46 protein-coding genes (1 of these 46 running past the window's edge) are annotated in these 57,671 nt (G+C 62.4%); 18 read left to right on the forward strand and 28 right to left on the reverse strand.

What is annotated here, in order from left to right; translation table 11 throughout:
• Positions 1–217: 217 nt before the first annotated feature.
• From E6C55_RS15935 to yyaC, 4 genes are read right to left on the reverse strand one after another with little or no spacing between them, the layout of a single operon-like run.
• Entirely contained in the window at positions 218–1,420 is a 1,203-nt protein-coding gene (locus E6C55_RS15935; RefSeq protein ID WP_136370805.1) for a class I SAM-dependent methyltransferase, read from the reverse strand.
• Complete coding sequence (locus E6C55_RS15940) at positions 1,417–2,079, reverse strand: DUF6483 family protein (RefSeq protein WP_136370806.1); 663 nt, start codon at positions 2,077–2,079, stop codon at positions 1,417–1,419. Before E6C55_RS15940 ends, E6C55_RS15935 begins: the two co-directional genes overlap by 4 nt.
• Complete coding sequence (locus E6C55_RS15945) at positions 2,072–2,890, reverse strand: alpha/beta fold hydrolase (RefSeq protein WP_136370807.1); 819 nt, start codon at positions 2,888–2,890, stop codon at positions 2,072–2,074. The genes E6C55_RS15940 and E6C55_RS15945 overlap by 8 nt, the downstream gene beginning before the upstream one ends.
• A 46-nt stretch (positions 2,891–2,936) precedes the next feature.
• A complete protein-coding gene (gene yyaC, locus E6C55_RS15950) occupies positions 2,937–3,503 on the reverse strand; it encodes a spore protease YyaC (RefSeq protein WP_136370808.1) in 567 nt (188 codons plus the stop codon).
• Positions 3,504–3,636: 133 nt separating this feature from the next.
• On the opposite strand from yyaC, the gene E6C55_RS15955 reads away from it, so the two are divergent.
• On the forward strand, positions 3,637–3,942 hold the full coding sequence (locus tag E6C55_RS15955) for a hypothetical protein (RefSeq protein WP_136370809.1): 306 nt from the start codon (positions 3,637–3,639) through the stop codon (positions 3,940–3,942).
• A 169-nt stretch (positions 3,943–4,111) separates the two neighbouring features.
• Positions 4,112–4,333, forward strand: coding sequence for a DUF1128 domain-containing protein (locus E6C55_RS15960; protein ID WP_136370810.1), 222 nt, complete (start codon positions 4,112–4,114; stop codon positions 4,331–4,333).
• Positions 4,334–4,643: 310 nt separating this feature from the next.
• On the opposite strand, the gene E6C55_RS15965 is transcribed toward E6C55_RS15960, so the two are convergent.
• From E6C55_RS15965 to E6C55_RS15975, 3 genes are read right to left on the reverse strand one after another with little or no spacing between them, the layout of a single operon-like run.
• The gene (locus tag E6C55_RS15965; protein WP_136370811.1) at positions 4,644–6,269 is read right to left on the reverse strand and encodes a UDP-glucose--hexose-1-phosphate uridylyltransferase; all 1,626 of its coding nucleotides are present in this window, start codon (positions 6,267–6,269) and stop codon (positions 4,644–4,646) included.
• Positions 6,270–6,287: 18 nt separating this feature from the next.
• Positions 6,288–7,274, reverse strand: a complete 987-nt coding sequence (gene galE, locus E6C55_RS15970; protein WP_136370812.1) for a UDP-glucose 4-epimerase GalE — start codon at positions 7,272–7,274, stop codon at positions 6,288–6,290.
• 1 nt (position 7,275) lies between these two features.
• On the reverse strand, positions 7,276–8,457 hold the full coding sequence (locus tag E6C55_RS15975) for a galactokinase (protein ID WP_136370813.1): 1,182 nt from the start codon (positions 8,455–8,457) through the stop codon (positions 7,276–7,278).
• 201 nt (positions 8,458–8,658) lie between these two features.
• On the opposite strand from E6C55_RS15975, the gene E6C55_RS15980 reads away from it, so the two are divergent.
• The 6 genes from E6C55_RS15980 to E6C55_RS16005 all read left to right on the forward strand — a co-directional run bounded on the left by E6C55_RS15980 (position 8,659) and on the right by E6C55_RS16005 (position 14,553).
• Positions 8,659–9,639: an AraC family transcriptional regulator gene (locus E6C55_RS15980; RefSeq protein WP_230986708.1), complete on the forward strand. Its 981-nt coding sequence runs from the start codon at positions 8,659–8,661 to the stop codon at positions 9,637–9,639.
• 82 nt (positions 9,640–9,721) lie between these two features.
• Positions 9,722–10,120 carry an SRPBCC family protein gene (locus E6C55_RS15985; protein ID WP_136370815.1) on the forward strand — a complete coding sequence of 133 codons (399 nt, stop codon included), beginning with the start codon at positions 9,722–9,724 and terminating at the stop codon, positions 10,118–10,120.
• Positions 10,121–10,465: 345 nt separating this feature from the next.
• Positions 10,466–11,431, forward strand: coding sequence for a serine hydrolase domain-containing protein (locus tag E6C55_RS15990; protein WP_136370816.1), 966 nt, complete (start codon positions 10,466–10,468; stop codon positions 11,429–11,431).
• A gap of 136 nt (positions 11,432–11,567) precedes the next feature.
• Positions 11,568–12,020 carry a hypothetical protein gene (locus E6C55_RS15995; RefSeq protein WP_136370817.1) on the forward strand — a complete coding sequence of 151 codons (453 nt, stop codon included), beginning with the start codon at positions 11,568–11,570 and terminating at the stop codon, positions 12,018–12,020.
• Entirely contained in the window at positions 11,924–13,810 is a 1,887-nt protein-coding gene (locus tag E6C55_RS16000; RefSeq protein ID WP_136370818.1) for a sensor histidine kinase, read from the forward strand. Before E6C55_RS15995 ends, E6C55_RS16000 begins: the two co-directional genes overlap by 97 nt.
• Positions 13,807–14,553 (forward strand): response regulator transcription factor, encoded by a 747-nt coding sequence (locus tag E6C55_RS16005; protein WP_136370819.1) that lies wholly within the window; start codon positions 13,807–13,809, stop codon positions 14,551–14,553. The genes E6C55_RS16000 and E6C55_RS16005 overlap by 4 nt, the downstream gene beginning before the upstream one ends.
• Positions 14,554–14,792: 239 nt before the next feature.
• Here E6C55_RS16005 and E6C55_RS33850 read toward each other — a convergent pair whose 3' ends face one another.
• A complete protein-coding gene (locus E6C55_RS33850) occupies positions 14,793–14,951 on the reverse strand; it encodes a hypothetical protein (RefSeq protein WP_168735674.1) in 159 nt (52 codons plus the stop codon).
• Between the two features lie 146 nt (positions 14,952–15,097).
• On the opposite strand from E6C55_RS33850, the gene E6C55_RS16010 reads away from it, so the two are divergent.
• Both E6C55_RS16010 and E6C55_RS16015 read left to right on the forward strand, forming a co-directional pair.
• Positions 15,098–15,874, forward strand: coding sequence for a peptidylprolyl isomerase (locus E6C55_RS16010; RefSeq protein ID WP_136370820.1), 777 nt, complete (start codon positions 15,098–15,100; stop codon positions 15,872–15,874).
• Complete coding sequence (locus E6C55_RS16015; RefSeq protein WP_136370821.1) at positions 15,871–18,957, forward strand: peptidase domain-containing ABC transporter; 3,087 nt, start codon at positions 15,871–15,873, stop codon at positions 18,955–18,957. The genes E6C55_RS16010 and E6C55_RS16015 overlap by 4 nt, the downstream gene beginning before the upstream one ends.
• A 39-nt stretch (positions 18,958–18,996) precedes the next feature.
• Here E6C55_RS16015 and E6C55_RS16020 read toward each other — a convergent pair whose 3' ends face one another.
• The 6 genes from E6C55_RS16020 to E6C55_RS16045 all read right to left on the reverse strand — a co-directional run bounded on the left by E6C55_RS16020 (position 18,997) and on the right by E6C55_RS16045 (position 29,498).
• On the reverse strand, positions 18,997–19,446 hold the full coding sequence (locus E6C55_RS16020) for a PaaI family thioesterase (protein WP_136370822.1): 450 nt from the start codon (positions 19,444–19,446) through the stop codon (positions 18,997–18,999).
• Between the two features lie 453 nt (positions 19,447–19,899).
• Entirely contained in the window at positions 19,900–21,603 is a 1,704-nt protein-coding gene (locus E6C55_RS16025) for a long-chain-fatty-acid--CoA ligase (RefSeq protein WP_136370823.1), read from the reverse strand.
• Between the two features lie 86 nt (positions 21,604–21,689).
• Positions 21,690–23,483 (reverse strand): acyl-CoA dehydrogenase family protein, encoded by a 1,794-nt coding sequence (locus E6C55_RS16030; RefSeq protein ID WP_136370824.1) that lies wholly within the window; start codon positions 23,481–23,483, stop codon positions 21,690–21,692.
• An 18-nt stretch (positions 23,484–23,501) separates the two neighbouring features.
• Positions 23,502–24,686: an acetyl-CoA C-acyltransferase gene (locus tag E6C55_RS16035; RefSeq protein WP_136370825.1), complete on the reverse strand. Its 1,185-nt coding sequence runs from the start codon at positions 24,684–24,686 to the stop codon at positions 23,502–23,504.
• Positions 24,687–24,849: 163 nt separating this feature from the next.
• Positions 24,850–27,291, reverse strand: coding sequence for a 3-hydroxyacyl-CoA dehydrogenase/enoyl-CoA hydratase family protein (locus E6C55_RS16040; RefSeq protein ID WP_136370826.1), 2,442 nt, complete (start codon positions 27,289–27,291; stop codon positions 24,850–24,852).
• The gene (locus E6C55_RS16045; protein ID WP_136370827.1) at positions 27,288–29,498 is read right to left on the reverse strand and encodes a (Fe-S)-binding protein; all 2,211 of its coding nucleotides are present in this window, start codon (positions 29,496–29,498) and stop codon (positions 27,288–27,290) included. Before E6C55_RS16045 ends, E6C55_RS16040 begins: the two co-directional genes overlap by 4 nt.
• Before the next feature lie 182 nt (positions 29,499–29,680).
• Here E6C55_RS16045 and E6C55_RS16050 point away from each other — a divergent pair, with 182 nt between their 5' ends.
• Entirely contained in the window at positions 29,681–30,448 is a 768-nt protein-coding gene (locus E6C55_RS16050) for an electron transfer flavoprotein subunit beta/FixA family protein (protein ID WP_136370828.1), read from the forward strand.
• A gap of 299 nt (positions 30,449–30,747) precedes the next feature.
• Here E6C55_RS16050 and E6C55_RS16055 read toward each other — a convergent pair whose 3' ends face one another.
• Entirely contained in the window at positions 30,748–31,632 is an 885-nt protein-coding gene (locus tag E6C55_RS16055; protein WP_136370829.1) for a transposase, read from the reverse strand.
• A gap of 358 nt (positions 31,633–31,990) precedes the next feature.
• On the opposite strand from E6C55_RS16055, the gene E6C55_RS16060 reads away from it, so the two are divergent.
• The 3 genes from E6C55_RS16060 (at position 31,991) to E6C55_RS16070 (ending at position 34,327) form a co-directional block, all read left to right on the forward strand.
• On the forward strand, positions 31,991–32,986 hold the full coding sequence (locus E6C55_RS16060) for an electron transfer flavoprotein subunit alpha/FixB family protein (protein WP_136370830.1): 996 nt from the start codon (positions 31,991–31,993) through the stop codon (positions 32,984–32,986).
• Positions 32,987–33,207: 221 nt separating this feature from the next.
• The gene (locus E6C55_RS16065) at positions 33,208–33,405 is read left to right on the forward strand and encodes a hypothetical protein (RefSeq protein WP_136370831.1); all 198 of its coding nucleotides are present in this window, start codon (positions 33,208–33,210) and stop codon (positions 33,403–33,405) included.
• A 22-nt stretch (positions 33,406–33,427) separates the two neighbouring features.
• Entirely contained in the window at positions 33,428–34,327 is a 900-nt protein-coding gene (locus E6C55_RS16070; protein ID WP_136370832.1) for a LysR family transcriptional regulator, read from the forward strand.
• 38 nt (positions 34,328–34,365) lie between these two features.
• On the opposite strand, the gene E6C55_RS16075 is transcribed toward E6C55_RS16070, so the two are convergent.
• Both E6C55_RS16075 and E6C55_RS16080 read right to left on the reverse strand, forming a co-directional pair.
• On the reverse strand, positions 34,366–35,376 hold the full coding sequence (locus E6C55_RS16075) for a glycosyltransferase family 2 protein (protein WP_136370833.1): 1,011 nt from the start codon (positions 35,374–35,376) through the stop codon (positions 34,366–34,368).
• Between the two features lie 54 nt (positions 35,377–35,430).
• A complete protein-coding gene (locus E6C55_RS16080; protein ID WP_168735675.1) occupies positions 35,431–37,227 on the reverse strand; it encodes a phospholipid carrier-dependent glycosyltransferase in 1,797 nt (598 codons plus the stop codon).
• A 173-nt stretch (positions 37,228–37,400) separates the two neighbouring features.
• Here E6C55_RS16080 and E6C55_RS16085 point away from each other — a divergent pair, with 173 nt between their 5' ends.
• The 4 genes from E6C55_RS16085 (at position 37,401) to E6C55_RS16100 (ending at position 43,681) form a co-directional block, all read left to right on the forward strand.
• The gene (locus tag E6C55_RS16085; protein WP_136370835.1) at positions 37,401–37,658 is read left to right on the forward strand and encodes a GlsB/YeaQ/YmgE family stress response membrane protein; all 258 of its coding nucleotides are present in this window, start codon (positions 37,401–37,403) and stop codon (positions 37,656–37,658) included.
• A 64-nt stretch (positions 37,659–37,722) separates the two neighbouring features.
• Entirely contained in the window at positions 37,723–38,091 is a 369-nt protein-coding gene (locus E6C55_RS16090) for a YtxH domain-containing protein (RefSeq protein ID WP_168735676.1), read from the forward strand.
• Between the two features lie 430 nt (positions 38,092–38,521).
• Positions 38,522–42,385 carry an S-layer homology domain-containing protein gene (locus tag E6C55_RS16095; protein WP_136370837.1) on the forward strand — a complete coding sequence of 1,288 codons (3,864 nt, stop codon included), beginning with the start codon at positions 38,522–38,524 and terminating at the stop codon, positions 42,383–42,385.
• A 66-nt stretch (positions 42,386–42,451) separates the two neighbouring features.
• Entirely contained in the window at positions 42,452–43,681 is a 1,230-nt protein-coding gene (locus tag E6C55_RS16100; RefSeq protein WP_136370838.1) for an aminopeptidase, read from the forward strand.
• Positions 43,682–43,809: 128 nt separating this feature from the next.
• On the opposite strand, the gene E6C55_RS16105 is transcribed toward E6C55_RS16100, so the two are convergent.
• From E6C55_RS16105 to E6C55_RS16150, 11 genes are all read right to left on the reverse strand, one after another.
• Complete coding sequence (locus E6C55_RS16105; RefSeq protein WP_136370839.1) at positions 43,810–44,190, reverse strand: DUF6985 domain-containing protein; 381 nt, start codon at positions 44,188–44,190, stop codon at positions 43,810–43,812.
• Positions 44,183–44,953: an HNH endonuclease gene (locus tag E6C55_RS16110; protein ID WP_136370840.1), complete on the reverse strand. Its 771-nt coding sequence runs from the start codon at positions 44,951–44,953 to the stop codon at positions 44,183–44,185. The genes E6C55_RS16105 and E6C55_RS16110 overlap by 8 nt, the downstream gene beginning before the upstream one ends.
• Positions 44,953–46,839 (reverse strand): ATP-binding protein, encoded by a 1,887-nt coding sequence (locus E6C55_RS34695; RefSeq protein ID WP_330999628.1) that lies wholly within the window; start codon positions 46,837–46,839, stop codon positions 44,953–44,955. Before E6C55_RS34695 ends, E6C55_RS16110 begins: the two co-directional genes overlap by 1 nt.
• Positions 46,733–48,103: a serine-rich family protein gene (locus E6C55_RS34700; RefSeq protein WP_230986709.1), complete on the reverse strand. Its 1,371-nt coding sequence runs from the start codon at positions 48,101–48,103 to the stop codon at positions 46,733–46,735. Before E6C55_RS34700 ends, E6C55_RS34695 begins: the two co-directional genes overlap by 107 nt.
• A gap of 96 nt (positions 48,104–48,199) precedes the next feature.
• A complete protein-coding gene (locus E6C55_RS16120; protein WP_136370841.1) occupies positions 48,200–48,853 on the reverse strand; it encodes a hypothetical protein in 654 nt (217 codons plus the stop codon).
• A gap of 16 nt (positions 48,854–48,869) precedes the next feature.
• On the reverse strand, positions 48,870–51,137 hold the full coding sequence (locus E6C55_RS16125) for a dynamin family protein (protein ID WP_136370842.1): 2,268 nt from the start codon (positions 51,135–51,137) through the stop codon (positions 48,870–48,872).
• A complete protein-coding gene (locus tag E6C55_RS16130; RefSeq protein ID WP_136370843.1) occupies positions 51,130–53,406 on the reverse strand; it encodes a dynamin family protein in 2,277 nt (758 codons plus the stop codon). The genes E6C55_RS16125 and E6C55_RS16130 overlap by 8 nt, the downstream gene beginning before the upstream one ends.
• 39 nt (positions 53,407–53,445) lie before the next feature.
• Positions 53,446–54,423, reverse strand: a complete 978-nt coding sequence (locus E6C55_RS16135; RefSeq protein WP_168735677.1) for a helix-turn-helix transcriptional regulator — start codon at positions 54,421–54,423, stop codon at positions 53,446–53,448.
• A 126-nt stretch (positions 54,424–54,549) separates the two neighbouring features.
• Complete coding sequence (locus tag E6C55_RS16140) at positions 54,550–55,479, reverse strand: zinc metalloprotease HtpX (RefSeq protein WP_136370845.1); 930 nt, start codon at positions 55,477–55,479, stop codon at positions 54,550–54,552.
• A 189-nt stretch (positions 55,480–55,668) separates the two neighbouring features.
• Complete coding sequence (locus E6C55_RS16145) at positions 55,669–56,784, reverse strand: GerAB/ArcD/ProY family transporter (protein WP_136370846.1); 1,116 nt, start codon at positions 56,782–56,784, stop codon at positions 55,669–55,671.
• A protein-coding gene (locus E6C55_RS16150) for a Ger(x)C family spore germination protein (protein ID WP_230986710.1) crosses the window boundary here: on the reverse strand, positions 56,781–57,671 show its 3' portion. It continues 315 nt past the right edge of the window; the window shows 891 of its 1,206 coding nt (coding positions 316–1,206); its start codon lies beyond the right edge, outside the window; its stop codon occupies positions 56,781–56,783. Before E6C55_RS16150 ends, E6C55_RS16145 begins: the two co-directional genes overlap by 4 nt.

The raw sequence follows: 57,671 nt of genomic DNA on the forward strand, positions 1-57,671 counted from the left end.
CCCAGTGGCCTCTTTCATCGAACAAAATTCGCTTGAGAATATTCGGCTCCATGTTTCAAATGTACCAAACAACAAAGAGAACGTGAAGACCCACTCCACACCCGAAAAGTTATAAATTCTATTATGTTAAAAAAAGACCGCCGTCGTCACGGCAGTCTCGTGTTGCGATCTTATGCGGCAGTGTGTGCGGATGATGAGAATGGTTCGGGAGGGGAGTTCAGGCTCGGCCAAGCCGCTCCGCCAGATCTCCCTTGGCGTGACGCTCCATATAGGAATCGAAGTTCAGGAAGGACTTCAGCTCCTCGTACTCCTTCCGCGTGTCGGGCCTCGGGGGCTGCCCGCTTCGCAAAGCGCGGATCAGCAAGTTCTTGGGCGTATTCTCCAGGTCGATGAATTCGAGCATCTGCACCTTGTAGCCGGCCAGCTCCAGAAGCTGGGCCCGGACGGCGTCGGTAACGAGCGCCGCGAACCGTTCCTTGAGGATGCCGTGCTTCAGCAGCGGCTTCAGAGCCGGCTGACTGAGCTGGCCGAACAGCTCGTGCTGGCAGCACGGGACGGACAGGATAATCTCCGCCTCCCAGGCGATCGCCTGCAGCAGCGCCGCGTCGGTGGCCGTATCGCAGGCGTGCAGGGTGACGACCATGTCCACCTTCTCCGACTCGCTGTACTTGGAGATGTCCCCGACGGCGAACGTCAGCCGTTCCCAGCCGAGCCGCTTCGCGAGGCCGGAGCACGTCTCGATTACGTCCGCCTTCAGATCGAGGCCGAAGATGCGTACATCCCGCTTCTCCTTGATCGCCAGCAGATGATAGAGAGCGAACGTCAGGTACGACTTGCCGCAGCCGAAGTCGACGATCCGCAGCTCGCGTCCGTGCGGCAATTGGTCCAGCGTATCGGACACCATCTCAAGGAAGCGGTTGATCTGCCGGAACTTGTCGTACTTCGCCTTCACGACGCGTCCTTCCGGAGTCATGACGCCGAGCTCGACCAGGAACGGCACCGGCTCCCCTTCCGGTAGCACATAAGCTTTGGCCTTGTTGTGGGCCGGAGGCTCGGCCGCGTTCGCCGGCTTGGCGGTCGGAGCGGCGCGAAGCAGCGCCGGCTTCCCCTTCTTGCTGACGAGCACCTGGACGTCCGCCTCGGCTGTCTTGAACAGCGCCTGGCGGAACTCGGCTTCCAGCATTCGCGCGATCTCCCGCGCCGCTTCGTCCGGCGTCAGATTGCTGTGAAGCGCCTTGGGGCCGACGAGCTTCTCGAACTGGTAGCGCAAGCCGCTCTTCAGCTTCACGGGGCGCACCGTCACCTTGCGGGCGGCCTCGTCCCCCTTGCTGCGCGGCTGGCTGAGCGTCGCCTGGAGCAGCTTCTCCCCGGCAACCGTCTCCTCAAGGAATGTATCGAGTTCGGATAATTCAAGATTCATGATACCGTCTCTCCTGCCAACAATCTCCACTGCTCCTTGCCTTCCGCAAGCTCCTCCCGCGAGAGGCCGCCTTCCTCCAGCTCGGCGTCTTCGAGCCGTTCGAGACGCTCGTAGAAGGCCATGCCCGCCTCGAAGCGGACTCCGCCTCCGTCATGCAGCTCGTAGAGCAAGTCCTCGGCGTCCGCAAGCCTCCGCTCCCGCTCGTACCATAGCCAGAGAGCGTGCTTCGTCTCCGGCATTCTCTCGTAGGGCTCCGTCCGTTCGATCAATTGCGCCGACCGCCGCTCCAGCTCGAAGCCCTTGATCGGGCCGCTCTCCCGCAGCACGTACAGCATCAGCCGCAGCGCCTTCTCGTAGCGGGGCAGGCTGTCGTGCACGCTTCCCTGCCCTTCGAGAATCTCGCCTTCCTCCTGGAGGAAAATCGCCACCATAGCGACCGACTCCATGTTCGGAAGCCCCCCCACGCTCAGCATCTGCAGCAGATCCTCGTCGGAGAGGCCGAGCGCAAGCTTCGTCCGGAGCCGCAGCTCCTTGTTCAGGAACTCGTCGATGAGCGCGAGCGCCTCGTCGTTCCTCTTCTGCTCCTTGAGGCCCATGAGCTGCCCCATCATCTGCGTCATCTGCGTAATCATCCGCATCAAGTAGTCGCGACTATACATGACGGGACTTCTCCCTCGCATCGAGAGATCGATCGACGAATTCGATGATGGTCTGGGCGAAGGCAAGCGGCTTCTCCAGCATGCCCATATGTCCGGAATGCGCCAGCGTAATCGGCGTCAGAAGCGGCCCGCTCGCCGGGAAGCGCTTCTCCGGGGCGATCACGGCGTCGGCTTCTCCCGCAAGCAGCAGCACATGCACCTGCGTCTCCTGCAGCACATGCAGGCGGTCCGGCCGCTCCTTCATGCCGAGAGCTCCGCCGATTGCCCCTTCCGGCGACGTGCCGTAGCCGATGCTCTTCGCCAGCTTGAGCTTGTCCGGCATCGACGTGCGGTGCTCGGGAGCGAACAGCTTCGGAATCAGGTCGTCGATGTGCCCCTTGACCCCTTCTTCCGCCACCCGCTTCGCCGCCTTGTCCCTTCCCGCCTTGCCCGCCTCGTCGTCCGGGAACGTCGTGGAATGAAGAAGGCCGAAGCCGAGCAGCCGGTCCGGTTGCTTCTCCGCGAAGGCAAGCGCGGTATAGCCGCCCATCGAATGCCCCAGCACGAACGCTTGCCCGATCCCGAGCGCATCCAGCAGTCCGATGATATCTTCCGCAAGCAATTCCATCGGGTAGGCCCCTTCCGTCGCTCCTGATTCCCCATGTCCCCGGCAGTCCGGCGCGATGACGCGGAAGCGCCAGGCCAACAGCGGGATCACTTCGTCGAAGTAATGCTTGTCCCCGCAATACCCGTGAAGCAGCACGACCGGAATTCCCGTCCCTTCCTCGAGATAGGAGATTCGCAGTCCGTCCGCGCCAGTAATCGTCGGCATCGATTCACGTCCCTTCGAATAGTAGTTCTGATGCTCTAAGCAGTTCTTAAGTAGTTCTATTGTAGCGAATCGCCTTCCACGAATTCAAATGGACGTCCTTGCCCCACGCCGCGGCCGCCGCGTTCGCGATCTCCTCCGCCATCGTCAGCACCCGGTAGAGGGAGGTCGTCTGCAGCGTCCAATACGGCTTCGGGCCAACGGCGTTCACCACCGCCGCGACGCTGTAGGCGCCGACGGGCGGGAAGCTTCCGCCGACCGAGCGGGCCGGCTGCAGCGGCCCTTCGGCGAGCAGGCAACGCCCGACGTTCTCCGGGCGCCCGAGGCAGGCGTCGATCGCGACGACCGGCTCGCCGGCCGTCAGCGAAGCGATCTCTGCGGGCAGGCGATCCGCGTCGCACGGCGCTTCAAGGGTGCCGTGCACGCGGCCGAAGCCTCTCTCCCGCAGCATCGTGCCGACCCACGGTCCGAGGCTGTCGCCGGTCGACCGGTCGGTGCCGATGCAGAGGAAGCGGATCGCGTCCGGCCCGTGCAGGGAAGCGATCCGGGCGAAGAACGCCTCGAGCGCCGCTTGATCGTCCGTTCGCCGGGGATCGGAGTAGTAGGCATTGGGCATCGGGTCAGCACTCTCCATTCCAATTAGGTCTGTCGCCACAATCAGGCCGAAGCCCCGCGGCGGGAGACCACTCGCTTGGACATGCGGCACATAAAATAAAAATGAGATGTTCTCGAACGGAGGAATTAGCCGCATGGGATGCTGGATCGGCCGGATCATTATCGTTCGCAACGAGGGCACGGTTATTTTCGGCAACGCCGAGATGATCGGCGGAAGAGAAGACGACTCCGAAGAAGACAGCTCGGAGGAAGACACCGGGCAGCCCGCGGCTGAAGACCCGGGGGAAGGCGCGTCCGAGGGGACCTCTTCGGCATCGTCCTCCTCCTCCTCCTCCTCCTCCTCCTCAGCAGCAGCCGCGAAGAGCATCGGAAGCGCCGGCCGCGGGAGACGCCGGCGCGGCGGCAGGAAGACTCGTCCTCGCGGCTCTTCCCGCCGATAAACGTTCTGGCTTCCTCTACCATATCAAAAGTCGCTCCATCCGCCAACTTCCGTTCCCGGAACGAATGCCCGGGGCGCACGTTCACCGCTGCGGCCAATCATGTTCACTGCGGCGGCTAATATGGTACAATGGGCATCATTAAGCGTTTTAAGCGAGAGGAAGATGACTCATGGATCTATTGAAGCCGTCCCAGGAGAACGTCGAGTTCATGATAGAGGGAATCAAGACGAAGCTGCGCATGGCATCCGCCGCCGCGATGCAAGCCTCGAGCTTCCATGTCGACAAGTACGAGGACATCAAGGACATCTACGACATGGTGAGCTCCAAGGACAAGTTCAGCATCAGCGAGGTCGAAGCGCTCGTCTCGGAGCTGGGCAAGCTGCGAGGCTAAAGGTAAAACACTTATGTCTCTTCTTCCTCTGACTCAGGAATCTCCCTTCCCGGACCGCGCCCCCGCTTCGGCTCATCTCTATCCTGATCGAACGGGAGAAGAGACCTAATGCCGGAAAAGGGGTATGGTGCCGGTCCCGACAGCATGGTTGGAGGCAAGGTATCTTCTCTTCTTCTCTTCTTCCGGAGGCAATCCGAACAAAGAACGTACAAGCAGCAAGAGGCAGTTGCTTCCGCGCATTCCTGCGCGAGAGCAACTGCCTCTGTTCCTTCATGAGGCCGGACGACGGCCTCAACGACCTCTACGGCTCTCAACCGCCGAAGCCGACCGCCGCCAGGAAGCGCCCGAAGGCGGCCCGGCCGGCTTCGCCCGCCTTGTACACGCCCGCATCCGCGAGCACGACGCCGAACTTGTCGCCGACCGCCGCGCGAAGCAGCTCCGCCGCGGCGTCCGCGCCAAGCGCCGTGCCATGCGCGGAGACAAGCTCCGCGATCCACGGCGCGTGCTTCGCGAGCGGATGGTCCGCCTGCGCCAGCGCGCCGGCGTCATACGGCGCCGCTCCGGTCAGCAGCTCCGCGATCCGCGCAAGCTCGTCCTGAAGGCGGCCCGGCAGCACCGCGAGGCCCATGACCTCGATGAGGCCGATGTTCTCCTTCTTGATGTGGTGCAGTTCCTTATGCGGGTGGAAGATGCCGTCCGGATGCTCCTCGCTCGTGCGATTGTTGCGCAGCACAAGATCGAGCTCGTACTCGCCGGCATCCGTCATGCGCGCGATCGGCGTGATCGTGTTGTGCGGCGTCTCGCCCGTGAAGGCCGCGACCTCCGCCGCCGGATCGCTGTACCCGCGCCAGGCGTCCAGAATCGAGCCGCTGACGCGAAGCAGCGCGGCGCGGTCGGCGGAGCGCAGGCGGATCACCGACAACGGCCACTTCACGATGCCGGCGGTCACCGCCGCTTCCGAAGCGTGCGCCTGCCAGCGGTCGACGCCGGCCTTCTCCATCGGGAACACATGGCGCCCGCCCTGGAAGTGGTCGTGGTTCAGAATCGAGCCGCCGACGATCGGCAGGTCCGCGTTCGAGCCGACGAAGTAGTGCGGGAAGCTCTCCACGAAGTCGAGCAGCCGCGCGAACGTCTCGGCCGAGATCCTCATCGGCACGTGCTCGCCGCACAGAATGATGCTGTGCTCGTTGTAGTACACGTAAGGCGAGTATTGGAAGAACCATTCCGCGCCTTGAAGCCCCACCGGGAGCACGCGGATGTTCTGGCGCGCCGGATGGTCGACGCGGCCCGCATAGCCGACGTTCTCCTTGCACAGCAGGCACTTCGGGTAGCTGGCCTGCGGCAGCGTCTTGAGCAGCGCGATCTCCTTCGGGTCCTTCTCCGGCTTGGACAGGTTGACCGTGATCTCGAGCTCCCCGTACTCCGTCGCATGGCGCCAATAGCCGTTCTTGCGGATGCGGTCCATGCGGATGTAGTTGGAGTCGATGCTCAGCTTGTAGAACCAGTCCGTCGCCGCCTTGACGCCCTGCTCCGCCGCAATCCGGCGGAACTCGGCGTTCGTCTCCGAAGGGCGCGGCATGAGCAGCCCCATGATGCGCGCGTCGAACAGATCGCGGTACGTCGTCGTGTTGTCGGGAATGAGGCCAAGCTCGAAGGCCGCGTCGAGCAGCGGCTCGAGCAGCGGCATCGGGCCCTCGGTCCGAACGCCTGCCGCTTCTCCCGCGCCTCCGTCTCCATTGCCGTCAGCGCCTTCCGCCGGCTCGCTCAGCTTAAACAGGTCGAGCAGCGAGTTGATCGCGTACTCCTCGTCAAGCGGCCCGATCAGGCCGTTCTCCAGCGCGAAGTCGACCAGTCTGACGATTCCCGCGTACACGACTGCCGGGTCGGACGCCTTCCCGCTACTCGCCGCACTCTGCGTATTCGTGGTTGCGTTCATGATGGATAAGCCTCCGTCCTAATTCTCGTAACCGTTCGGATGGCTGACGTGCCAGCCCCAGGCGCTTGCGATGATGTCCTTGAGCTGCGCCCGGCGAGGATTCCATCCGAGCTCGCTTCTTGCGCGGTCCGAGGAGGCGACGAGCACGGCAGGGTCGCCCGCCCGGCGAGGCTCGACGCGCACCGGAATCGCATGGCCGGTCACTTCCCTGGCCAGGTCGACCACTTGCTTGACCGAGAAGCCGGAACCGGTGCCGAGGTTGTAGATCGCGCTGTCGCCGCCCTTGCGCAGCCGCTCGAGCGCAAGCACGTGCGCGTCGGCCAGGTCGCTGACGTGAATGTAGTCGCGCAGGCACGTTCCGTCCTCCGTCGGATAATCGTCGCCGAACACCGAGATGAACTCGCGCTGGCCGAGCGCCACCTGCAGCACCAGCGGAATGAGATGCGTCTCGGGCTTGTGATCCTCCCCGATTGTGCCGCTCTCGTGTGCGCCCGCCGCATTAAAGTAACGAAGAGACGTGTACTTGACTCCGTGCGCGTGATCGAACCACCGGATCATTTTCTCCATGGCGAGCTTCGTCTCTCCATAGGCGTTCGTCGGCAGCGTGCGGTCGTACTCGTCAATCGGCACCTTCTCCGGTTCGCCGTAGGTCGCGGCCGTCGAGGAGAAAATAATCCGCTTCACCCCCGCCTTCTGCATCGCTTCCAGCAAGATGAGCGTTCCGTAGACGTTGTTGTGGTAGTACTTGCCCGGATTCTGCATGCTCTCGCCGACGAGGGAATTCGCCGCGAAGTGGATGACGCCGTCGATGTCGTTCTCCGCGAACACCTTGTCCAGGAACGCTTCGTCCCGCAGGTCCCCTTCGTAGAACTTGCCGCCGAGCAGCGCGTCCTTATGCCCCTGATACAGATTGTCGACAACGACAACCTCTTCGCCCTTCTCGAGCAGGGCCGCTACCGCATGGGAACCGACGTAGCCCGCTCCTCCCGTTACCAATACCGCCATGTTACGCCTCCTCCTTCCATTCGCTGACGCCGTCGCCGATGTCGCACACATAGAAATCCGCCGTCAGCCCCGTAGCCGCCTTGTACTTCTCGCCGACCTCGGAGATGAACCGTTCCACCGAATCCTGATGTACGAGCGACACCGTGCAGCCGCCGAAGCCCGCGCCCGTCATGCGGGAGCCGAGCACTCCCGGCACCTGCCGAGCGGCATCGACCATCGCGTCCAGCTCCGCTCCCGTCACTTCGTACAGATCGCGCAGCGAGTCGTGCGAGCCGTTCATGAGCTGCCCGAACTTGGCGAGATCATTGGCTGTCAGCGCCGTGATCGAGCGGCCGACGCGGTCGATCTCTTCCACCACGTGGCGGGCGCGGCGGCGCACCGTCTCGTCCTTGATCAGCGCTTCGTTCGCTTCGAACTGCTCGAGCGACAGTTGGCCGAGCAGCGTCAGCTCCGGGAAAGCCGCCTTGAGGTCCTCCACCGCCTTCGCGCATTGCTCGCGGCGTTCGTTGTACTTGGAATCGACCAGGCCGCGACGCTTGTTCGTGTTGCCGATAACGAGCTTGCAGTCGCCCGATTGGAACGGCACGAGCTCATACTTCAGCGTGTCGCAATCCAAGTGAATCGCATGGTCCTTCTTGCCGTTCGCCACCGCGAACTGGTCCATGATGCCGCACTTCACGCCGACGAACTCATTCTCGACGTGCTGCGACCAGAGAGCGATCTGCACCGTGTCGGTCGGCTGCCCTTCCAGCGTCAGCAGCGCGAACATCGTCACGACTTCGATCGAGGCCGACGAGGAGAGGCCGGCTCCGTTCGGGATCTCCCCGTGGTACAGCAGGTCGTAGCCGCTCGAGAGACGGATGCCCTGCTGCTCCAGCTCCCAGACGACGCCCTTCGGATAGTTCGTCCAGTCGTCCTCTTCGCTGTAAGCCAGGCCATCGACCGGCATTGTCCGCACAAGCTCGAAGTTCGTGGAAGCCAGTCCGAGCCGGCGGTCTTCTCTCGGGCGGATGAGCAGCGTCGTGCCGAACGTCAGGGCGGCCGGGAACACCGCTCCGCCGTTGTAGTCGGTATGCTCGCCGATGAGGTTGACGCGTCCCGGCGCATGGAAGACGCGCAGGCCTTCCTCGCCGCCGCCGAAGCGGGTGATGAACTGCTGGGTCAATTGCGGAATGTTCGGCATGATATCGGATACTCTCCTTATATGGGAAGCTTGGTTTTGGTAGTTTCAGTATAACGGATAGACCCGGATTCGGAAAATGGCGGGATGTGCGATTCGTATGGACAAAAGTGACTTTCTGTTGCGGGACGGCGGTGGAGACGTGGTACAATGGGAGCAGATGAGATTCGGTGTCGATATCGCCCGATCCGGAGGTGCAGCCTGTTGAGCCAGCGAATACCGCCCCCCAGCTATCAAGTCGTCTCGCATCCGATCGGCTCCGATCGGATCGCACCCAATCCAACCGCATCCAATCCAACCGTATCCAATCCGACAGTACCCAGTCCGGCCGCATCCAATCCGGTTGCCTCCGTTCCGGGGCGGCGGGACGAGCCGCTGTCCGTCCTGTTCGCCGGCGAGAGCCAGACGAGACCCGAGCACAAGGTCGGGCCCAAGGTCGTCGATTATTACCTGCTTCACCATGTGATCTCCGGACGCGGCGTCTTCGTCAGCGGCGAGCGGCGGGACGAGCTCGGAGCCGGGCAGAGCTTCCTCATTCATCCGGGCCGCCTCGTCAGCTACGAATCCGACCGGGACGAGCCTTGGCGCTATCGCTGGCTGGCGTTCTCCGGCCCGCTCGCGGACGAGCTCGTGCGGCAGGCGGGCCTGCCTCCCGAAGCTCCGGTAGCGGACACCGGCGCAAGCCCGGCGCCTTCGGCCTGCTTCGAAGCGATCTTCGAAGCGTTCCGGCTGAAGCGCGGCTCCGCCTCCCTGTTCGCCGCCGGCCAGCTCCACCTGCTGCTCGCGGAGCTGAAGGAAGCGCAGGCGGAGGAACGTCCCGCGCCGCTTCGCCCGGAATCGCACGGCGAGGAGCTCGTCCGGCGGGTGATCGGCTACCTGTCCACCCAGTATCCCGAAGCGGTGACGATCGAGTCGATGTCCGAGTCGCTCGGGTACAACCGGGCTTATTTATCCCGGGTGTTCAAGCGGCATACGGGACTGACGCCGATCGCCTTCCTGACGCGGACGCGCATCGACCACGGCCGCCGCCTGCTGCGCGAGCGGCCGGAGCTTACCGTCGAGCAGATCGCCTCCTCCGTCGGCTATCCGGATGCCCTCTACTTCTCGAAGCAATTCCGCAAGCGCTGCGGCGAGACGCCGACCGAGTACCGGGCGGCGGTCTCGATACCGGGCCCGAAGACATAGACGCTTAAGCGGCATGAAGCTCCCCCTCCCCTTAATAGACTAGAGCATAAGCTTCCGGCGAAAAAAAAGGAGTTGGAGCGGCATGGGACAGGTTCAGTGGGCAATCGAATCCGTTACGATCGAGAGGTTGCCGAGCGAGGTATACGACTATGCGAGCAACCCGGCGAACTTCGCCGAGTGGGCCGTCTCCTTCTGCCGGTCCGTGCGGCAGAGCGGCGGGCAGTGGCGCATCGAGACGCCGGAGGGAGAGCTGGCGCTTCGCTTCGCGGAGCCGAATCCGTACGGCATTCTGGATCATTATGTCCGCGGGGAAGTCGGACCGGAGCGGCCAAGCCACGCCCGCGTCGTCTCCTCCGGCGCGGGAAGCCGGGTCATCTTCACGGTGTTCCGGGCCGTCGACCCGCGCGATCGCGTCTATGCGCTCGACTGCCGCGATGTGAAGGCGGACCTTCTCGCTCTGAAGCGGGCGCTGGAGCGGTGACGGGCGCGATGACGGGTACCGCCGTTGCCGCGAGCGGGCGTCGGCACCCTTGCGCAGGCCCAAATGTCGGTTTTTCCAACATTCGGCGGGGCGTCGCACCTTCGCACAGGCCCAAATGTCGGTTTTTCCGACATTCGGCGGGGCGTCGCACCTTCACACAGGCTCAAATGTCGATTTTTCCGACATTCAGCGGGACATCGCACCCTTGCGCAGACCCGAATGTCGGTTTTTCCGACATTCGGCGGGACATCACACCCTTGCGCAGACCCAAATGTCGGTTTTTCCGACATTCGGCGGCGGAGGCGATTATTAACATTCACGCGCACCAGGAGGACAACGACAACGATGAACTGGACGACACTTCACGACGAGCTTAAGCTTCTCGACCTGCGCTGCTGCCTTATCCGCGTTCGCGGCGAGCCCGTCTTCGAGCATGAACGCGAGACCGGCGCTTCGGCGGCGGTCGCCAACATTCACTCCGTGACCAAAAGCTTCCTGTCCGCGCTCGTCTGCATCGCGATGGACCGCGGGCTGCTGCCGGGACCGGACGCTCTCGCTTCGGCGTTCTTCCCTCGGCTTGCCCAGGACGAGGATGAGCGCAAACGCCGCATCACGCTGGAGCAGTTGCTCACGATGTCGGCCGGCTTCGAATGGACCGAGTTCGGCGGCCGCCATTCGTTCCGCCGAATGACCGCTTCGCCGGACTGGACCGCCTTCGTGCTGGATCTCCCGCTGATGGACAAGCCGGGCACGCGCATGACATACAACTCCGGCATCTCGCAGCTATTGTCCGCGCTCCTCGCCGAAGCGGCCGGGATGTCCGTCGCCCGCTTCGCGGAACGGCACCTGTTCGGCCCGCTCGGCATCGAATCGTACGAGTGGGAAACCGACCCGCAGGGCGTGCACACCGGAGGCTTCGGGCTTCATCTGCGCGCCGACGATCTCTTGAAGCTTGGCGAGCTCTACTTGCAGCGCGGGCGTTGGGACGGACGGCAGCTTGTCTCCGCGGAGCTTGCGCAGCGGTCCGTCCGCCCGGCGCTGCGCTCGCGGGACCATCGCGAAGGGTGGTACGCTTGGCACTGGTGGAGCGACCGGTACACGGAGGATAGCCGCGTCGATGCCGCCTCCGCTTCCGGCGCGGCCGCCGGCATGGACTGCTTCTTCGCCCGCGGCTACGGCGGCCAATTCATCTACGTCGCGCCGGAGCGGGACGCCGTCGTTGTGCTGACGAACGACAGCCGCAAAAAGGACAAAATGCCGACGGACGTCTTCCGCCGCCATATCGCCCCCCGGCTGCTGACGCTTGCCTGACCTCGGCCGCGCCCTTGGCGCGGCCAAGGCCCCCCGCTGCTTCCTCGCTGTCCCTCTTTACATCCGCTCCGCTTTTTCCGATAATACACCTGCATGACCGAATAGAACGTTAGACCCCGTCCAAGGAGTGGACAGGATGAAGCTTATGCCTCTGGCCCTGTTGGGCCTGTTTATCTTCGGCTTCGCGTCTGCGGCCTTCGCGTCGGACGGGCCGGGCTCGGCCTCGACCGCTTCGGCGGCCCGGGACTTGAGAGATTGGACCCCCCGCGAGGACGGGAACGTCTCCCTGGACGGAACTTGGGATCTGTATTGGAATAGGCTGTTGACGCCTTCGGAGTTCGCCGCAGGTACGCAGGCGGGCGCCGTTGCCGTCTCCGTTCCCGCGGAATGGAGAACCTATCGAATCGACGGGCGCCCGTTGTCCAATGAAGGCTACGCCACCTATCGCCTCCTGCTTCGGTTCGGGAAGCCGCAGCCGGGCAGCCGCTCGGCTTGTACGTCAACAACGTGGCGAGCGCCTATCGCCTGTGGGTCAACGGCGAGCCGCTGGACGGGAACGGAACGGTCGGCGCGAACGCCGCGGAGATGAAGCCGCGAACGTATCCGCGAGCCTACGTCTTCGTCCCGCGATCGGGCGACAACGAGCTTGTGCTTCAGGTGTCGAACTTCTCCCAGCGAACGGGCGGAATATGGGAAGGAATCGAGCTCGGAGACGCGGAGAGCATCGCGGGCCTGCAGCGGAACCGCATTGCGGTGTGGGCCTTCCTGATCGGCTGCCTTCTTCTGATGTCCGCATTCTCCGTCCTGCTCTGCCTGCTGCGACGGCAAGAGAGCTCGGCCCTGTGGTTCGGCCTTATCTGCCTGGCCATCGGCATCAGGTCCTCGCTGCTCGGCGAATCGTACGTGTACGCGCTGCTGCCCGGCCTATCCTGGGAATGGGGCGTGAAGCTGGAATACTTGTCGGAGATCGTCACCCTGCTGAGTCTGGCCGCGTTCGTGAACAAGCAGTATCCGCAGGAGGCGATCCGGCGCTTCCTGCCCGTCTCCGCGTTCGGGCTGGCCGGCTTCGGCGCCTTCGTGCTCGCCGCCCCCGCCAAGACATATACGCCGTTTATGGTTCCGTACGTCGTCGCGCTTCTGCTGCCTGTTTTCTGCTATGTGCTCTATGTCTACCTCCGCGCCGCGCTTCGCCGCCGTTCCGGCTCGCGCACCAATGCGATCGGCTTCGTCGTCTTCTTCGCGTCCGTCGTTCACGAGGTTCTCTACTATACCGGCTTCGTCCCGTTCGGAGGGCTCGTTCCGTTCGGCCTGCTGTTCTTCCTCGTCACCCAGTTGCTCAACCTCTCCCTGCTGTTCACGACGGCGATGACCCGCTCGGAGAAGCTGTCGGACGAGCTGCGCCGCACGATCGAATCCCAGGAGGACACCATCCGCCGCAGAACCTCGTCTCTGGAGGCGCTCAACCGGAAGCTCGAGCAGGGCAACCGGGAGCTGACCCGAATCGAGGACATTCGCAGCTCGCTGCTCGCGGAGGTTCGCCACGACCTGTCGACGCCGGTCACGGCGATCAAAGGCTTCTCCAAAGCGATCCGCTCCGGCGTCATCCCGGCGGAGGAAGCTCCGGCCTATGCCGGCCGAATCTATGAACGCAGCCTCCTGTTGGAGAAGCTGATCGACGATGTGGTCGAGCTCAGCCAGCTTCGAACGGGGGAGAGCAAGTTCGAGTGGGCGGTCGTTCCGCTCCTGCCTCTTCTGCGCGAATGGCGGGACCGTTACGCTGCCGAGACCGATGCCAAGGGAATCCGGCTGATTCTGGACGAGACCGGGCTTCCGGGACAGACGGCGTTCCCGACGCTCCCGACGGTGCCGGCGCCCTCGTCGCCCCCCGCGCTCGCGATGGAGAGCATCGCGGCAATGCTGGACCGCTACCGCTTCGAGCGGGTGTTCAGCAATCTGATCTCCAACGCGGTGAAGCATACGCCGCCGGGAGGACTTATCCGGATATGGGCCGAGTTCCGGCCGACCGGGGAGCCGGAGCGGAATGAAGGCTCGGCCAATGCGGAAGCTGCTGAAGCTTCGGACGCCCCCCAGGACTCCGGCTTGTTCGTCCTACACGTGACGGATACGGGAACGGGCATTCCGGAGGACGAGCTCTCCCGCATCTTCGAGCGCCGGTACCGCGTCGCCGGCGGCCCGCAGGCCGAGTCCGGCAGCGGCCTGGGCCTTGCGATCTGCCGGGAGATCGTGGCCCGCCACCGGGGCGAGATCAGCGTTCGCAGCCGGGTCGGCGAGGGGAGCGACTTCTATGTGGCGATCCCCGCCTCGACAGGCGCAGCCGCAGGCAACGACGAAACAGCCGAGGAGGCGATGTACAGTTGACTGCTGTTTTGCTGATCGAAGACGATCCCGACATTCGGGAGCTCGTATTGATCTACTTAAGAAGAGAAGGCTACCGGGTCGATGCCGCAGCCGATGCGAAGCAGGGCCTGCGCCTATTCGACCGCCGCGCCTACGACCTGGTCCTGTCGGACATCATGCTGCCCGGCATGGACGGCCTTGAGCTGGCGCGGTCGATCCGCGAGCGCTCGGACGTGCCCATCATCTTCCTGACGAGCAAGAAGGAGCCCCAGGACATCGTAGCCGGCCTGCGGATCGGCGGCGACGATTACGTGACGAAGCCGTTCGAGCCGGAGGTGCTCGTCGCCCGGGTGCAGGCGGGACTTCGCCGCTACCGCTCGGCTGGCCGCGCGGGCGATGCCCTCGGCGTCTGGACGGACGGGCGGCTTGCGGTCGACGCCAAGCGGCTTGAGGTTCGACGGGACGGCGAGCTCGTCGCTCTCCCCGCCAAGGAGCTTCAATTGCTGCTGCTTCTGCTTAAGCATCCCAATCAGGTGTTCGGCGTGACGCAGCTCTATGAGCGAATCTGGGGCATTGACGGGACAAGCGACGAGCGAACGGTTATGGTCCATATCCATCATCTGCGCAAGAAGATCGAGAGAGACCCGGCGAACCCGAAGTACGTCGAGACGGTCCGCGGCTTCGGCTACAAGTTCGGGGGCGGAGAGCGCCCGGCCGCGGCGGACGGCGAGAGTTCAACGACGAGCAGAATCGGCAAAGGCTAATTCGCAGTCTGGACGCCAGGATGCCAAGGCACCATGACGCCAGAACGCGAGAACGCCTGGACGACAGAATTCCAGAACGCCAGAGACCCCCATGCCGATTGGCGCGGGGGTCTCTGGCATTGCAGCGGTGGTGCCGGGCGCGGATTTTCCTGGACTTGCCTATACTTGCCTGGACTTTCCTGGATTTGCCCAGATGTGCCCGGATTTGGCCAAGCGAGCGTCGGCCTCCGTCGCTCTTCTTACGGCCGGATAACCACTTTCGTGACGATCGGACGGCTGCTTGTCTTCAGATCCCCGCCCTTGACGTCTTCCAGTTGCTTCTCCGTCAATTCCTGCTCCAAGTCATTCAGTTGCACGGATTCCGCCTCCGGCGGGTTCTTTTCCTGATTGTCGGCCATCTTCCGAACCTCCCCTCCCGAGAATGCGCCTAGCGTACCCGAGCCCGTTTAAGTTTCGTTTAACTTCTGAGAAATAAAGCAATCGATTCGTTCCCGCCCCCATGCTAGAATAGGGGCAACTTCGGACGAAGGCGAGGAACGAACCGTTGAGCCTCCACAAGATCATCTCCTTGAGCGCCGGAAGCCGCGCGATGACGCTCGGCGAGCTGCTGGGACGCCTGCGGATCGATGCGCCCCTGGCCGACCTCGAGCGGTGCCGCAGCGACCTCGCGGTCGAGAGCTGGGCCGAATCGCTCGGCATCGAAGCGGACAACGCCGCGCTCCAGCAAGCCGTCAACCGCTTCCGCAAGGAACGCGGACTGTTCACCGCCGCCAAGACAAGCGAATGGCTTGCAGAGCGGGGAGCGAGCTTCGAGCGATTGGTGTCCATCCTCCGCCCCGAGGCGCTGAAGCAAGCGTTGGCCGAGCGTCTCGTCAGCGACGAAGAGATCGAGCGGCACTTCCGGGAGTTCGCGCGCATGTACGACAAGGCCGAGCTCTCGGTGCTCTCGACCGGCCTGTTCGGAATTGCCCAGGAGCTGCGCTTCCGCTTGCAGGAGGGAGAGAGCTTCCACCTGCTGGCGCGCGAATATTCCTCCGACGAGGCGACCGCCAGAGCCGGGGGCTACGCGGGTCTGGTCGGCCGGGAGGACCTGACGCCGGAAGCGGCCGCCGACGTCTTCGGCGCCGAGGCAGGCTCCGTTCTGGGCCCGTACGGGAAGAAGAACGAATACCTGCTTTATCTGGTGGAGAAGCTCTATCCGGCCGAGCTGAACGAGGCGGTCGAAGCCGACATTCGGAGCCGGCTGCTCCAGGACAAGCTTAACCATTACAGGCGGACGCTCGACGTTCGGGAACACTTCGGAAGCTTAGGCGAGGGATGAGAATCGTGATCGACAACGGCATGCAGGCGCTGGAGCAGCTATCGGCGTTCGGCGTATTTACCTTGGAAGAGAAGCGGCTGCTCGCCGGGCAGCTCCGCGCGGAATCCTATTCCATCGGGCAGACAATCGTCGGCCGGGACGGCAGGAACGACTCCTTCTACGTCATCCTGGCGGGCAAAGCGCGCAAAATCGGCTACGATACCGAAGGCAAAGAGACGAACCTGGGCCTGCTTCATCCCGGCGAACACTTCGGCGAGCACTTCCTGCTCGAAGGCGAAGAGGCGCCTCCCCTGACGATCCGGGCTTCCACCGATCTCGAGCTGCTGAGGCTCGACCGCCTCCAATTCAAGGAGATGATCGAGCAGCGTCCGGCTATCGAAGACTACTTCCGCAAGTATCTCGCCTCGGATGTCATGCGCGCGTTCCTGAAGAGCCGAACCGTGCTCTCCGCCGTCGATCCCGCCGCCTTGCGCTCGCTGCTGGAACGGCTGGAGCTCCGCGAGTACGAGCCGGAGGCTTGTCTTGTCCGGGAAGGAGAGCCGGGGGATTCCTTCTACATCCTTAAGGCGGGGACGGCAATTGTGGAAAAGAGACCTGGGGCGACGGTCGTGAACCGGTTGTATCCGGGGGACTTCTTCGGCGAGCTGGCGCTGCTGACGGGAGAGCCGCGCAAGGCGACGATCCGGGCTTCCGGGAAGGCTGCCGCGTTCCGCCTGTCGAAGTCGGACTTCGAGGAATTGATCCGCGACTATCCGGTCATCCTCGACTCGATCCGCTCGATCGCCTCCCACTACACTTCGCAAGCCATGACGCTGGCCGCGGCGCCGGAAGCGGACGAACCCGCGGATGAGACAGCCGCAGCGCGACAAGAGGAGCTTGCTCCTCCTCCCGACAAGACGCGCGCGCGCGTTCTCGCAGGCTTGCCGCGAATCTCTTGGCGCCGCCGCCGCAAGTATCCGGTTGTCATGCAGCAGAGCGAGATGGACTGCGGCCCGTCGTGCCTGACCATGATCGCGCGTCATTACGGGTTGAATGCGAGCGTCAACCGGATGCGCGAGCGCTGCAACGTCGGAACGGAGGGCGCCTCTCTGCTCGGCCTGATCGACACCTTGGAGACGCTCGGCTTCAAGGCCCGCGGTCTCAATCTGACCGCCTCCCTGCTGCGGAATATGCAAACTCCGTTCATTGCGCATTGGGACGGCCATCATTACGTCGTCGTTTACGAGGTCGGAGAACGCGGCCTTGTTGTCGCCGATCCCGCTCTCGGCTACCTCGACACCTGGTCCTGCGCCGACTTCGGCAAGCACTGGAGCGGGCTCGCCATCGCCCTCGAGCCGGACGGCCCCCTCCCGACGCTGGAGGACAAGGAGCTTCTCTGGAGTCGCTATCTGGCGTATGCTCTCCCCTCTCGCAAGCTGCTCCTGACCGTATTGGGCCTGTCTTCCGCCATCGAGGGGACTCTGCTGCTTTTGCCCATTATGAGTCAGTTGATCTTCGATCGTGTCCTGGGCGCGCGCGATTGGCCGCTGCTGCATCTGCTTGCCGTCGTCATGGCGCTGCTCGCCTGCGCGGGAGCGGTCAGCGTCGCCGTCCGCCAGACGCTTATCGGGAAGCTTGCGAGCGCCATCGACCGCTCGATGCTGGACAACTTCTACCGAAGGCTGTTCCGGCTTCCTTATTCCTACTTCGCCAAGCGAACGTCGGGCGACATTCTGACGAGAGTCTACGAGAACGAGAAGCTCCGCCGGCTCATGACCGATCACGCCGTGGAGCTGACGCTCGATTCGCTGACCTTGCTCGTCTACGGCGGCCTGATGTTCTATTACGATGCCGGCCTGGCGCTGATCGCGTTCGCGAGCCTTCCGTTCTACGTCGGCCTGTACGCCTATATTCTGCCGAGAATGCGGCGCAACCTGCGCAAGCAGATGAATGCGGAAGGGGAATCCCAGACGCGGATCGTGGAAGCCGTTCATGCGATCGCCACCGTCAAGGGAGTGTCCATGGAGCGAAGCGTCCGGCGCAAGCTGATGGACAAGCTGGGCGAGCTGCTCGCTCTGAGGCTTGAGGGCAATCGGCTCGAAGCCGTTGTCCGCGCCTTCTCGTCCGCCTTGCGCACCCTAAGCCAAGCGGCGCTGCTCATCTTCGGGGCCGCCTTCGTTCTGAACGGCCAACTCAGCGCCGGCGGGCTTGTCGCGTTCACCGTGCTGTTCGCCTCCTTCCTGTTCGCCGTCGAGATGATCTCCGTTCGAGTCGGCGAGCTGTCCGAGGCGCGCATCTCCATGGAGCGGCTGAACGACGTCTACGAAGCGACGCCGGAGCATGCGCAGCCGGAGCGGATGCGCATGCTCCCGGCCTTGCGGGGCCATATCCGCTTCGACAAGGTCGCTTTCCAATATTATCGCGGCGGCCGCATGATTCTGCAGAACCTCGAGCTGGAGCTGAAGCCCGGCCAGACGGTCGCACTGGTCGGACGCAGCGGCTCGGGCAAATCAACGATTGCCCATCTGCTGCTGAAGCTGCTCGAGCCGACGAGCGGAGCCGTCTATGTCGACGGCTATCCCCTTCGCGAAGCTCACGCCGCTTCCATCCGCAGACAAGTGGGCGTCGTCCAGCAGGAGACGGCGCTGTTCCGCGGCTCGGTTCGCGAGAACATCGACCTGCACGGGGAAGCCTCGTTCGAAGAGATCGAGCGGGCCGCCCTGCTGGCCGGAGCCGACGAGTTTATCCAGTCGCTGCCGCTCGGCTACGACACGGTCATCGGCGAGGGCGGCATCCGGCTGTCCGGCGGCCAGCGCCAACGCATCGTCATCGCGCGGGCGCTCGTCGGCAATCCGCGCATTCTCGTCTTCGACGAAGCGACAAGCGCCCTGGACGCGGAATCCGAGCGGGTCATTCAGCAGAACATGGGCGAGATGCTCCGCGGCCGGACAACGCTTATCATCGCGCACCGGCTGAGCACGATCCGCCATGCGGATCGTATCGTTGTCCTCGACAACGGCTCCGTCGTCGAGAGCGGCACCCACGACGAACTGCTCGGCGCGAACGGCCTCTACAGCCATCTTCTGCGCCAGCAGGCGGGATAGGGCGCGGGCGGGATAGCCAGCGGGCGGTCAGGGAGGGGTTTAGGGCGCGGCACCCGTGCCGGGCTTCCGCTCCACGATCCGGAAGCTCCCCGTGCCGAAGGCGAGCAGCTCGCCGTCTTCGCCGCGAACGTGCGCGATCGTATGAACCGACTTCCTCGTCCGCTGCACGATCTCGGCCCGCACCGTCACTCGCCCTTCCCGGATCGGGGCAACATAGTGCAGGTTCAGGTTCGTCGTCACCGAGCTCTCCTCCGGACCGTCCCTCATCACGGCGAGCCCCATCGCCGAGTCGATCAGCGTCGCGTGGACCCCTCCATGGACGATGCCGAGCAGATTCAAGTGCCGGGGCTCGATCAGCAGGGAGACGACAACCTCCCTCCCCTCGAACGCAACGAACTCGCAACCGACCAGCCCCCAGAACGTCGATCTCCCTTTCTCCTCCCATTGCGATATTTTCCCGGCCAGGTTGTCTTCGCTATTCGGTTCCATCGGGCACCTCCGTGTTCGCTTCGCGTCGATCGCTCTGCATCGGATACTGCATCGGGTGCTACATCGGCTGTTCGGGCTCGGACGCTTATTCTCTTGTTGACTCTTACTCTCCCTGCCCCTCGCAAGATAATTACCACATTATGGTATATACAAGAGCGCGGTCCCCCCCCTTCTGGACGCTTATGCCTCTTCTCCCTCCGGCTCAGGAACTTCCTGCCGATGGAACGGAACGCGCAGAAGAACGAAGCTATCCTGAACGAACGGGAGAAGAGACATAGTGCTGTCGGAGAGGATGTCACGCGATACGGTACGGTGCAATGCGGTACGATACGGTACGATGCGATGCGGGGCCTCTGTGCGCCTCTCCGGCACATTGAGCCCCCGCACCGACTCATCCTGACAACGTTGCCCCTCTCGCGGTTTATCGCCCGACCGCCTAGCCTCCTTTTCCGCCTAGCCGCCTCCCGGCCCCGGAATCCGCTCCCCTTCCTCCTCCACCAGCTTGCGCCGCAGCACCTTGCCCGCCATCGTCTTCGGAAGCGCTTCCCGGAACTCGAACAGCCTCGGAATCTTGTAAGCCGCCAGCTTATCCTTGCACCAGAACCGCAGTTCCTCCCCGCCAAGCTTCGCGCCCTCGCGCAGAACGATGAACGCCTTGACCGTCTCTCCGCGATACGGGTCCGCCACTCCGGCTACCGCAACCTCGGCAATCAGCGGATGCTCATAGAGAACGTCCTCCACCTCGCGGGGATATACGTTGTAGCCTCCGGCCAGAATCAAATCCTTCCTTCGATCGAGAATGTAGCAGAAGCCGTCGTCGTCCATCGTGCCCATATCCCCCGTCAGCAGCCAGCCGTCCTTCAGCACCTTCTCCGTCTCTGCGGGCTTGCCCCAGTAGCCCTGCATCACCTGCGGCCCCCGAACCGCGAGTTCCCCGATCTCGCCCGGCGCCGCGTCCTCCCATGTGTCGGGGCGAACGATCCGCGCCTTCGTATCCGGAATCGGGATGCCGATCGAACCGTTCTTGCGCCGCTCCCAGATGTTGTTCACATGCGTGACCGGAGACGCTTCCGTCAGGCCGTAGCCTTCGATCAGCTTGCCGCCGCTTAACGCTTCGAACTTCTCCTGCACCTGCTGGGGCAGAGGCGCCGCGCCGCTGATGCAGATGCGGATGGACGACAGCCACCCTCGCTTGCCCTTCGAACGGTTGCCTTCCGCATGATTCAGGATCGCGATGTACATCGTCGGCGCCCCGGGGAAGATGGTCGGCTTCTTCTTCCGAATCGTACGCACAACCTGACCGATCTCGAATCGCGGCACGAGGATCAGCGTTCCGGCCGTGTAGATGCCGAGATGCAGCAGCGTCGTCAGCCCGAACACGTGGAAGAACGGCAAGACGCACAGGTACCGCTCCATGCCGTCCTGGGCTTTGTAGAACCAGAGCCGGCACTGGATCGTGTTGGCGACCAGATTGCGGTGAGTCAGCATAACTCCCTTGGCAAGCCCCGTCGTTCCGCCCGTATATTGAAGAAGCGCGAGGTCCGTCGCGGGGTCCAGCCGGGGCTCGATCGGCGCCTCCAGCGCCTCGTCCAGCAGCCTGCGGAAGCCGATGATCCGGCCATTCTCCGCCAGCTTCGCCGGAACCCCTTCCTTGCGGAGCTTTATTCGATACAGCATGTTTTTGGGAAAAGGGAGATAGTCGCCGATAGACGTAACGATGATTCGGTTCAGAGGGACAGTCTTGGCGGCTTGCTCTACTCTGGGAAGGAGTTGATCGAGCGTGACGAGGACAGCGGCGCCGGAGTCTCTCAACTGGTGCTCAAGCTCCCGCTTCGAGTACATCGGGTTCGTCATGACGACGATCGCTCCCGTCATCAGCGTCCCATAATAGGAGATGACCATCTGCGGGCAATTCGGCAGCATCAGCGCGACGCGGTCGCCCTTGCTCACGCCGAGCCCGAGCAGCCCGTTCGCGAACCGCCGGGCGGCGGCGAGCACCGCCCGATACGTCATGCGCTTGCCCATGAAGTCGAGCGCCGTCGCCTTCGGATAGCGTTCGGCGGCATCGATCAGCAGTTGCGGCACCGTCAAGTCGGGATAAGGGTACGTAGCGGGCACCTCGGCCGGATACTGCGACAACCAAGCCTTGTTCGACATGGCCTACACCTCTCTTCCTCGAAGTGGGTGATGGCGGAATCGGGTCCGGGCTGCGAATATACGGGTTCGTTCGGACGCAAGCGGGATCAGACGGAGTAGCGTTCTCCCGAGACGACCTCGGCAGCGATGCGGCGCTTAAGCGCGGTCAGGTTGACCGGCGCCATGCGGGCCAGCTTCTTCAGGATCGACAGTTGCGTGCGCAGAACGTCCCCTTCGGCGAGAGCGGCAAGCGCCTCCTTCGCCGCGCCTTCGATCCGTGCGAACTGCTCGTGGACGAAGACGGTCGTCATCGCGATCGCAAGACCGGCCTTCTCCTCCCCGGAGCGGTCGATCCGCTTGCGCGTCCGCAGCAGCGCGCTCTCCATCGCGTAGATCGCGATGATCATGTCGGCAAGCTGGGCCAGCAGCTCCTGCTCCTGCTCGAGACGAGTCTGGTAACGCTGAACGGCTTGGGCTCCGACCATGAGGAAGATTCGCCTCGCCATGGTTAGGAGGTGAGCCTCCTGCTCGAGCGTCCCTTCGAACGAGCGGGACGGGATCGGCTCCATCAGCTCGGCCTGCAGCGCCATCGCCTGCTGCAGCAGCGGGAGCTCGCCCTTCAGGCCCCGCTTCACGAGCGTACCGGGAATGAGCAGCCGATTGATCTCGTTCGTCCCTTCGAAGATGCGGTTGATCCGGGAATCCCGATAGATGCGCTCGACCGCATACTCCTGAATGTAGCCGTAGCCGCCGTGAATCTGCACCCCTTCATCGGCGACGAAGTCGAGCGCCTCCGATCCAAAAACCTTATTGATCGAGCATTCGATCTGGTACTCCGCGATCGCCTTGGCCGCTGTCTGGCCGCTGTCCGCGCCGTCCGCTCCGAGCTGGGCAAGCCCCTCGTCGAAAAGCCCCGCAGTACGGTAAACCATGCTCTCGAGCGCGTACGTCCGCACGTTCATGTCGGCCAGCTTCTTGCCGATGAGCGGGAAGGAAGAGATCGGACGGCCGAACTGCTGCCGCTCGTTCGCGTACTTCGCCGAGATCGCAATCGTCATCTTGCACGCGCCGAGCGTTCCCGCCGCCAGCTTGAAGCGGCCGATGTTCAAGATGTTGAAGGCGATGAGGTGCCCGCGCCCGACTTCCCACAACAGATTCTCGGCCGGCACCTTCACGTCCTCGAGAATAAGCGGGCATGTCGAGGAGCCTTTGATGCCCATCTTCTTCTCCTCGGGGCCGACGCTCACGCCGGACATGCCGCGCTCCACGATGAAGGTGCTGAACTTCTCGCCGTCGACCTTCGCATAGACGATGAAGACATCCGCGAAGCCCGCGTTCGTAATGAATTGCTTCGAGCCGTTCAGCACGTAATAGGCTCCGTCGTCCGAGAGAGCCGCCGTCGTCTTCGCCCCCTGCGCGTCCGAGCCGGACGACGGCTCCGTCAGGCAGTACGCCGCCAGCCTCCGGCCGCTTGCCAGATCCGGCAAGTACTTGCGCTTCTGCTCCGGCGTCCCGAAGTAGACGATCGGCAGCGTGCCGATGCCGACGTGGGCGCCGACCGACAGCGCGAAGGAGGACGTCTTCGCCAGCCGCTCGTTGATCAGGGTCGAGCTCACCTTGTCGAGCCCGAGCCCGCCGTACTCCTCCGGCACGTCGGCGCCGAGCAGGCCGAGCTCCCCGGCGACGCGCAGCTTCCGGACGGTAAGCTCGTAGTCCAGCTTCTCGATCTCCTCGTCGTGCGGGGCGATCTCCTTCGCGACGAAGTCCTCCGTCATCTGTGCGATCATTCGCTGCTCTTCGGTGAAGTCCTCCGGGGTCACGATTCGGGAGCTGTCCAAGGCGCCGACTCCCTCCAGAACGAAGCTTCCGCCGCGGATCGCACCGCTTGCCGCTTGACTCATCGCCATCCCCTCCTTGTATCAGATACCATGAACCTCAAACACTCCCGCCGCTCCCATGCCGCCGCCGATGCACATCGAGACGACGCCGAAGCCGCCGCCCCGGCGCCTCAGCTCGTGAATGAGCGTCGCGCTGATCTTCGCGCCGCTGCAACCGAGCGGGTGGCCGAGCGCAATCGCGCCGCCGTTCACGTTAACCTTCTCCTCGTCCAGGCCAAGCTCGCGGACGACCGCGACGCATTGGGAAGCGAACGCTTCGTTCAGCTCGAACAGCTTGACGTCGCCGATGCCGATGCCCGCCATCCGCAGCGCCTTCGGGATCGCCCGGATCGGGCCAATGCCCATGATCTCCGGCTCGACGCCGGCCAGGGCGAACGAGCGGAACGTCGCCAGCGGCTCCAGGCCGAGCGCTTCGGCCCGCTCGCGGCTCATCACGACGGCGGCGGCGGCCCCGTCGCTCATCTGCGACGAGTTGCCCGCCGTAACGGTGCCGCCCGCCTTGAACGACGGCTTCAGCGCCGCCAGCGCCTCCATCGACGTGTCGGCCCGCACGCCCTCGTCGCGGTCGAAGACGAAGCCGCGCGTCCGGAACCCGCCGCGTCCGTCCTCCTCGGTGCGACGAACCTCAAGCGGGACAATCTCCTCGCGGAATCGACCCTCCGCCTCCGCGCGGGCCGCCTTCTCGTGGGAGCGCAGCGCGAAGCGGTCCTGCTCCTCGCGGGAGACGCCGTACCTCGCGGCGACGTTCTCCGCGGTATGCCCCATGCCGATATACACCTCGGGCATCGTCTCCACGAGGACCGGATTCGGCGACATTCGGAACCCGGACATCGGCACGTGGCTCATGCTCTCGACGCCCCCGGCGACGATCGTCTCCGCGTGGCCAAGCATGATCCGCTCCGCCGCGAACGCGATCGCCTGCAGGCCCGACGCGCAGAAGCGATTGATCGTCAGCGCCGGAACCGTGTGCGGGAACCCGGCATACAGCGACATAATGCGGGCGAAGTTCAAGCCCTGCTCGCCTTCGGGCATCGCGCAGCCGACGATGACATCGTCCACGTCCCCCTTGGCCAGCCCGGGCGTCCTCGCCATAACTCCTTCCAGCACGGCTTTCCCGAGATCGTCCGCCCGGGTATGGGCCAGGCTCCCCTTCTTCGCCTTGCCGACAGCCGTACGCGCGATTGTGACGACAACGGCTTCCCTCATGTTTGCTCCTCCCCTCTAGCACGGAATCTGTTGTGCAGTCTGGCTGCTCATCTCGGGCCCTCCGCGAGCCTATCGCCGCTTCGGTTGAGTCGTGGTTACTCATCTGCACCCACTATTTCTGCTCGGACACCCACTGTTGAGTAATGGCTGACTTCTCGCGGAATTAATTGCGGAGCGCCTTGCCCTTCGTCAGCATGTGCTGCATCCGCTGCTGCGTGAGCGGCTCTCCGCACAGGCTCAAGAAGGCTTCCCGCTCGAGATCGAGCATGTATTGCTCGCTCACGAGCGTCCCCGCCGGCACGTCGCCTCCGGCGAGCGCATGCGCCAGCTTCTTCGCGATCTTCAGGTCGTGATCGCTGATGTAGCCGCTCTCCCGCATCGCGATTGCGCCGAGCGTCATGAGCGCCGTGCCTTCGGAACCGGCGACGGCGAACCTCCGCTCCGGCCGCGGCTCGTAGCCGTCCCGCAGCAATCCGAGCGCCGCCTGCTTCGCCGCGTGGATACGATCGTCCGGGTTCGCGACGACCCGGTCCGTCTCCCGCAGGTAGCCGAGGCGGATCGCATCGTGCCCGCTTGTCGACACCTTCGCCATCCCGATCGTCTCGAAGGCGCGAACGACGTGCGGCGTCAGAGCCGCGCTCAGCAACGAATCAGACGATCCCGACGAATCCGAAGAGCCCGATAACGCGGCCGCCCGGCTTGCCCGCAGCGCATATTCCTTGCAGCCGCCGCCCGCCGGGATCAGCCCGACGCCGACTTCGACGAGTCCGTAGTACGTCTCCGGCGAAGCGACAACCAGATCGGCGGGCAGGCACGCCTCCACGCCGCCACCCAGCGCCATTCGGTGCGGCGCGGCGACGACCGGCTTCTCGAGCCGCTTCAGCTTCAGCATCGCGTTCTGGAACTGCCGGATGATGCCGTCGATCTCCTCCCATTCCTCCTCCTGCGCCTCCATGAGCAGCAGCATCAGGTTCGCGCCGACGCAGAAGTTCTTGCCTTCATTCGCGATGACGAGCCCCTCGTAGTTGCGGCGAACTTCGTCCACGCCCTGCGAGATCATGTTCAGAATGTCCGCCCCGATCGCGTTGTTCGGGGAATGGAACTCAAGGCAGACAACGCCATCCCCGAGGTCGATGAGGCTCGCGCCGCCGTTCGAGCGGATCGTGCCGCCGCGCTCCTTCAGCTCCCGCAGCGAGATCTCCTCGGGTCGTCGCTCCACCCGCCTCCACGCACCGCGATAGGAGAAAAGCAGCCCGCCTCCACTGCGAGAATAGAACGACGTGTGCCCCGCGGCGAGCCATTCGCTTACCCATGCCGGCAGCGCCTCCCCTTCGCTCTCCATCCGGCGGGCGGATTCGGCGAGGCCGATCGCGTCCCACGTCTCGAACGGGCCCAGCTCCCAGTTGAAGCCCCACCGCATCGCCTTGTCGATCTCCTCGATCGAATCCGCGATCTCGCCGAGCTTATCCGCCGAATACAGCAGCGTCCGCTTCAGCAGATTCCAGGCCAGCTCGGAGCAGCGATCGCCGCCGCCCAGCAAAGCCCGCAGCTTCGCCGGCGTCCCCTTCGCCTGCTTCGCCGCCTCGAGCGAGCCGGACGTCGGCTTCCGCTGCGGCCGATAGTCCATAGTCGCCGGGTCCAGCGCCAGAATGACGCTCTCGCCGCCCGCTCCCTTGCTCTTGCGGTAGAAGCCCGCGCCCGTCTTCTCCCCGAGCCGCCCGCTGCGAACAAGCTCGCGGACGACATCCGGCGTCTCGAAGCGCGCCCGTTCCTCCGGGTCCGCCGTATGCTCCCGCACATTGTCCACGACATGTGCGAACGTGTCGAGGCCGACCAGATCGAGCGTGCGCAGCGATGCGCTCTTCGGCCGCCCCATCGCCGGCCCCGTCACGGCGTCGATCTCTTCCGCCGAATAGCCCTTCTCCGCCATCTCCTGCAGAACAACGAGCAGCCCGTACGTGCCGATCCGGTTCGCGATGAAGTTCGGCGTGTCCTTCGCCAGCACGACGCCCTTGCCCAGCCGCTTCTCGCAGAACGTCTTCATCCTTAAGACAAGTTCCGGGTTCGTGCCGCGGCCCGGAATAATCTCGAGCAGCTTCATGTACCGCACCGGGTTGAAGAAGTGCGTTCCCATGAAGCACCTCCGGAACGCCTCGCTTCGCCCCTCCGCCATCTCGTCGATCGAGATGCCCGACGTGTTCGAGCTGACGACGATGCCCGGCCGCCAATAGCGCTCGATCCGCTCAAGCAGCGACCGCTTCGCCTCCAGCTTCTCGACGATGACCTCGATGACCCAATCCGCCTCGGCGATGCGCGGCAGATCGTCCTCGAGGTTGCCCGGCGCGATCCGCTCCGCGAACTCCTCCGCGTAGAGCGGCGCGGGATTCGCCTTCTTCATCTTGGCGATGGCCGCCGTCGCCAACCGGTTCCTCACCGCCGGATGCTCCGGCGTCAGCCCCCGCCGCTTCTCCTCTTCCGTCAGCTCGGAAGGGACGATATCGAGCAACAGGCACGGAATGCCCGAATTGGCCAGATGCGCCGCGATGCCGGAGCCCATAATGCCCGAGCCGATGACGACCGCCTTGCGAACCGTCTGCCATGTCATACGGAGTCAGCCTCCTCGCCTTGAGATGAATGGTCCTTAACCCGCTCGCCGAACACCGACAGCTCCAGCAGCTCCGCCACATCGAGAGTTCTCACCGAATCGTGCGCCTCCTTCATCCTCGTGCCGTCCTCCATCATCGCGAGGCAGTACGGGCAGCCGCTGCTGATGACCGTAGGCTGCACCGCCAGCGCCTGCTCCGTCCGCGCCAGATTGACGCGCTTGCCCCCTGTCTCCTCCATCCACATCCGGCCTCCTCCTGCGCCGCAGCACATGCCGTTCTCCCGGCTGCGCGCCATCTCCGCCAGCCGCACGCCCGGAATCGCTTGCAGCACGCGGCGCGGCGCCTCGTATTCGCCGTTGTAGCGGCCGAGATAACAGGAATCGTGGTAAACGACCTTCTCCTCGAGCCGATGCCTGGGGCGGAGTCGCCCCTCCTCCAGCAGCCGATCGAGCAGTTGCGTGTGATGGAGCACCTCCACTCCTTCCAGCCCGAAGTCCGGGTACTCGTTCTTCAGCACGTTAAACGTATGCGGGCAGGCGGTGACGATGCGGCGAACCCCGCAGCGCCGGAACAGCTCGACGTTGTCCGCCGCCAACTGCTGGAAAAGCAGCTCGTTCCCCATCCGCCTCGCCGTATCGCCCGAGCTTCTCTCCTCGTTGCCGAGAATCGCGAAGCGAATGCCCGCCTCCGTCAGCAGCCGGACAAGCGCGCGGGAGACGCGGCGGCTGCGCGGATCGTAGGAGCCCATCGAGCCGACGTAGAACAAATAATCGAAGTCCGGCAGCTCCCGCACGGTCGGCACCCGGATTCCTTCCACCTCGCCGGTCCACTCCGCGCGGCTCCCGCGGCTCAGTCCCCACGGGTTGCCCTGCCGCTCGATGTTCGTCAGCGCCCGCTGCCCCTCCTGCGGCAGGCTTCCTTGCATCAGCACGAGATGGCGCCTCAGGTCGACGATTTTGTCGACGTGCTCGTTGGCGACCGGGCACTGGTCCTCGCAGTTGCGGCACGTCGTGCACGCCCAGATCTCCTCCTCCGTCATCACGTCGCCGATCAGCTCCAGCTCGGCAGGGGACCGCCCGCTACCGGCCTCTCCCCACGACGCCTTCTGCCAGGCAAGCGTCGGCCGGATGTCCGTCGCGTCTCCTTCCTCCTCCCGCCACAGCACTCCCGAAGAGGAGGAGCCATTCACCGCATGAGCGCGAACGCCCGGCCCTCCTCCAAGTCCGCCGAACGCAAATTCGGGAACCCAAGGCGACTTGCCGCTGGTGACAGCACCCTTTTCCGACAAGTGGTCCCTAAGCTTCGTAATGAGGTGCATCGGCGACAGCGCCTTGCCCGTGCCCGAGGCGGGGCAGACGCTTGTGCAGCGGCCGCATTCGACGCAGGCGAACAGGTCGAGCATCTGCTTGCGCGTGAATTCCTCCACTCGGCCGACGCCGAACGATTCCGCATTCTCATCCTCGAGATCGAGCTTCGCCAGCTTCCCCGGCGGTTCGCGGCGGCGGAACCAGACGTTGATCGGAGCCGTCAGAATGTGGAAGTGCTTCGACTGGGGCACGTATACGAGGAACGCGAGCAGAACGAGCAGGTGCATCCACCAGAAGATGTAGAAAATAAAACGGCTAACGGAGACCGACAGACTGGAGAAGAGAGCCGCGACAAGCGATGACAGCGGTGCCAGCTCCGATGCCTGCTGCCCCAGCCAGAGGCGCTCGAAGCCGAGGGACAGCAGCACCGACAGCATCAGCGCCAGAATAAAGAAGAGCACCGCGCTCGGCTTCCATCCCCGCTTCAGCCTTGGCAGCTTCTCGCCATAGCGCCGGTACGCCGCATAGCCCATCGCCGCCAGCACGAGGAAGACGGTCGTCTCCTGCAGCAGCCCGAACCACTCGTAGGCGGGAAGCGGCAGATGCCGCCCGGCCGTCAGCCCTTTGACGATCAGGTCGAGCGCGCCGAATTGCAGCACAATGAACCCATAGAAAACAACGACGTGCATGATGCCGCTGCGAATGTCCTTGAGCAGCTTCCGCTGCCCGAACGTCTGCGCCAGAAATTCGCGGAGACGCCCCGGGCCGCCGCCGTCCCAGCGGACCTCCCGGCCGAGCCGAATGTACATATACCGGCGGTAAACCGCTTGATAGAACAAGCAGAGTGCATAGCCGGTTGCCGCCAGGAACAAGAGCAGATTCGCGAGTTGCCATGCCATGCGGATCGTTCCTTTCCTTGTGTGACGTGACGGCGCCGATACCTGATGCATACCCTTTCGTTTATTTGTACTTCGAGAACAAGGCGGATATTCTCGTCTCCCCGCTCCGGAATCGGCCGGGAGGCGAAGCCCTATATTCCGCTCCTCGCGCATATGGTTAGAAGAGGAAAGGAGCGGATGACATGAACCTGTACGTTCTGTTAAAGCAAACGTTCGACACCGAGGAGCGAATCGTCCTGCAAGAAGGAATCGTTCAGAAGGACGGAGTCAAGTTCATTATCAACCCGTACGACGAATATGCCGTGGAGGAAGCGCTGCTGCTGAAGGAGGCGCACGGCGGCATGGTGACGGTCGTCTCCGTCGGCCCGCCGCGGGCGGCGGAGGCGCTTCGCACGGCGCTCGCGATGGGGGCCGACGAGGCGGTGCTGATCGACGACGAGGGCCGGGAGTACGACGAGGCCGCCGTCGCCCTGCTGCTGGAAGCCTACTTGCAGGGACAGCCGGTCGATCTTGTGCTCGCGGGCAGCTTCTCGACCGACACCGGCGGCGGCCAGGTCGCCGTCCGGCTCGCCGAGCGGCTCGGCCTGCCCCGCGTCTCCTCGATCATCAACCTCGAGGTCGTCGGCGGCAAGGCGACGGCGGTTCGCGACGCGGAAGGGGATGCGGAGACGGTGGAGCTCCCGCTTCCGGCGGTTTGCACCGCGCAGCAAGGGCTGAACGAGCCGCGTTATCCGTCGCTGCCCGGCATCCTCCGCGCGAAGCGCAAGCCGCTCAAGCAACTCGCCGCGGCAGACCTGGGCCTCTCCGCGGAGCAGCTCGCTCCGCGCTCGTCGCGCGAGCGGCTGGCGCTGCCCGCCGGGCGCGGCACGGGCAAGCGCCTCGCCGGCCCGCCCGCCGAGCAGGCCGCGGCGCTTGTCTCGCTGCTGCGCGATGAAGCGAAGGTGCTCTGAGTGTTCGCGGCTTGGGACTAAGTCACGATTAAGCTATCGCAGAGAGGCAATCCCCTCTAACGGCATTATGTCTCTTCTCCCGCTCGCTCAGGATTGGGATAAGCAAGGAATGCCGGCGGCGGTCGTGGCGCGGTGATGGTCCGGCAACGGAAATGCCCAGGGGAGAACGGCGATTGAGGGAAGACGATGGTCGAAGCACGGCGATACGTAGCGATACTCGATGATACGCGGCGATGCTGGGGAACGGCGAGGAACAACCAGTGACGATGTTCAGGGCCGCTTCTGCGCTGCGTGCAGAGTTAACAGGCCGATCGGAGACCGGAGGGGACGCGCTGAACACGGCAGACAGCTTGGCAGGCCTGCACCATCAATTGAACGCAATCGCCTCCGTTCTGCCGGGCGTTCCACCGGAAGGAAGCCTCGGCCAGGTACTTGGATAGCGAGCTTGCTCTGATGCCGCGATAGGTTGTGCGAATTCGCTTGAACTCCACACGAATAATCGGGGCCAGGGTCCGGCAATGACGATTCGTCAAGTACCAGGACCACTGCATATCGGTAGCCTGGCTGACGGGATCGGAGGCGAAGCATTCGCGCTTGAATAACAGGCGGGCCTCCTTCGTGAGGGAACCGCGGAGCATCTGTTCGCGTTCGAACACCATCCAGTGCAATCGCACGGGGCGATCGGCATCATCGATCTCCATGGCTGCGGCAACCGGCTGCTCCTGTTCGTTAAGCCCGCCAAGGGAAGGCAGGGAAGGGCCGAAGATTGCCAAGCCGGCTTCCAGGCGCCCGCTCAGCCGATCCGCTCCCCCTTCGCCAAGCAGCAGGCTCTCTCGAATCTTGTTCATCATGGCATAAGCTGTTTTGTAGGTGACGCCGATCTGCTTCGCGAGCTGCGCGGCGTTGATGCCGGAGGACGGATCGCTCATGCGTTCTATAGTAAACAGCCACTTCGACAGCGAGGTCCGCGTGCCTTCCATGCAAGTGCCGGAAGTGACGGAAGCCTGGTGGCGACAACGTACGCATTCAAATAGAGGACGACGGCGAGTGGAGATCGTATACGCCTCCCGATGGCCGCAGAGCGGGCAACGATACCCGTCAGGCCACCGGCAATGAATAAAATAAGCCAAGCAAGCGTCTTCGCCGCCTTGATTCGCCAGAAACTCCGCATAGCTCTCGAACATGGCTGCACCTCCACAAAAGGGAACGTTCGTTCTCTTTTATTGTAGCATTTTCTGGAAGGAATGCAAGGGGAACTGTAAAAAAATGTTGCCGTGCGGAGGACGCAATCCGTGAGGAGATGAGGTTCCTGATCGAAGGGGAGATGAGGCCTAATGCGCCAAAAGGGGATGTCGTCCATGGACATAACCACAATATGGAAAACCGAAATCCCCCCTCCTCCTTCTCCACTGTATGGAAGAACCGCGATTGCATTTATTATGTAGTTATTCGCACCGAAAGGTCATACAGCAGGCAAAATCGGGCGTTGAACACGCCAAACCGCCGCTTGTCATCCCATCCCCCGAACAAGGAGGCCGTCCCATGGGTCAATCGATTGTCGTCGTTGCCGAGGCTCGCAACGGCAAGCTGAGGCAAGTATCGTTGGAAGCGCTTCACCTCGTGCGCGCCGCCCGCACGTCGCCGGACGACCGCATCTGCGCCGTGCTCGTCGGCCACTCGCTTGCCGAAGCGGCGGAGCGGCTTCGCGCCTGCGTCGATGGAACGACGTACGTCGTCGACGATGCCCGGCTCGCGGCGTACAACCCGGAGGCGTACGCCGCCGCCGTCCGGAGCGCGCTCGGCGGCGAGCGGCCGGACTTCGTCGCGCTCGGCCATACGGCGCTCGGCCGCGACCTCGCCCCCGCGCTCGCCGCCTGGCTCGACGCCGGGCAGCTCTCCGATGTCGTCGCGCTGGAAGGCGCAGGCGATGCGCTCGCTTATGTGCGGCCGCTGTACGCCGGCAAGCTACTCGAGACGCGGCGCTTCGCTCCCGGCGCCGCCGCGCGGGTCGTCACGGTGCGGCCGAGCAATCTGCCGCCGGCGGAGCCGCTTGCCTCGCCGGGCAGGCTCGAGGCCGTGGTGTACGCACCCCCGGACGACCTGCGCGCGGTCGTCAAGGACGTCATTCGCCAGGCGGCGGGGAGGCTCGACCTGACCGAAGCGCGCATCATCGTCTCCGGCGGGCGCGGCGTCCGCAGCGCGGACGGCTTCAAGCCGCTGCGGGAGCTGGCCGCCGTGCTCGGCGCGGCGGTCGGCGCGTCGCGGGCCGCCTGCGATGCCGGCTATTGCGAGTACGCGCTGCAGATCGGCCAGACCGGCAAGGTCGTCACGCCGGAGCTGTACATCGCGTGCGGGATCAGCGGCGCCATCCAGCATCTGGCCGGCATGAGCCGCTCCCGCGTCATTGTCGCGATCAACAAGGACCCCGAAGCGCCGATCTTCAAGGTTGCGGATTACGGGATCGTCGGCGACTTGTTCGAGATCGTCCCGCTCCTGACCGAGGAGTTCAAGAAGCTGCTCGCCTCGTCGACCGCCTAAGTGCCGCCCCTCCGCCTGCTTGTTCCGCCGACCGCGCGCATCCTCTCCGGCCTCTTGCCGGGAAGGATGCTCTTTTTTTCCACACGAACGTTTGTCCTCTTTCACTGAAGGCGTTTCCATTGATTTTGTCGATGGGCGATATGCGAATGTTTCGATAACTGCGCGCCGCTTCGCGATGGTAATATGATCCTCAATTCCAAGACGATCGGGGGGCGAAAAAAATGTTGATTCACGACTACGACGCCTATACAATATGGAAAATGCGCGAGATGGAGCTTGAGCGGCAGCACAAACGGGAGCTTCTGCTTCGTACGGGGGCGACTCCGGAGGGAACTGACGGCGCCAAGGGCAGAACGGGAATCCGGCAGCTCCTCTCGCTCCTGAGCCGCGAAACCCGCAAAACCCGCAAATCAATCTAGCCCGGACGGGATGTGATCGCGATTGGACCTTACCACCCTTAAGAGCTTTATGGAAGTTGCGCGCTGCCAGAGCTTCACCAAAGCGGCAGAGAATCTGGGCTACGTCCAGTCCAGCGTAACGACCCACATCCAGAAGCTTGAGCAGGAATACGGCGTCATCCTGTTCGAGCGCTACGGCCGGATCATGCGGCTCACGTCGGCGGGCGAGTACCTTCACCAGGTGTTCGCGCAGATTCTGACGCTGTACGAGGATTCGAAGCTGATGATCTCCCGGCAGGTGAGCGGCAATCTGAACATCGGCACGATCGAATCGATGATCGCCTACTTCCTCCCTCCCGTGTTCATGCACTTCCGCCAAGCATTCCCGCAGGTGAGCCTGAACGTTCAAGCGCTGCACGAGCAGGAGATTCTGCAGCGGGTGCGCGCCGGGGAGATCGACGCCGGCATCATCCTCGACCGCATGGTCGTGGACGACGACATCGAGACGCTGCCGATTCGCGAGGAGCCGCTTGTCCTGTTCGCCGAGCCGGCGCATCCGCTGTGCGGGCAGGTGCGGATCACGATGGACGACCTGAACGGGCAGAGCTACGTCGCCACCGAGCAGACGTGCACCTACCGCAACGCGTTCGAGCGCCTGCTCTCGAGCAACGCGGTCGGCTACCGCATCCAGCACGAATTCGAGAGCCTCGAGGCGATCAAGCGCTTCGTCGGCTACGGCCTCGGGGTCGGCCTGCTGCCGCGCATCGCGGTGGAACGCGAGCTTGCGGAAGGGAGGCTCGTCGAGCTTCCGTTCGCTCATTCGGACATTGTTTTCTACACGCAGATTGTGCTGCACCGCAAGAAGTGGAAAAACCCGGCGATCCGGCACCTGATGGAGCTGCTCGAGCAAGCCGCGGCAACGGAAGAGAGGTTGGCCCTGTAGCTTATCGCTTCAGGACCAACCTCTCTGTTGTATGCGCGTCAGCGGCGCGATGCCGCAAGCTCGGGATCGCCGCTTGGCGAGGAAGGCGGGAACGGCTCGGCGTGCGACGGCTGCTCGAAGTTAAGCTTGTCCGCCACCAGATAGAGCGGCCGGCGCTTCGCCTCTTCGTATGTGCGGCCGATGTATTCGCCGAGAATGCCGAGCAGCGACAGCGTGATGCCGTGGAACAGCAGGCTGATGACGATCATCGACGTCCAGCCCTGCAGCGTCGTGTCCGTGAACAGCCGCTGATAGATGACGACAAGCAGGTAGATGAAGCCGACCGCGGACATGACGAACCCGAGAATGCCCGCGATCTTGAGCGGCTTCGTCGAAAAGGACGTGATCGCGTCGAGCGACAGCCGGACCATCTTGCGAAGCGGGTACTTCGTCTCTCCCGCGAACCGCTCCTCCCGCACATACTCCAGCGCCGTCTGGCGGAAGCCGGCCCAACTGACCATCCCGCGAATGAAGCGGCTCTGCTCCCTCATGCTGCTTAGGGCGTCGCACACCTTGCGGTCCATGAGCCGGAAGTCGCCCGTATCGACGGGAATGCTCACCGAGGTCATCGAGCGAAGCAGCCGGTAGAAAACGGCGGCGGTCAGCTTCTTGAACAGGGATTCGCCCTTGCGCACCACGCGTTGGCCGTAGATGACGTCATATCCTTCGCGCCACTTGGCGATCATCTCCGGGATGAGCTCCGGCGGGTCCTGCAGATCGGCATCGATCAGGACGACCACTCTTCCCGAGGCGTAGTCCATGCCCGCGGTAACCGCGATCTGGTGGCCAAAGTTGCGGGAGAAGTCGAGCATCTTGACGCGCTTGTCCCCTTCCCCGATTCTGCGGACGAGCTTCGCCGTGTTGTCGCGGCTTCCGTCGTTGACGAAGACGAGCTCATACGTCTCCCCAATCGGCGCAAGCGCCTCGGTCAGCCTGCGAAATGTCGTCTCGATAACCTCTTCCTCGTTATACATCGGTATGACGACCGATAGAAACACGGGTCCGTTCATGCTCGTTCTCCTTCGCAGGTTCAGGTTGTTCAAATTTGTTCCGGGTCGTTCCAATTAGAAGCCCCAACTGTCCAGCCAACGAATTCCGAAGTTCATCCATTCCCGGCTGATCGTAAGCCCCGTGTAGATCGGGTAGAACCAGACGAGCAGAACGGCCGCCCCCGTCAGGGTCAAGGCGGAGAACGCCTTGCCGAAGCGCGGCCACTCCTCCTCGAAGAAGCGCAAGATCCACACGATGGACAGGATCAGCAGCGGCACCATCGGGAAGTAGTGATACAGGAAGGTGATGCTTCGCGGCGACACCATCCACGGCACGTAGAACGACAGGTACATGACGGCGATAACGAGCACGATCCGGCTGCGCCTCATCGCCCCGATAAACCAGGAAGCGAGCAGCGCGGCCAGCCCTCCCCACCAGACGAGCGGATTGCCGATCGCGGCGATGCTCTGCGCATCCCCCGTCGCCAGGTCCTTCCCGCCGTAATACCATACGGGGCGCAGCATAAGCGGCCAGGTGTACCACTTGGAGGAGTACGGATGCTTCTCCTTGACCCCTTTGTGGTAATCATACATGTTTTTCTGATATTGCCACAAATCCTTGATGCCGTCGTCGGCCTTGGTCGCCTGAAGGAATTGCGTATAGGACGCGATGTACGTGCCGACGGGAATCGCGACGAACAGAACGAGGCACGCCAGCAGCGTCAGAACGACCCGCTTCGCATAGCCGCGGTCCCCGTTCTCCCTCGCTTCCTTCGCCCTGCGGTACAGGTACCAGAAGAACAGGATGGCAAGGCCCGCTCCCCCGTACAGATAATTCCACTTCACCGAGGCGGCGCAGCCGAAGAAGAAGCCGGACAGGCCCAGGTAGAGGAAGCTCTTGCCGAAGCCGCCGTTCCTCCACTTGGTCTCGCCGTACAGATACATGAAGTAGTACATCAAGATCGTGAAGGTAACGCCGAAAATATCCACGTTGGCCATACGGGAATGTACGAGGTGGAAGCCCTCGAAGAGCAGCAGCAGGGTGCCCATGAACGCGTAGCGCGTCCGCTTGAACATGCCTCTTACCGCCATATAGAATACGGGCACCATAATTGTTCCGCCCACCGCCGCCATGAAGCGCCAGCCGTACGGCGTCATGCCGAACAGCTCGACCCCGATCGAGAGAATGACCTTGCCGAGCGGCGGATGCGTGTTCTCGTACGGCTCCATTCGCTCGATGAATTCGTAAGCGGTGCGCCCGTGGTAAATCTCGTCGAAGTACATGCTGTTGCGGTAATCCGGGCGGTACGGAGCTTCGTCCTGCTCGTCGAATACGAGCGCCCCGCTGCCTTCCGTCAGAGAACCCTTCTTGTCGTTGTCCTCAACCGACGCGATCGGCAGCGGCGAGCCTCCGCCCGGCGCGAAGAACGCCGCCTCGTACATCCGGAAGCCGACCCTCGTGGCCGTATAGCGCATGTACCGCGCGTCCACCGTCTTGTCCTCCGACTTCCACGTGAATGCCCGGCTCACTTTATGTTCAATCTCCGCATAAGTCTGCCAGTTTATTCCGTCGATCGAATATTCCATCTTGCTGTCCCCCGTCGCTCCGGGGCCTTCGTACAGATTCAGCCTGGCGACCGTCTGCACCTTGCCGAAGTCGACGGTGAAGCCGTCCCCGCTCGTTCCCGGCTTCCAGAACGTCTGCGGAGCGGACCGATTGCCCAGATCGTGAAACGAGGCAAGCGCGGATACCAGCGTCAATACAGCGATAAGAATCCAGTCTATGCGCCTCCAGCGGCGGCCGCTGCGCTCGTCGGAACCGTAGTTCCCCCATCCGATCGGCGCCGACCGATCGTCCCATCTTCCTTCCATTCCCGTCCTCGCCTTCCTAAACAGTCTGTTCCTATTGTAGTCGAAACGGTACTTGGCGGAAAGTCCCAGAGAACCTTCGGGTTCATTCCCCGAAACGGCGGGTAATGAGCAGTAGCCACCCATCCTCTCCAAGGCGGAGAGGGTGTATCCCATCCCGAAGGGAGGAGATCCCGATGTGGGGACTGCTGCTCAGCATTCTGATGGCGATCCTGATCGGTATTATCGGCGATGCGCTCGTCGGAGCCCAGATGCCGGGAGGCGTGTTCGGTTCCATGATCGCAGGCTTCGCCGGGGCTTGGCTGGGCGCTCTGATGCTAGGCTCCTGGGGGCCGATCATCGCCGGATTCCCGATCGTTCCGTCCATCATCGGCGCGGCGTTGTTCGTCTTCCTGATGGGGCTGCTCGGCCAGGCGCTCCGCAAGTCCGCTTAGTCGCACAACCGTTTAGTCGCAGGAATGTTCGAATCAACCAATTTTATGAAGGAGGATGAGGTTCATGTCCAATGTGAAAAGCACGGTTAAAGGTGTCGTTATCGGGGGAGCGCTCGGAGCCGCAGCCGCTCTGCTGCTCGCTCCCAAGTCCGGCCAGGAGCTTCGCAAGGATATCCGATCCAAGTATAAGGAAGCCTCCGACCGCACGTCGAAGTGGGCGTCCGAAGCCGGCGCCAAGACGAAGGAGGTCGCGTCGCAGGTCGGCCAGCACGCTTCCGAGATAGTCGACAAGACGCTCTCGATCGTGCGCACCGCCAAGTCCGAAGCCGCGGATGCGGCCGGCGCCGTCAAGCAGGAGATCGCTTCGGCCGCCCGCTCCGGCTCGTTGTCGGACGGGGAACGGGAGCTCGGACGAGCACAGGCCCGGGAATAGACCGGACCGACCGATGCTCGGGCCTCGATCCAGGGCTTGGGGCTTGGGGCTTGCAGCCGGCGCGGCTCAATATGATGTCCAATCGCAAGCAAGGGGCTGTCCCGTCAACCGGGCAGCCCCTTGCTTGCGATAGAAGCGAGACGGAGGGGCTCGATTGGATTCGCGATAACGGGGGGCTGTTTCCATATTATGGTGATTGCATGGACGCTATCCCCCTTCTGGGCGCTTATGTCTCTTCTCCCCGCGGCTCAGGAACCTCCCTCTCCTGAGTGAGCGGGAGAGGAGACATAATGCCGCCAGAGCGGATAGAACGCGGAGGATGAGATGGCCTCAAAACCTACAGATTGCCTGCATCGGCGTCGATATGAATAAAGACGACATCATGACTTGGCAGAGATCCCGGAGCTGACGGAGAGGATAGGTGCGGCGGATGGCTGTACGCGCTTGGCAGGTTGTTGCTTTACTTCTGATCGTTTGCTTGGGGATGCCGGTTCTGGCGCCCGGAGCGGTCGCAGCGGACGAGACGGCGGCGGACTCGCGGCTTGCGGCGTATTGGCCGATGGACGAAGGCACGGGAACAACGGCGGCGGACGCTTCCGGGAACGGGAACGACGGGATGCTGAGCGCCGGAATTCCGTCCTGGAGCGAGCCCTATATCGGCTCTTCCAGCCTAAGACTGGGCACGGCCGAGGAACGGATGGTCGTACCCGAGCCGGCCAGCCTTCACGCGCTCAGCGGGACAAACCGGCTGACGATCGCATTCTGGATAAAGTACGGCTCGGACAGCGCTTATCAGCAGTTGTTCGGCATGTCGGACTTCTCGGTGCACGTGACGGAGGACGGCTGGCTGCAGCTCCGATACGGCGGCGACGAGTTCCTGACTCCTCCTCTTCTGTCGCCGGACGAATGGCATCATGTCGCCATCCGGATCGACGGCGCCGCCGTGGACTTCGTGGCGGACGGCCGGATCGGCGCATCGTATTCCTTCTCCGATCCCGACTATCTCTTCAAGCTGCAAGGCGACTTCAGCTTCGGCAATATCTACGACACCTCCCCGAGACTTCTCTATTACGACGACTTCCGCATCTATGACGAGCCGCTCTCCGATGAGGAGATCGCTTCGCTCGCAGCGATGTTCAATTCCGAATCGGAGCCCCCGTCCGCTCCAGTGCTGTCGGCGATGGGGATGAATCAGACGGTCGCGAACCTTCAGTGGACCGCATCGGTCGACAACGACCGCATTCGGGAGTACGAAGTCTATCAGGACGGTCTTTATATCGCGAGCACAACGGAGACGCACTTCACGCGGCGGGGACTCGAAGCCGGACGTCTGTACTCCTGGCGCGTCAAGGCGATCGATCGATCCGGGAACTCGGCATTAAGCAACACGATTCAGCTCAGAACCTCCTCTTCCTCGAACCATGATTTTTCCCCGCTTGGCATGAATTTGGCTTCCGTTGTCGATTGGTCCACCGACCTGCCGTTCGTCGACCTGTTCAAGACGGCCCGTCCCTGGAACAACTACGGCACGGATGAGCTCGACCTGGATGAGAACGGCTGGGTCAAGTCGCTGGAGGAAGGCCAGACGGCCGAGGCGGGTATGCTGATCGATCTGGGCGGGCATTATCCGGACGGCGAGTATACGATTCTGTACGACGGCGAAGGCGAGTTGAGCGTTCGCGAGGACTTCGGTCCGCGAATCGTCTCCCGCGAGTCGGGCAAGATCGTCATCGCGATCGATAATCCGGCCACCTCCCAGCTCGTCATGACGATCGAAGAGACGAATCCGGACAACTATATCCGCAACATTCGGGTCATCATGCCGGGCTTCCTCGATACGTACGAGGAGCATCCGTTCAATCCGCTATTCCTCGAGCGGTTGAAGCCGTTCAAGACGCTTCGCTTCATGGACTGGATGCGAACGAACGAGAATGCGGCCGGCGACTGGGCGGAACGATCGACGATCGACAGCTACGTCCAATCGACCGAGCAAGGCGTGGCGGTCGAATATATGGTGATGCTCGCCAACGAGTTGCAGGCGGACCCTTGGTTCAACATGCCGACGCTGGCCGACGACAACTACATTCGGCAGTTCGCGACGTATGTGCGGGATCATCTCGATCCGAACCTGCACGCTTATATCGAATACTCGAACGAGGTGTGGAACGCGGGCTTCGATCAGTACTACTACGCGGAGGAGCAGGGCCGACTGCTCGGTTATGCCGACAGCAGCAATTCCCGCTTCATGGGCCATCGTTCCCGCCAGATTTTCGACATCTGGGAGGATGTCTTCGGCGGCACCGACCGGCTCGTTCGCGTGATGGGCGGCTTCGCCTGGGATTATGCCTACGGCGCCGAGATATCGATGAAGCAGGACAATGCTTATGAGAAGACGGATGCGATCGCGATCGCGCCTTACTTCGGAGGAGCCTACGGCAACGAAAAGGCCGAGTTCGCGAAGTCGGCCACACTGGACGAGATCTTCGCGGACATGCAGAGCGAGCTGGCTCTGTCCAAGCAAGCGACGATGCGTCTGAGCCAATACGCGACTTCGGTCGGCGTCGACCTGATCGCCTATGAAGGAGGCCAGCATCTCGCCGGCACGTACTACGATGGACAGTGGTACCCGGATGACGACGAGCTGACGGCCCGCTTGATCGAGATCAACCGGGACCCGCGGATGAAGGATGCCTACCTGCAATACCTCGACGACTGGAGAGAGGCGGGCGGCAAGCTGTTTGCGGCGTTCTCCTTCGTCGGCGGCTTCAGCAAGTGGGGCTCCTGGGGCGCTCTCGAGTACCTCGACCAGCCGGTGTCGGAAGCGCCGAAGTACGCCGCTCTGATGGAATGGATCGATGCCAATCCGAGCTGGTGGAACGTAGGCGGAGCTGCCGAGGGGACGAACCCGCCTTCCGGAGGCGATAATGGCGGCGAGGATGGCGATGGCGGCGATAATGGCGGCGTGGACGGAGGAAGCAACGGCGAGAGCGGAGGCGACAACGGCGGTGGCGGCAGTATCTCGGACGCCGACTCCGATGCCGATGCCGGTGCCGACGATTCGCACGTCTCCACGGACGGAATCATCGCGACGATCGTTAGCGACGAAGGCCTGACGACGATCGGATTGGACGAGGACAAGCTTCTAGCGTACCTTGAACAGACGGATGAGGAGCATCCGCAGTTCACTCTCTCGGCCGCTCCGGACAGCGGCGGCGTTCGCGTCGTGTTGAACGGTCGAATGCTTCGCGGCCTGGCCGATCGGCAGGCAATCTTGTATATTCGGGCCGCCGGGGCAACATGGACGCTGCCGGCGCAGCAGATCGACATCGCAGGCTTGTCCCGCAGCCTCGGGGCGGAGCTTGATCCGGAGGCGATCAACCTCGAGATTGAGATTGCCGAGCCGACGGAAGACGAGCGCCTCTCCGCTTCCCAGGCCGCCTCCCGCGAAGCGCTGACCTGGGCGATCACGCCGCTGAAGTTCGAAGTGCGAGCTTCTTACGATGGGCGCACGACGGAGGCGGCCCGGTTGATCGGATATGCGGCGAGAACATTGGCGCTTCCCGACGGGCTCTCCCCGGACCAAGTCGCGACGGCGGCCTCGCTCGCGAAGGACGGTTCGCTCCGGCACGCTCCCTCCAGACTTGTGCGGATCGACGGAGCCTACCATCTGCAACTGAGCAGCATGGAGACCGGCTTGTTCGGAGGCATCGGAAAGCCGTCCGCCGACCGGGACTTCCGCGACATGAACGGCCATTGGGCGAACGCGATCGTACGCGACATGGCGGACCGGATGATCGTTCGCGGGACGGGAGACTCGACGTTCAGCCCGAACCGGCCGGTAACGCGAGCGGAATTCGCGGCAATGGCGGTGCGGGCGCTCGGCCTGTCGGCGGAAGAAGGAGCCCTCGTGTTCTCCGATGTGCCGACTTCTAGCGATTACCGGGCGGAGATTCAAGCCGCTGCTTCCTACGGCCTGATCAGCGGCTACGAAGACGGCCTCTATCGCCCGGCCGATCCGATTACCCGGGAGCAGGCGATGGCCATTCTGGACAAAGCGGCGATTCTCACCGGCTTGAGCGAACGTGTTGCGCCCGGCGAGAGCGGGGCGACGCTCTCCTCCTTCCGCGATGCCGACGCCCTGTCCCCCTGGGCCGCAAGCGCAGCGGCACGCATCCTCCAAGCCGGCATCGTTGCCGGCAGAGGCGACGGCACGCTCGCTCCCCAGGCCGCGGTCAGCCGTGCCGAGACGGCCGCGATGCTCGCCCGGCTGTTGGAGCGATCGGAATTGATTTAAGAACGGCAGCAATTCGATTAACCCGCCTTCAAGTGCTACACTAAGAAGGAACAGGAGGAATGCAACATGCCAACGATTGCCCAATTGGAAAAGTACGCCGATCTCATCGTGAGAACGGCTGTAAATATTCAGAAGGGACAGGAGCTGTGGATCAACGCGCCGATCCATCTGCCGGAGCTTACGCGCCTCGTCGTCAAGCGCGCTTACGAAGTCGGAGCGAAGAGCGTCCACGTCGAGTGGCGCGACGAGCAGATCAGCAAGCTGACCTACAGCCTGGCGCCGGACGAAGCGTTCGAGACGTATCCGGCCTGGCGGGTCCAGGGAATGTCGGAGCTGGCGGAGAACGGCGGCGCCTATCTGCTTATCAAGTCCGACGATCCCGATCTGCTCAAGGGAATCGATCCGAAGCGGATCGCGGATTACTCGCGGGTATCCTCGGCCGCTCTTGCCGGTTGGCGGAAATACACGGCGTCCAAGAGAGTGACCTGGTCCATCGTTGCCGCCCCGTCGGACAACTGGGCGAAGCTGGTGTTCCCGGAGCTGGACACGGCTGCGGCCGTTGAGGCGCTATGGCAGGCGATCTTCGCCGCCGTCCGCGTCGACCGGGATGATCCCGTCGCAGCTTGGGAGGAGCACAACAACACGCTGCTCGCCAAGCGCGCTTATCTGGACAAGAAGCAATACAAGAAGCTGCATTACCGGGCCCCGGGAACCGATCTGATCCTCGAGCTGCCCGACAACCATCTCTGGAACGGGGGCATCTCGAAGAACGAGCGGGGCGGCACGTTCAACCCGAACATTCCGACCGAAGAGGTATATTCGGCTCCGCACCGCCTGGGCACGAACGGAGTGGTGCGCGCCACCAAGCCGCTCAGCTATCAGGGCAACCTGATCGAGAACTTCAGCCTGACGTTCGAGAACGGCCGCGTCGTGGACTTCGAAGCCGAGAAGGGCTACGACTCCCTGAAGGAGATGCTCGATCTCGACAACACGTCGCGCTACCTCGGAGAAGTCGCTCTCGTTCCTCATCGCTCTCCGATCTCGGATTCGAACATTATTTTCTACAACACGCTCTTCGACGAGAATGCCTCCAACCACCTCGCCCTGGGCAACGCGTACCCGACTTGCATCGAAGGCGGCCCTGCCATGTCCCGCGAAGAGCTGGAGCAAGCCGGCCTCAACCAGAGCTTCCTGCACGTCGACTTCATGGTCGGATCGGCCGAGATGGACATCGACGGCATCACAAAGGACGGCCAGATCGAGCCGGTGTTCCGCAAGGGGAATTGGGCGCTCTGACCGCTATTGAAGCAGAAGAAGGGACACTCGCCGAGGAGGCGGGGGTCCCTTCTATGAATATGAAGTGAGAATCTCATATTTCTTCTGTTGGCATCAAACTCATAATCGCTGCTGCCGACTTTGCATTTTTACAAAATAATATTTTGTGTACCTACCCTATCGAACCTCTCGTTCTTAAAGACCACGGCAATCCCATTGTCAACATCAAACTTATAGGCGCACATAAGAGCGACTACTCGAGAATCATCCGCGGTGCGCTGGATATATAGCGATTTAGGAATAACATACTTGAATATATTCTCAACAGATTGCGCGCCTATCTCATCAGAATTTCGGTTGAGGCAATAGTTCTCCACCGCTTTTTTTGAATCACTGATTAGGATGGGCATTGTCAAGAACCGCTCCAACGCTTCTCTTTGAGTGGATAGTACCTCCTCTCCCTCGTAGCAGTCATATACTACATCAAGCTCGAAGTCGCGCCCCCATACATTTATTTTTTGCTTATTCATCGAAACCTTCCTCCTGAAGATTGGCTTTTTTACATTCCCCTACTCCACCAAAGTGTCCGAAATAATCATTAATTTCTGTGGGAATCAGTTGACATGTTTTTCTGTCGTTGCACTCATGCCAGGAATACCCATTCTCTCGTCTCCAGTTAGCAATATCACGTGCAGTCCAGTCATTCTTCCCGTCTTTACTCTCAGAATTCCACTGTTCAGCACACTTTTCGTCGGCTTGCCTGAAGTTGACATCCCGTTTTTCCGACATATTATCAATCTGTACCGTTGATTCGGAGCATGTTGAAAAATCAGGGATGCCATCACGATATTTAATCCCTTCTACGCCATACTTTGCAAGCAAATCGTTTATATTTTCTTCAGACGATAGATACTTCGATTCGCCTCGCGAACCTTCCCAATACCCACGCTCTGTATTTTTATCAGTAGGCGTTTGTTGTATTCTCTCCTCATAGGTGCTAAAACACTCATTTTCCGGGAGTTTCTCGACCTCTGCTGACAATGATTCAATCACTTCGCTGGAGTAGCCTCTCTCGATTGCGCCGGACTTGGCCTCGGCGCCGACCGGCCGAACCGGCTTGTCCGCCGCCTCGAAGCTCGTGATCGTCTCGGCCTTGGCTCCCTTCGCGAACTCGGGAACCGAGCTCTTGCCTCCGCCTACGCCTTCCTTGGCCGTTTCTTTGGCGCCCTCCTTGCCCGCTTCCTTCAGCGATTCCTTGGATACCTCCGATAAGACTGCCGTAAAAGGCACCATCAAGCAATCCCCCTGCCTCTCCCATTCGCATCCTCAACCCACAGAAAATAAAATTGTTTGGCTGCCTCATCGGCCGCGGACTGCTCCCGGAGCAGACACTGGGTGACGGCCGTCTCGACCGCCTCGTCCAGCGACAAGTCGGCCGCCTGCCGGATCGACGTCGTCACCGTCTCGTTCCACTGCCGGAGATCGCGGGTTTGCCTGGCGGACTGGAGCAGCACCCGACCGTTGAACAGCGAGGAGACGACGTCCGCGAGCTTCTCGAATTGCGCCTCTTCCCATATCGGCATGCTGCCGTCGGTTCTCAAGCTCTCCAACTGCGCAGCTATCGTTCGTCTCGTCCGATCGTCAAAGGGCTGATTCATCAGCCAACTGCCAATCGGCTCGATCTGCGCCAGACGTCTTGCGTCCGGCCGTTCGCCGGCCCGACCGGCCAGCAGCAGACCGACCAGGTCGCCGAGCATGCGCCGATTCGTCTGCCGCTCCGTGACGGGAGGCGGTGCATAGCGATATTCGCTATGCGTCTCGAACCGGTCCATTGCGCACAGCACCGGCTGCAGCCAGTTGTTCTGGTACACGGCGGACACGCCGACCCGCAGACGGGCAAGCTCCTCGATCTGCTCCTCGTTCAGATTGGCGGCCCGTCCGACAAGCAGCCGATCCTGCTCGTCCGGCAACCGAAGAATGAGCTTGGTGTTCGTATTGCGAATGACGGACAGATCGAGCAGACCCGGCGATTGATCGGCGATGACGAACCCTTCCCCGTACGTCCGCATCTCCGCGATCGCGTTGGCCAGCATCTCGACCGCCTTGCCCTGCAGGTTGCTGCCCTCCTGCGATTGCTCGGCGGAGGTGCGCCGCAGCAGATTGTGCGCCTCCTCCAGCACGGTGACATGCCGCAGCGCGCCGTTCATGCCGCCGGCCGCTGCCGAGCGATGCTCCTGCAGCCGCATGACCAGGACGCCCATGAGCAGCGACTTCGTCTCCGACGAACCGACCCGGCTCAGATCGACGATGCAGTTGCCGTCGAACAGCACGGCTGACTCCGTCTCCTCCCCGGAGAAGATGCGGCCGTTGATCCCGTTCGTCATCGACCGGACCCGCGTCACGAGCGCACCGACGTAATTGCCCTTCACCTCGTCGGAGTATTCGGATGTACGAATCGTCTCCGGGAGGATGTCCATCAGGTCGCGGAACGTCGGGAAGCGATTCGCCCCGCTGTAGTTCAAGGAGTCCTCCAGGTCCCAGCCCGACACGACGTAAGCTTGCTCTATAGCTTCCTTCAGCACGGCCGGCATCGCGGCGTACATCGGCCAGCAAGCATTAAAAATTTCGACAAGCCGGTCGATATGCTCGAGCACATGCACGCCTTCCGGGAAGGCGAACGGGTTCAGGCGCAGCAGCTCGGTCACCATCGCGTTGGTGCCCAGCACGCGGACGCCCGGCAGCCCCCCGAATACTTGCTTGTACTCCCCCTTCGCCGGCTCGATGACGAGGAAGGGAATGCCGCGGCCCTGAAGCTTGGCGAGCAACTGATAGATCGTATTCGACTTGCCCGAGCCCGTAGAGCCGGTAACGAACGTATGCATCGTCAGGCTGTCCATATCGATGTTCACCGGCGTCTCTTCGACGGCACCCATGTGGAAAATCCGGCCCAGTCCGACGGTGCGCGAAGCTGCGGTATGGCCGTAGACGGCGACATTCCGGCCGAACGCGGCCGTCTCGATGACCGGCAGCCCCGACACCGACTTGAGCGGCAGCCCGGCGTGAATCGCCAGCTCATGGCCGTTCACAAGCGAGCCCGGCGTGCAGATCAGCGAATGGGCGGCGCCGGGGGCCTCGAGTCGGATCAACGGGTGGCGGAGCTTGGCGACATAGTCGGACATGAGGGCCAGCGCGGCGCCGCTGCGGTTGTCCCATGTGTTGACGCAGCCGCTCTCGACGGACGAATTGTCGCCCCGCATCAGCGCCTTGTATGTATTGGCTGCGATCCGGGCGGTCTGCGCGTCGCCGGCGACGAAGTAGGCCGCGCCGTTCCAGAGCCCCAGATCCTCCGCCCGCTTCAGCCGCTCGAGCTGATCGTCGATCCGTTCCAGCAGCGTCTCGACGCTCTTTGTTCGCTATCTTGATCTGAAGGCTTCTGCCGGTCCCTTCGGTCGTCGACTTCGAATGGGATTCCTGCTTCGAGTTGGTCGTCGCGCTGCCGGTCGTCGACGCCTCGGAGCTCGTCCGGGAGTCGCTCGTCGTCGTCCCTTCGCTATCGGTCATGCCGGTTCTGCCCCCGACGAGCCCGTTGACGGTGTTGATCAGAACGTTGCGGCTGTAAGTATTGGATGAATTGCGCGTCTTGCTTGTGCTCTCCGTCATCGCCTGCGTACGGGCCAGGCTCTCGTTCAGCGTCTCGGAGAAGCCCGAGGTCAGCCCCTCCGTGATCGCACCGCTCTCATTCGCGCTGTACTGCAGATCGCTCGACGCGAACGGGGACAACTGCGTATACAGCTCCTCATAGCCTCTGCGGATGTCCCGCAGCTCTGCATGCTGGACCGGGTCCGCGATGAAGAGGGCGGTGAAGGCGTCGCCGCGCATCGCGTCGATCAGCTTCTCGATGCCCTGGACGAACCGCTCCTTGTCCTCGCTGCGCAGCGAAGCGATGCCCGATACGGCGGCTACGGCGTTGCGGCTGTTCTCGTAGGGGGAGCGGAAGACGCTCTCCATCAGCGCATCGATCTGCGGGTTGCGCAGACGCTTCAGTTCGCTCCCCGGGAAGCTGCCCTTGAACGCCTTCTCCAACGTATTCTGGCTGGCGGACAGGGTGCCCGCGTTCGCTTCGGTCCGTGCGCCGACGTAGAATTCGACGCCGGTCCCGTCGCTGGTCACGAGCACCACAAGCGAGCCCGCGCTGCCCGCGAGGGCGCTGTATACGCCCGACAGCTTGTCGAGCATGAATTCATCGCGGTCGTACACCAGCTTGCCGAGCTTGAACAGCCGGACGGTGTCGCTGACGGCCGCGCTCCGCTCCGCCTCGTCCATGGGAATAATCTCGCGTCCGGACAGCTCCGGCATATAGCTCTTCAAGACGATCTGTTCGGCCCGCAGGTATGCCTGGCTAAGCTGCTCCTCCTGCCTCACATCCAACTGATGCTTATCCAAGTCGGTTCCCTCCACGCTCATTGTCGGATTGCATCGCGCGTGTCGCTGACAGCGACAGCTTCATTGCCTGCTCGTACAGTTCGCGAGCCTTGCCCGTCACCGCCTGCTCCGGCGCAGCAGGAAGAAGGCCAGCCCCGCCGCTGCCGCCGCTCCCGCGATCCAGAGCACGGTCTTCAGGCCGAACGTCGCCGCCGCCGCGATGATCACTCCTGCAGCTATCGCGACGGCTCCCAGCTTTTTTGACGCGTCACCGCCGTTCCGTCGGCCGTAGGAGCCCAGGCGGCCGAACGAGGAAGGGCCGCTCGGACGGTAAGCGGACGTCGGCGAAGCCGGCGCGGACCGGGGAGCCGAAGCCGATGCCGCGGTCCGCGGCGCCGCGGCGGTCGTCGTCGCCGGACGGCTGCCGACGCTTGCGGAGACCGGAGCCGATGCGCGTGCCGGCGTGCCGAACAGATGGCGGCCGACCTGCTTGATATGCTCCGCCCGCTCCTGCGAGAAGTTGTACATCAGGTTCGTCATCACGAGCGCCCAGTAGTCGTCGGACCACTCTTCCCGGGGAGCGAGGGTCTTGCCGTCATGCGGCTGAATCGCGTCGTCCGCCCCGCTGCGTCCGAGATAGCGGACGGCCTCCTCGTAATCACCGGTCGCAAAGGTCGGGTCTTTATGAATAATCGAACACAATTCGTTGTGAATACGGACATAATTGCGGCTTGCGATGGCTTCTTGCAGATAAGCGCTGGACTTCCACATCGGGCGTTCCTCCTCTTCAAATCTCCAGGACGGCATCCAGTTTGGCGATGAAGCCGTTCAACCAATGTATCTTCTCGCGGTCGTCGCGAATGCGAAGCTCCAGTGCCCGGCTGTCGCCGGTCAGCTCCTTCAGCTCGACGACCTTGCGCTTGATGACCGCCTCGAGCTTGTCGATCTCGCTCAGGAAGAACTTTTTAAGCCGCTCCGTTTCTTCCTTCATATGTTTTGTGGCACGAATGATATTTTCATAGAACTCGCCGCGAACCGGCTGCAGGAACTCGTCCATCATCTTGTTGCCGTCTACGTACTCCCGCGTCTCGAAAATATCCCTGGTGTAATACTTCGGTTGGAACCACGTAGTCGGCTTGTACCAGCGCTTGCTCTCGTTCCTGACTTCCTCCTCGCCGGTCTTCTCCCTCTCCTCGCGCTTGTGGCGCTTGATCAGCTCGGCCGAATCCGGCAGGTCGCCGAGGATAAACGTCTCGCTTGCCAGAGCGTGCTGTCCGACATGCACGTCGCCGTCTTCCATCAAGCTCTGAATATACGAGGTGTATTCCGCGAGCAGCCGCTCCGCATCCGTCAGCAGCCCCTCGCTCACCAGCTTCTCCAGCTCCGTCTTCACGTCGCTCTGCAGCGCCGTCATCTTGCGAATCGTCTTGGCCAAGGCTTGCTCCGCCTCGTTGACCGTCATCCGATTCGGCTGCTTGATTAATCCTTTGATCATCAGCTCTACCTTGGACTGCAGTCCCTCGATGCCTTGTTCGCTCTGCGCGTTGACAGTCAGTCCCGACAGCCTCGTCTTAAATGCCGAAGTCGCCTTGCCCTCCTGCAACTGCAGTTCCACTTGCCGGAGGCGGACGTTGATCCGCTCCTTCTCCCCGCTGTTATGCTCGATGCTCTTCAGCAGCATATCGAACATCATCTTCTCCTCGACCTTCTTCCGGAACGTATCGACCGCGTTCTTGATCTTCGCCGTCACCGCGTACTTGTCCAAGTATTCGTTGATGGCCTCCTCAAGAGCGGGTACACCCGAATGAATCAGCGTCTCCGCGTAGTGATCGCCGCTCTCGCGTGCGTGCCGGGCCTCTTCCTCCAGCTCCCGCTTGCGGGCAGTCGGCAGGTTCGTGTACTGCGTCAGATGCATATTCGGAAAATCGTTAAACAGGTCGTAGTTGCTCAGCGTGCTCTCTTGTCTGCGTGTAAGCGCTGCTCCCCGTTGGTGCAGCCGGATTACCTTGGCCGTCTCGGCCGAGGTCGGATACAGATTGGGGTTGAAGATTTCGTGCTTCTCAAGATAATTGCGCGTATTGCGAAGCGCCTCTTCGATGTTGTCCTCGCGTTCGACGTCGTACTGATCGATCTTGTTGACGGCGAAGAGGAAGCGGTCCTTGGACTGCTTGCCCCCGACCTTCATCGCTTCGGACACCTTGCGCAGCAGCTCGTTGTCGTCGTCCGTCGCCAGTTGGGTCGCATTCAGGACGTACAGCACGAGCGGCTTGGCGTCATTCTTGATGACCCGGTAGGTATGGTCCGCATGATCGGTATTGCGGGAGTTGTTCGGCCCCGGCGTGTCGACGAGGATCAGATTTGTCCTGCGGGTCTGCACGAACGGGATGTCTCCGTTCACATGGATATAGGACACCCGCTTGTCCTCGTTGAACCGCTTCATCGCCTCAAGATCCGCAGGCTGCTCTTCGATGACGACGTTAAGATTCTCGTCCAGGCAGGAGGCGGTGAAGCCTTCCATCCCGTCCACGTCCCGGACTCTCGCGATCGTCGCTGTGCAGGCTTCGTTCTTGGAAGGCACGAGCTCCTGTCCCAGCATGGCGTTGATCAGCGTCGACTTGCCGGAGCTCATCGTCGCGATGACGCTGACTTCGAACTCCGAGCCGAGCGCCTTGCGGAAGTTCTCCTGAATCTGGGCATCCTTCAAGTCATCGAAGGGCCCCGCCTGCATCTCATCGAACAAGGCGACCAGTTCGCGGAACTTGTCGTCGGATTCCTTGGCTGGAATGTGCGCGTGAGTGAATTCGACGCCGTCGATCTCGCTCTCCTCCAGCGTGCCCGCCAGGTCTTCATAATCGAGGAAGGTGCCGTGGAAGACTACATGGATGGCGTCGTCGTTGCACTCCTCGGACAGAATGCGAGGAAGTCGATCGACCCAAACCTGGAGCCGTTCCGTTCGCAGCGCGTAGAGCTTGCTCTCCTCCGTTATTTCCTTACCATTACAAGCGAAGCTCGTCTCCAGCTTGTACGGATTGTATCTCACTAGAACTTCAGCCATTTGACATGCCTCCCTGGGTATTCGCCATCTGTGATATGCAAGCTTCCGCCAATCGGATGCCGGTCCGCTCCAGCGCCGAGAGGATCGCGCTTCCCTCGTATGCCTTGCCGCCTACCAAGATCCGCTCGACGGGAACGGCCCCATCGTCGCTGGAGGCGGGAACGGCCCCTGCGACGAGGGCCAGCCGGGTCAGATCCAGACCGTCCTCCGCAAACAGCCGGTACAGCGAAGCGAAGTCCTTCGTCTCCTTGGCCGTCATCGCCAGTCCGGCCCCGGCCATACGGAACAGCTTGGCGGCATAGGCCGACATAGGCACAAGCTGCGGACGCTCGATGCCGGCCTCCTGCAGATCCTGAGCCAGCCGCTTCATCGCATCCGCCAGATCGTCGTCCGCCTCTTCGTCGAACTCGTCGGCCTTGTTGAGGAGGAACAGCAGCCTCGGCGAGTCTTGACGCTGCTTCACCGTATCCAGCACCCGGCGGAGCAGCATCCGATCGTCCGTCGTGGAGATCTGCGTTGCATTCACAAGATAGACGACGCTGCCGTACTCCCCTTGCTGCAGATAACGCTGGGTGATCTGACCATGGCTGAGATCGCCCGAATAGTTCGTGCCCGGCGTATCGACGAGCGCATGGATGATCCCCTTGGCCTTCAGGCCCGCAAGCGGACCTTCAAGCCGCAGCTCCGCCGCGCCGTCCATCTCGTTCCATTCCTTCACGACTCCCGGCTCCACGACGCCGGCATACCGGCAGTCCCCCTTGTCCAAGCGGACATAACCGATTCGGTGCCCGAGACGATCGTTCGCGACGACCCTCGAAATCTTGGCGGTGCAGGCCTGGTTGCGGGAAGGCATCAGATCCCGCCCGAGCAGAGCGTTGATGAAGGTCGACTTCCCGGCGCTCATCGTCGCGACGACGACCGTCTCGTGGCGCGGCAGATGACGATGCGCTTCATTCATCAGGCTCCGATCGATCAGCGGTGCGAGCTGTCCCCGTATCGCGGCGCCGAACTTCGCATTCAGAATCAACTGGGCAGCCTTCCATGCCCCTCTCAGAAGCGCTTCGACGAACTCGCCGATCAGAGCGGCGAGCTTCGGCCGTATGCCCAGCCGCTTGGCATACAAGTCGGCGATCTGGCCATCCGCATCCGCACCGCCCAGCTTGGCGCGCGTATAGCAGAACTCGCCGTAGACGGCGTATCGCAGCGTATCGAGGCGGCAGCGATAACGCGAGACGCGAACCGGCCGATACCGCTTCACCGTTCGGAATGCGGCCGCAACGGCGGCTGCAGCGGCGGCCTCGCCGGCCTGCGGCATCGACGAAGCCGCTCCGCCCTCTCCCTCTTCCTGCGGAAGATCCAGCAGAACCGAATACTCCCGATGCAGGCTGACCAGCAGGTCGCGGTGACGCGCCAAGTCCTCCAATCCGTAGAACAAGGCGGTCACATAGGCGATTCTGTCTTGCGGTGCGGCCTGCGCCGCCGGATGACCGGCGAAGTTCTGCCGGAACAGCTCAAGCAGCGGCTCTCTTTCCGCCAGCTCTCCTTCCGCCGGCGGCCTCGCCGCGGTAGCTTGGTCCGAAGCCCCGGCCCCGACGGGAACGGCGCCGGCATACTTGGGCTTGCTTATGTAGACAATTCCGTTATGTACGGATTCCACGATTCTTCCCCGCCGCAGCATCCGTTCCACAATGGCATTCAGATAAGCCGTCGCCTCCCGCTTGTCCGAAGCGCGCTTAGCCAGTTCCTTGACGAGAGTCTCTCGTTCGATCAATCCCGGAGTGCGCAGATTCTTGCGCAGCTTCCTGTACGGTCCTAGCGTCAAGAACAAGAATGCTGCCAGAATGACGAACGACACGCCGGCTACTGCGGCCGTCACGGCTGCGCTGTGCAGTCTCCAATGCCAATGGCTCCGAATCCAATCATACGGGAACTGCAACTGATGGAAGATATATGCCGTGTAGATGGCGTACAGAGCGACCCAGACGTAGCTCAACTGCTCCTGCGCATGACGGATGCCGCGAAGCGCAAGCTTGATGTGGAGCGAACGGAACATGACCCAGAGCGTGAGGAGCAACAAGCCGATTACAGACAAAGCCGCACCGTCTTCATTCGCTTCGAAATCGCTTACCGCCAGAGCCAGAGGAAACCCGATCACGGGAGACACAAACCGCAGTCTGGCCCATCCGAGACCCCGGCTCAGCAGAGTGCCGCCGACAAGTACGATCAATAGAACAATCAAGACAGTCACAACGTTTGCTGCAATACTCATGCCTGACGAACACGTCCTCTTCCCTATAAAAATGGATATCTACGTAACGATATCGTCACTGAGAGGGTACAGCCCGTTCATCCCCCGAACGATCTCGGCGAATTCCGCGCGAAGCTCCTCCGGGCCGAGAAGCTCGACATGCTTCCCCTGGCTGAGCAGCCACATGAAGCAGCCCTTGCCGAACACCTCGGCTTCGATAACCGTTCCTTCCTCTCCCTTGGCGAGAACGACGGCCGTAGGGAACCGATCCAGAATCGCTTCCAGCGACGGTCCCTTGAACAGGAACCGAAGACGGAGCAGATCTCCGCCATACATGAACTGAACGCGCCGCTTGAGCTCTCCGTCCTCGTACCGCCGATTGGCGTGTTTTCTCCCCTGGAGCTTAACGGTCTTGATTCTATCGATTCGGAAGAAGGTAGGGTCGCGGTGCTCGCTTCCCTCGAATTGCGCAATCAAATAGAAATAGAATTCGGAGAAAACAATGGCCAGAGGATGCACGATGCGCTCGCGTTCCTCGCCGTTCATAATCGTATAGCCGATCGCGATAACTTCCCGCTTCATAATGCACTGTCCGAGATGCCAGATTCGCTCCAGAATCGGCTTGCCGTGCGTCACCGGCTCGTAATGGAACTTCTCGTTCAGGATCAAGTCCTTGAATGCCTGCTGCTCCGCCTTCGAGACGACCGAGATTACCGCATGGAGCAGCTTGTCGAGCTCAGGCTTGTTGAATGCCCGGCTCTCCAGCACGATCTTCACCAAGGCGAACACCTCGACGGCGGACACCGCCGCATCGCTGTTGTTCTCCGTTCGGTACCCCTTGTTCCTGTGATCGTACACGACGGACTCGCCGGGATAATGCTCGGCCATATACATACGGATCTCGTCCAGATCCCGCTGAACGGTCTTCGGATTCACCGCGAATTCGACGGCCAGCTCGTCCTTGTTCAGGACAAATCCTTTGCGCAGCCGATCGTACAGGGAAAGTATTCTTGTCGCCTTGCTGTCCTCGTTCTTCAACGTCATTCTCCTACCTAAGACATAGGATGATTATACCATGCGATTCTTTCATTCGTCATTATTTTACAACTGAGGAGAATTGTGACGAACGCCCCCGCTCCCCCGCTGAAGAGAGACGTCCTTGCCTTATCCGGCTCCCTGCCGCAGCCTGGCGATTCTTCGCTCAATGGACGGATGATCGGAGAAGAGATCCAGCCACCGCTTCTCGCCGTTGATTCGGAAGGCCGCGAACGCCTTCTGGCTTCGCAGCACGATGGGAGCCCGGGACCTTAAGCTGTCCAACGCGTGAACCATCGCTTCCCTGTCGATCAGCTCGCCCGCGAGACGGTCGGCCTCGAATTCCCGACGGCGGGAGAACGCCTTCACGGCCAGACTTCCCAGGAACACCAAGAACACGGTAATCAGCCACCTGGCAGCGGTAATGAGCCCATAGACCCACTCTCCGTTCCGATCCGCAAGCCAGAACGCCAGCCAGCCCAGCACGCGAAGCGGCAAGGTGCACAGCAGCACAATCGTGTTCACGACGCTCTGCACAAGCGAGAGGGTGACCATGTCGCCGTTCGCGATATGGGCAATCTCATGCGCCGCCACGGCGGCAATCGCGCGCTCGTCCAACGTATCGATAAGCCCCGAGCTGAACGCGACCAAGGACCGATTCCTCGTTGCTCCGGTCGCGAACGCGTTAACCTCCTCGCTGTCGTACACGCCGATCTGCGGCGTCTGCGCGAGTCCTGCCTTCCGGCCGATCGATTCCACGAGCTCGTACAGGCTTCGTTCTTCTTCGCTCCGGAAGTCAGAAACATTAATGACATGGATGGAATGCGAACGCTTGGCCCGCCAACGGGAGAACCACAGCGCGATAAAGGGGAAGGCGCAGCCCAGCAGCAGAACATAAGGGAACAAGCCGATCAGCGCGCCGCTGGAGATAATGGCCAGAGACAGCAGAATCATCGCGTTCGTCAGCAGGAACCACCCGAATGCTCTCCACTTGCCCGACTTGATGTTCAAGCTGCTTCCTTTAATCCGTTCGGTCATCGACGTGAAATCCAGTTCCATCTTCAAGATGCGCCCCCTCGTATAGATACCTCATCAACGCAGAGCCCGTTTGGCCCTGACACCGACAATTATAATGGGGAGATTGGACACATTTTGTACATCCGCGTCGATTCGAACATTGTTGTAGGGGAGAAAATGGGATTGGGGAGGGGGAATGTGAACGTGTTGGAGGGGAGGAACAACGGGCAACTATCGCTGCGCGGCCGCTTCTCCCTTCAAGCGCCTTCCCATCAACAGCCGGAGCCCCAGCATCACCAGCGGCAGCCCGAAGCCGATCGGAAGCGCAACCCACGGCCAATAGCGTTCGAGATAGACGATCGCGCGGAAGTGGTCCTTTACGATCCAGTACCCCAACGTTCCCAGCATCAGGCAGCAGGGCAGAATAACGGGACGAATGCTCTTCAGCCGGAGGATGCGAGCCGTGCACACCGACACTCCGTACAGACAGAACATAACCTGGAACAAGGCGGAGATCGAATACAGGGCGATCATAATCATCTCATAGCGCTGAAGGAACTCCCCGATATGCGCGTTGCGCGCGAGCTTCATGCACGAGATCGTGTACCTGCTCGTCACTTCGGCGGACAGCACAGCCCCCTCCAGAATGGACCAGATGATAACCATCAAGCCGCTGGTCGCGATACCGAGCATCCCTACCTTGCCTCCCTCCTTCTGCGGAGACTTCAGCATCGGCAGGACAAGAGCGGCCATCATCGAGGCCAGCGCGCAATCGACGTCGAAGTGAAGGCTGGCGGCCAGCGTTCGCGGCAATCCTTGCTCCAGAACCGGCAGCAGATTGCGGATGTCGAATTCCTCGAACGAGCCGATTACGATCAGCACGTTAAGCAGGAAGATGAAGGCGCAGCCGATCAGAGCCAGCCGCGCGATCACTTCCAAGCCGTAGAAGCAGCCGAGCGCGCCGACGAGGAGCGCGCATACGATAAACAGCGAGAGCGGAGCTTCCGGCAGGAAGTAATCCTGAAGATGATAAACGAACGTTATCATCACCGGCCCGATAGCGGCGAGGAAGAAGAGGAAGATCAGCAGCGCGACAACCGTCCCGAATCCCTTGCCCAGAAGCCGATCGCCCAACGCTATCATATCGAGGTCGGGCGTTCGTCTCATCGCCAGATGCGTGATGTACAGAATGCCGATGCCCTGCAGCGTGCCGAGCAGCGTAGCGATCCACATGTCCTGCCCGATCTGCCTCGCCAGCACCCCCTGCGTCACGCCGATCGCCTTGACATAAATCATATTGACGATCATCGCGACGAGCATTCCGTTCGTGATATTCAGCTTCTTCATCTCACACCTGTTCCTTCAGCTTTAAGTACGGCCGAATTGACTCTGACCGAGACCTCCACCTTGGTCTCGGCTTCGGAGAAGACTTCGCTCCAATGGCCGCTCATCCCGCGCCATTCCACAGGGTAGGAGTTGCGGAACACCTCGCCTAGCTTAAGGAAGTCGGAGCGATACTCCCTCTGTGCCCTCTCCACGACCCGCTCGATCCGCTTCTTCACCTGTGCGGCCAGCAGCGCTTCCGCCTCCTCCCGGATGCTCGCGATCGACTTCGCGCAGCCGCTCTCCACGATCGACGCATCCATCTTGACGCGTATCCGGTAATGGATATCTCCCTTCGAATAGCCGGGATCGACGTCCATGCGGGCATCCTTGAATTCCATCGTCAGCCTCCGGTCTTGGTCGCCGGGGCACGGCAGCGTCTCGATGCCGCTCGCCAGCTTCTCGCGGAACATGAGCAAGGCGCGGCTCTCCATCGGGGTGAGCCAGCCCAGCATCTTCCCTTCCTTGAACACGGCCGCGCCGCCAAGCTCGACCTGCTCAAGCGAGCCTTGCTCCTCCGGCTTCTTGTTCGAGATTCCCCTGGGCCTGAGCATCAGCTTGGCAAGAATCGGCTCCGTGCTTACGCTCAGGAACGACTCCTCGAGGTTCCTCATGTTGCTCCCGGGCGCGAGTCCGGCGACATGGTTGCTGCGGAACAGGCTGTCCACCGCTTCCCCGGGAACGACCTCCAGCCCGGTAATCGTCGAGATGAGCTCGGCCGGCGAATCCGGCGTGACGGCCACCCACGTGTTCATTCGCAGCTCGTGGTTGCGGGTGAAGAAGTCGACCATGTCCTGAATTCCTTGCCGGGCGTAATCCTCATGCATAACGATGAGAAAATTGTGGGCCCA

The organism is Cohnella fermenti (assembly GCF_004801405.1).
Lineage (GTDB): Bacteria > Bacillota > Bacilli > Paenibacillales > Paenibacillaceae > Cohnella > Cohnella fermenti.

What these genes read in the sequence shown, in the direction of transcription:
- E6C55_RS15935 (WP_136370805.1), bottom strand. Translation starts at nt 1,420, where the DNA reads ATGAATCTTGAATTATCCGAACTCGATACATTCCTTGAGGAGACGGTT.
- E6C55_RS15940 (WP_136370806.1), bottom strand. Translation starts at nt 2,079, where the DNA reads ATGTATAGTCGCGACTACTTGATGCGGATGATTACGCAGATGACGCAG.
- E6C55_RS15945 (WP_136370807.1), bottom strand. Translation starts at nt 2,890, where the DNA reads ATGCCGACGATTACTGGCGCGGACGGACTGCGAATCTCCTATCTCGAG.
- yyaC (WP_136370808.1), bottom strand. Translation starts at nt 3,503, where the DNA reads ATGCCCAATGCCTACTACTCCGATCCCCGGCGAACGGACGATCAAGCG.
- E6C55_RS15955 (WP_136370809.1), top strand. Translation starts at nt 3,637, where the DNA reads ATGGGATGCTGGATCGGCCGGATCATTATCGTTCGCAACGAGGGCACG.
- E6C55_RS15960 (WP_136370810.1), top strand. Translation starts at nt 4,112, where the DNA reads ATGGATCTATTGAAGCCGTCCCAGGAGAACGTCGAGTTCATGATAGAG.
- E6C55_RS15965 (WP_136370811.1), bottom strand. Translation starts at nt 6,269, where the DNA reads ATGAACGCAACCACGAATACGCAGAGTGCGGCGAGTAGCGGGAAGGCG.
- galE (WP_136370812.1), bottom strand. Translation starts at nt 7,274, where the DNA reads ATGGCGGTATTGGTAACGGGAGGAGCGGGCTACGTCGGTTCCCATGCG.
- E6C55_RS15975 (WP_136370813.1), bottom strand. Translation starts at nt 8,457, where the DNA reads ATGCCGAACATTCCGCAATTGACCCAGCAGTTCATCACCCGCTTCGGC.
- E6C55_RS15985 (WP_136370815.1), top strand. Translation starts at nt 9,722, where the DNA reads ATGGGACAGGTTCAGTGGGCAATCGAATCCGTTACGATCGAGAGGTTG.
- E6C55_RS15990 (WP_136370816.1), top strand. Translation starts at nt 10,466, where the DNA reads ATGAACTGGACGACACTTCACGACGAGCTTAAGCTTCTCGACCTGCGC.
- E6C55_RS15995 (WP_136370817.1), top strand. Translation starts at nt 11,568, where the DNA reads ATGAAGCTTATGCCTCTGGCCCTGTTGGGCCTGTTTATCTTCGGCTTC.
- E6C55_RS33850 (WP_168735674.1), bottom strand. Translation starts at nt 14,951, where the DNA reads ATGGCCGACAATCAGGAAAAGAACCCGCCGGAGGCGGAATCCGTGCAA.
- E6C55_RS16015 (WP_136370821.1), top strand. Translation starts at nt 15,871, where the DNA reads ATGAGAATCGTGATCGACAACGGCATGCAGGCGCTGGAGCAGCTATCG.
- E6C55_RS16020 (WP_136370822.1), bottom strand. Translation starts at nt 19,446, where the DNA reads ATGGAACCGAATAGCGAAGACAACCTGGCCGGGAAAATATCGCAATGG.
- E6C55_RS16025 (WP_136370823.1), bottom strand. Translation starts at nt 21,603, where the DNA reads ATGTCGAACAAGGCTTGGTTGTCGCAGTATCCGGCCGAGGTGCCCGCT.
- E6C55_RS16030 (WP_136370824.1), bottom strand. Translation starts at nt 23,483, where the DNA reads ATGAGTCAAGCGGCAAGCGGTGCGATCCGCGGCGGAAGCTTCGTTCTG.
- E6C55_RS16035 (WP_136370825.1), bottom strand. Translation starts at nt 24,686, where the DNA reads ATGAGGGAAGCCGTTGTCGTCACAATCGCGCGTACGGCTGTCGGCAAG.
- E6C55_RS16040 (WP_136370826.1), bottom strand. Translation starts at nt 27,291, where the DNA reads ATGACATGGCAGACGGTTCGCAAGGCGGTCGTCATCGGCTCGGGCATT.
- E6C55_RS16045 (WP_136370827.1), bottom strand. Translation starts at nt 29,498, where the DNA reads ATGGCATGGCAACTCGCGAATCTGCTCTTGTTCCTGGCGGCAACCGGC.
- E6C55_RS16050 (WP_136370828.1), top strand. Translation starts at nt 29,681, where the DNA reads ATGAACCTGTACGTTCTGTTAAAGCAAACGTTCGACACCGAGGAGCGA.
- E6C55_RS16055 (WP_136370829.1), bottom strand. Translation starts at nt 31,632, where the DNA reads ATGTTCGAGAGCTATGCGGAGTTTCTGGCGAATCAAGGCGGCGAAGAC.
- E6C55_RS16060 (WP_136370830.1), top strand. Translation starts at nt 31,991, where the DNA reads ATGGGTCAATCGATTGTCGTCGTTGCCGAGGCTCGCAACGGCAAGCTG.
- E6C55_RS16065 (WP_136370831.1), top strand. Translation starts at nt 33,208, where the DNA reads ATGTTGATTCACGACTACGACGCCTATACAATATGGAAAATGCGCGAG.
- E6C55_RS16075 (WP_136370833.1), bottom strand. Translation starts at nt 35,376, where the DNA reads ATGAACGGACCCGTGTTTCTATCGGTCGTCATACCGATGTATAACGAG.
- E6C55_RS16080 (WP_168735675.1), bottom strand. Translation starts at nt 37,227, where the DNA reads ATGGAAGGAAGATGGGACGATCGGTCGGCGCCGATCGGATGGGGGAAC.
- E6C55_RS16085 (WP_136370835.1), top strand. Translation starts at nt 37,401, where the DNA reads ATGTGGGGACTGCTGCTCAGCATTCTGATGGCGATCCTGATCGGTATT.
- E6C55_RS16090 (WP_168735676.1), top strand. Translation starts at nt 37,723, where the DNA reads ATGTCCAATGTGAAAAGCACGGTTAAAGGTGTCGTTATCGGGGGAGCG.
- E6C55_RS16095 (WP_136370837.1), top strand. Translation starts at nt 38,522, where the DNA reads ATGGCTGTACGCGCTTGGCAGGTTGTTGCTTTACTTCTGATCGTTTGC.
- E6C55_RS16100 (WP_136370838.1), top strand. Translation starts at nt 42,452, where the DNA reads ATGCCAACGATTGCCCAATTGGAAAAGTACGCCGATCTCATCGTGAGA.
- E6C55_RS16105 (WP_136370839.1), bottom strand. Translation starts at nt 44,190, where the DNA reads ATGAATAAGCAAAAAATAAATGTATGGGGGCGCGACTTCGAGCTTGAT.
- E6C55_RS16110 (WP_136370840.1), bottom strand. Translation starts at nt 44,953, where the DNA reads ATGGTGCCTTTTACGGCAGTCTTATCGGAGGTATCCAAGGAATCGCTG.
- E6C55_RS34695 (WP_330999628.1), bottom strand. Translation starts at nt 46,839, where the DNA reads ATGTCCGACTATGTCGCCAAGCTCCGCCACCCGTTGATCCGACTCGAG.
- E6C55_RS16120 (WP_136370841.1), bottom strand. Translation starts at nt 48,853, where the DNA reads ATGTGGAAGTCCAGCGCTTATCTGCAAGAAGCCATCGCAAGCCGCAAT.
- E6C55_RS16125 (WP_136370842.1), bottom strand. Translation starts at nt 51,137, where the DNA reads ATGGCTGAAGTTCTAGTGAGATACAATCCGTACAAGCTGGAGACGAGC.
- E6C55_RS16130 (WP_136370843.1), bottom strand. Translation starts at nt 53,406, where the DNA reads ATGAGTATTGCAGCAAACGTTGTGACTGTCTTGATTGTTCTATTGATC.
- E6C55_RS16140 (WP_136370845.1), bottom strand. Translation starts at nt 55,479, where the DNA reads ATGGAACTGGATTTCACGTCGATGACCGAACGGATTAAAGGAAGCAGC.
- E6C55_RS16145 (WP_136370846.1), bottom strand. Translation starts at nt 56,784, where the DNA reads ATGAAGAAGCTGAATATCACGAACGGAATGCTCGTCGCGATGATCGTC.